The organism is Nitrosomonas ureae, from assembly GCF_001455205.1.
GTDB lineage: Bacteria > Pseudomonadota > Gammaproteobacteria > Burkholderiales > Nitrosomonadaceae > Nitrosomonas > Nitrosomonas ureae.
The window spans coordinates 2705081-2762751 of the sequence record NZ_CP013341.1 but is presented as its reverse complement, the minus strand read 5'-3'; the positions used below and the strand labels follow the sequence as shown (position 1 = coordinate 2762751).

The following is a 57671-nucleotide window of genomic DNA, read 5'->3' as shown; positions in this document are numbered from 1 at the left end:
CAGCCGATATTCCGGCAAGAAACCAGTATGGCATTCGCATCAACGATTCAGATTTGCATGAGAGTATCGGAAAATACGGCGATATCAGTCAATCTCAGCATTGTCGTGCGGAATTCTTTCTGGCAGGGCGCGGATGGATACCGGTCAATCCGTCCGATGTCCTGCAAGTATTAAAACTGGGCGGCCTGACACTGGATGATGCAAAAATCATACAACTCAGAGAAAAATTCTTTGGCGCTTGGGAAATGAATTGGCTGGCATTTAATCATGCCGAAGATATAGCGATAAGTCCCAATAGTTCCAGCAAGTTTCCTTTCTTCATGTATCCTCATGCAGAAATTGATGGAAATTCACTGGATAACCTCGACCCTGAGAATTTCTCATACAAAATTATTTCTGCGGAGCTTGTTGGAACAGGCATCAAGTTTTAGATAATTTGTCATCACTTATTTCTGGCATTCGATCTCGATAATCAGTTCCCGCAACAGAAATCACATCAAATTTCAGTGGATAGCGTTTCCAAACGCTCCATCAAATAACACAAGCAATCCTGGCGGATGATCCTGGTGTCCCGCGTAAGCATAGCGGGCATGACAGGACGCCGGGTTATTAACTCTCCTGCTTTAATTTCAAAATAATAATCACTGATATCATGATCAATTGCATTGCGGGTGCAAAGTGGTATTAGACTTTCATCCGCCACGCGTCCTAACCGGGTGCCCGTCTTTAATTCACGAAAATTGTATTGATCAATGCACTCTTCCAAACACAAATCCGACGAGCCAGCACCAATGCTTAAACTTACCGTCTCCGGCACCGTAACCACAGCGACACTGCGAAACAAATCAAGATCGTGCTGGGCCACGGGATGCGTTGGAAAGCTGGATAAATGTAATGCACCTTCAACAAAAACTGCAGCATGATCTACCCCACTTCTTCCCCCAGGTTTTCCACACTCCAAGGTCACTGCTGGACAAAGATTGGCAAAGGCTTCGGATTGCACTCCTTTAGGGGAAGTGAAATATACGACAATACGTGAAAACATTGTGGCCAGGTGCAGAAAGGCATTATCCAAGCGATTAATACACGCATAGTGGGGATTTAATCCACTGTTATTATGGATATCTATACTCGCAAATACCCCGCGCTGCGTCATTATTTCAGTTACCTTGCGTGTCATGTGATGTTCCGGAGCCGTATCATTGTTTCCTGCTGACCAAATGCGGTTATAGTCTAATTGTCTTTCCAGGCGCCGTACACCTTGACGCGCAGCGTCAACATTGCCAACAAAAAGTGAAAGTGCGCGAGGCAATGCAGCATTTTGATATTTCTTCAATACTTCCTGTACCGCTTTTAAACCGGTATCTTCATTGCCATGAAGCAAAACGGATACAAATAATGGTGCATCCCGGCGCCCAGGAAGGTGAATCAAGGTTGGACCGGTTAAAACCGTATGCAGCTCTTTAGCTTCAATTTGCAGCAAGCCCTCCGGTAAATTTTCCAATTCGGTCAGCATACTTATATTTCCCACTCGTACACCGGCGCGCCACTGCGCTGTTTTTCCAGATAAGCAGCTACAAGTTGCAGATTATCCGCCTGGTGTTTCTCACGGTAAGCCCGCTGCCAAACGGCACCGGTTTGGCCAGATTGAACACGCATTTCAATAACACCCAGATAATGATCAATATCTGCCTTGTCAATTTTCAGATCTTTTAACCCCTGTCGTGCCATAGGTAAAATTTCTTCCATAAACAATGTCTTTGCATCAGTTACACTGTCATTCCACCACACCATCTGCGCACGTAATCCTTCGCGTGCCGCAGCATAAAAATTATTGCGCGCCTGATCAAAACTGAGCCGGGATTCAGGTGCATCATCCAGACCGGCAAGGAAACGAACCAAGCCAAAGTATAAGGTTGCATTTGCCATCATATCGACTATAGTCGGACCGGAGGGCAATACACGTTGTTCAATCCGTAAATGCGGAGTTCCATCATGATCGAAACCAATCAAAGGTCTGATCCAACGCCAGATAGTTCCATTGTGCAATCTAAGGTGTTCAAACTGCTGCGGTGGGGTATCCATTAACATAGGAAGCAAGACTGGATGTGTTGCAATGTTGTGTGCAAAGCACTCAAACAAAGATTCTCGTGCGTAGCCTTGCCCAAAACTGACACGATGATTTTCCAAATTTGCTTCATCCACGATTTCAACCGACTGCTCAAACAATGGCACGCGTGTTTCATCCCACAGATCGGTATCAAACAAAAAAGGAGAATTTCCTGCCGCCGCCAGTAAAGGTCCTGCTGCTATGATCGAGGCATTGAAATAACGAACCGCATCGCGTTGAGCGCTTTGTAAGTGAATCTGAAACGATGTGGCAGCAGCCTCCATCATCACATCCGGATGATTGATATCCAGATTTTCACGCCCTTGAATGCGAATCCGAAGTGGCCGACCAACCCGCTGCGTTACCACCTGCTCATTTAACGCGCGATAACGTTTAAGATCGGACATATTGCTGAGACAAAGATCCTTTTGCCGTACGGTGGGCAAGATACCAATCATCATTAACACGCTATCCATTCCATGCGCCGCTTCCTGACATTGCAACCAGTTTTGGCTTAATTCCTTGGAGATTGCCGTCAACACATCCCCTCTTAACGGCAACGGAACCCCATTGAGTTCCGCATTGAAACATGAAAGCTCCGGCACCACCAAGGGATTGTTGAGGCGCGTCAAAAAAGCTTGATTAATTGGAGACGGAAAATAATTGTGATCAATCAGCCAGAACTCCAGTTCATATCCGCAAATTTCACCAATATCCGAAAAACATCTTTTTGTTAGCTGGGTCTGCAACAATTCTGCTTCATTAAGCAAACGACGATTATATTCTTTAAAGGCTTGTTCATTAAATTGCGTTTGGTTAATTTCTTGTCCCATCTGTGGAATCCATAAAGGGTGTGAACCATCGAATACCTACGCCAGAAAGATGACGATTTCATCACCTGGAAGCAATGTAGCAAAGATTGCCTATCAGGTCAAAAACGATCACTTTACCGTGATTTTGCTTGATAACCGCAGTTTCCCCAGTTCTAATCAATGATAGCTTTTAATAATTACATCATTAACAGCTGTAAACTTTTACCTGATCGCGATAGCTTTTCAGTAACAATCATTTCCTTTTATAATGAAACTGCTATTTTCACATTAACTTAAAGGCACCCGAAAAATGATTATTTAAAAACATATAAGACCGAATTCCACCCACGGGAGGTTTCAAAATGAAATTCCTTTATCCATTATTAACTTTATTGTTGCTGGGTACTGCACTTGACGGATTAGCAATTAATACAGATCAAAATACTGCTGAAACTTCTGTAAATTCTGCAGGAGAACGTATAGATAATCCTATTCCGGATCCGATTCAGAAAGGTTCCATTCGCTTACGATTGAAACAAATTGCAACCGGCTTGACTGCACCTAACTGGGCGGTTCCCATTCCTGGCGCGACAGAACATTTATACGTCAGCGATCAAGATCGCAAATTATGGCGTATCGATTTGGCTACAAACAAAAAAGAAATTCTCATCGATTTCTTTTCTTCGAATCAAGTACCGCTGGGAGCATTTGGTGACGAATCCTACGATGAACGTGGTTTTCTTGGTTTTGCATTCCATCCCCAGTACATCGACAATGGATTGTTTTATACTTATGATTCAGAAATCGCAATCAACGCTAGCGATTTTTCCACCATCCCTCCAAGTACTACTGCCGATCATCGTTCTGTCATTACCGAGTGGCGATTCGTCTCTCCCAGCTTAAATGACCCTCCAGCAGCGATAGAGCGGGTTCGAGATTTGCTGACAATCGATCAGCCCCAATTCAATCATAATGGCGGAGCGCTGAATTTTGGTCCGGATGGTATGTTATATATTGCACTTGGCGACGGCGGCGGAGCTGATGATCGTGATGGGCAGAATTCTATGATCGGTCACGGTGATGACGGTAACGGGCAAAATCCTGGCAATCCCTTGGGTAGCCTACTCAGAATCAACCCATTGGGCAATAATTCAAGCAATGGAAAGTATGGCATACCGGCCGACAACCCTTTTGTGGGTTCGAATACCATGCTGTCGGAAACTTATGCTTACGGTTTTCGTAACCCGTTTCGATTTTCTTTTGACTCTCAAACAGGTGCACTCGTACTAGCCGATGTCGGGCAAAACGACATTGAAGAAGTTAACCTGATTCAACCCGGAGGAAATTATGGCTGGGGATTGAAAGAAGGCAGTTTTCGTTTTGAACCCAATGGTAACGACCCGGGATTTGTAACCGATGGCACTGTTGCAGGGAACTTCATCGACCCGTTGATTCAATATGATCATGACGAAGGCATTGCCATTATTGGCGGATTCGTCTATCGCGGCAATGCTATCCCGGCGCTACAAGGAAAATACGTATTTGGCGATACCGCCAGGACCGGTAATGCCGATGGCCGGATTTTTTATTCCGATGGCAGTGAAATTCTTGAATTAGACTTGGCCGATCGAGATCAACCTGGTTTCTGGATACTTGGCTTCGGACAAGATGGCGATGGCGAACTTTATGTACTTGGCAACACCACAGGTACGCCATTTGGAACCACGGGCGCGGTCTACAAACTGGTTCCCAATGCAAACTTTGAAGGTAATTTACTCGAAATACCAGCAGTAAACGTCACATTAACAAGTGGCGAGAATATGATTTATCACGCTCGCCTGCAGCATCTTTCGGGGAGCGATCCAATGCGTTTTGAGCTGATCGATGCTGAGATATTAGCCGATCGTTTTCGCGATGACAGCGCCACCTTTGATCAATCTACTGGCAAACTCAGCCTTTCTTTTATCAATGTTGCGGATAGCAACGGGCAAATATTCACCTATTCCGTTGAGCTGCAGCAGGTACCGGAGCAGTCAAACCTGACATTCGAACTCAAACAATTTGAACGAATTAAGTAAAAATAACTATGTCATGATTAATCATATTGGCTGCATCCAAATTACGAATTGCTAATGATGTACGTCATTCCTTACAATATCCCGGCGCGCTTTGCGCGCCATGCGAACCACCTCGTGCTGCGCAAGCGCGAATTTAATGTTCATTGAATCAATTTATTAATTACCTTGACATCCTTACCACAGGTCAGGTAAGTTTCGCCCTCACATTTCAGGTGCCTTCAGGTGTCTTTCTTGAAGGTTAAACGGGAAGCTGGTGCGTTTCAAACTAATTAAACAATGCCAGCACTGCCCCCGCAACGGTAAATGAGTAAATTATCTGCATCATGCCACTGTGAACGATTTCACGGGAAGGCGCAGATCTGGAATTTATTCCGCTCATGAGTCCGGAGACCGGCCTGAAGTAGACATACTGCGGCATTGCGGAGGGCAATCAGTGGCATTTCGAATAGCTTTTTTAAGGGCTAGTCCGTTTGCCCTATTTCTAATTCTCCCTCTGTATTCCGTAATTTCTAAATTTGAAAACGCGCGGGTGTGCGCGAAGGAATCAGATCATGCGAAGAAGCCACCTTCCGGCGCTGGCCCTGCTATCTCTGGGTATTACTACATCGTTATTCGCAGCGAATGCGGATCATCAGGAAAAACCTGTCATTGTCACTGCAACCCGTACGGCACAGACCGCTGATACTTCGCTGGCTTCGGTGACGATGATCACGCGCAAAGATATTGAACGCCAACAGGCACGTTCGATTCAAGATTTATTTCGTGGTGTACCGGGGATCAATATTGTTAATCAGGGTGGCGCAGGTAAAGCCACCTTTGTGCACATGCGCGGTACCGAATCAGATCATGTCCTGGTAATGGTCGATAACATCAAAGTCGGCTCGGCCACATCCGGCACGACCGCATTCGAAAACATTCCTATTGATCAGATTGATCGTATTGAGATCGTGCGTGGCCCGCGCTCTAGTTTATATGGCTCTGAAGCCATTGGCGGGGTCATTCATATTTTTACGCGCAAAGGCGACGGTGCTGGACTTAAACCGACCTTTGGCTTTGGGGGTGGTAGCTACGGTACCTTAGAAGGTTCCACGGGTTTATCGTATAGTGGCAAGCAAGGTTGGTTTAATATGACTGCCAGTGGAATTGGTACCCAAGGATTTAATGCATGTACCGGTTCTAGCAGCGCCGGCTGCTTTATTAATGAGCTTGAACCCGATCGTGATGGTTACCGCAATGTCGCTGGATCCACGCGCGCCGGGTATCGCTTTCAGAATGGATTGGAAATTGACGGTAGTTTTATGCAATCTGCCGGAAAAACCCAGTTTGATGGCAACTTTGCCAACAAAGCTGTTTTAATGCAACAAGTTCTAGGCGGCACAGCGCGATATTCCCCACTGGATTTCTGGCGCATTAGCCTGATAGGCGGACGCAGCCGGGAAGATTCGGATAACTTTCTTGGTACTGCTTTCCAAAGCCGGTTTAATACCATACGTGATACGATTTCCGTATTGAATGATTTTACCTTGAATTCCAATAACTTATTGACTATTGGTATGGATTATCAAAAAGACCATGTCAGAAGCACTGAGGCTTTTACTGTTCATTCACGGAACAATTGGGGGGTTTTTGCGCAACATCAGGCAACGTTTGCCAAGCATGACATTCAACTATCTCTGCGTCATGACGATAACCAGCAATTTGGCAGCCGAGTGACAGGCGGTGCCGGCTGGGGTTATCCAATTACTGAAAATATCCGTCTACTAGCCAACTTTGGCACTGCTTTTAAAGCTCCAACATTCAACGATCTGTATTTTCCTAATTTTAGTAACCCCAATTTACGTCCGGAAGATTCACTCAGTTATGAATTCGGTACACGCGGTAAGGCTGATTGGGGTAATTGGTCATTGAATATTTATGAAACCCGTATTGATGACCTGATTGCTTTTGATGCCACTACCTTTGCACTCAATAATATTGCACTCTCCAATATTGAAAAGGCACGCATCCGCGGATTTGAAGGCACACTGAGTACACAGATTAAAGGCTGGCAACTCAGTAGTAACCTGACCCTTTTGAACCCAGAAGATCGTTCGTCCGGATTAAATCGAGGTAATATATTGCCACGGCGGGCTGAACAATCATTCCGGTTGGATGCTGATCGTCAGTTCGGTCAATATACATTAGGCGCAATGCTACTGGTCGAAGGCCAGCGCTACGATAATCTCGCCAATACCCTGAAATTGGATAGCTATGTAAAATTTGATCTTCGCGCTGAATATAACTTTAATAGACACTGGCGTCTGCAGGGACGCATTGAAAATTTACTTAATGAGCGCTATGAAACAGCGGCATTCTATAATCAACCAGGGCGAAGCTTCTTTGCCATGGTGCGTTATCAACCTTAACAGAGGAACCCAATATGTCGATCTTATCTATTCGCAGTCAAATATCTATAGGATTATTGCTAGTATTATTGATGATATTTACTCGCAGCCATCATTTTGCCTCAATACATAACATGGCAGATGCATCCTGGGCCATTTTCTTTTTTGCCGGTGTGTATCTGCGTTCCACTTGGCCGCTTTTAGGATTTTTTACATTAAGCTGGTGGTTGGATTTTGCCGCTACTCACTGGGGAGGTGTAAGTGATTATTGCTTGACTCCGGCTTATGTATTTCTATTACCAGCTTACGTTTCTTTATGGCTCACTGGCCGTTGGTACAGAGCGCGCTATCAATTTGCATGGAGTACTCTATTGCCACTTTCTATCAGTGTCATAACCGGTTTAACCTTATGCCAATTATTTTCTGGCGGTGGTTTCTATTTCTTTTCCGGTCGCATCGCTGAAACAAATTTCAATGAATTTGGCGAACAACTCATCAAATACTTTCCCCTCTATGTTGAGACATTTGTATTTTATCTAAGTATAACTGTTGTAATTCACACGTTCCTAATATTGATTTCTCAGCAATTCAATTCAAACAACGCCGCAGGATAACAATGTGATTGAGTCTGACCGTGCGGAACGCTACCGTACACGTATGCAGCGTAAGAAAGAAGTCATTGATGAAGCAATTGCACGCGCGAATCGTGAACAAGGCTTACTTCTGATTCTTACGGGTAACGGCAAAGGTAAATCCAGTTCAGCCTTTGGCATGCTTGCGCGAGCACTTGGGCATGATATGCGTGTAGGGGTAGCGCAATTTATTAAAGGTCGTTCAGACACAGGCGAAGAAGCATTCTTCCGGAAACAAAACGATGTCATCTGGCATGTATTGGGAGAAGGTTTTACTTGGGATACGCAAAACCTTCAGAGAGATACCGAGACAGCGCAACGTGGCTGGATTATCGTGCAGGAAATGCTGTGTGATCCGTCGATAAATTTAATTGTGCTGGATGAATTGACTTATCCCCTCAAATTTGGCTGGCTGGATTTAACCGCTGTGTTAAACGATTTAAAAAATCGCCCAACTATGCAACATGTTGTCATTACCGGACGCGGCGCACCCGATGCGCTATGCGAAATAGCCGATACGGTCACTGAAATGACTGACGTTAAACATGCTTTTCGTAACGGTGTTCAGGCACAAAAGGGCATTGATCTATAATAGTGCTACGAACACACAAAGACCGACGACATAGAGTTAAAAGAGAATGCGGGGAAAACACCTTATTCCGTACTCGCTTTCTACGCAATCAACATAACAAGCATACAAAGCTAAGTTATCGATTCTAATAAATTAATATGCCTATGAGCTTTCTTTAGTTTGACATTTTTATTGAATGGGTAGGGCTTCAAATTGCACCTTACCCCATAAATTTCCCAGATTCTTCCGCGTTTTTTCCCATAGTGAAAACCGTACAGAGAAATATAAGTTAATATTGATATGAATTACTGTTGAATGTATTAATAAAATCCAGAACCTCTTGCACGTGTCCAGGTACTTTAACTCCACGCCATTCTTTTATCAGAATTCCTTGTGTATCAACTACAAAAGTACTTCTTTCAATACCGCGAACTTGTTTGCCATACATATTCTTCATTTTCATTACACTGAACAAATTACATACTTCCTCATCTTCATCGCTCAGCAATTCAAACGGAAACTGCATTTTAACTTTAAAGCTTTCATGTGATTTGATGCTATCGCGAGACACGCCAACAATAATACAATTCATCTCGGTAAACAAATGCCAATTATCACGAAAATCTTGGCCCTCTGTTGTGCATCCGGGCGTATCATCTTTGGGATAGAAATAGATAATCACATTTCTGCCAATGCAATCAGACAATGAGAATTCCTTATTACCGGTTGAAGGTAACTTGAAATTTTCTACTGCATGATTAATTTCCAGCATTTTTATGGTATTTGCTTATCGATCATTATTGCAATGTTATCGCTACCAAGCTTAACTGGTTTGCTAAACCCTTGCAAATCGCCACTCGAAGGAACAGCCTGACCAGATTTAGAAATTCTTGCTTCAATAACAATTTCTGGGAAACTGGACATTTTCATTGTAGGCATCATCGCCATATCGTCTGTCAGTGTAAAAGTTGCTGGAAGATCACTGGCTTTCAAGCGCAAAATTGCTAAGGGCATCTTAGGTCCGGCGCTTGCTCGTGCATAAATAAACAAAGTATCGCTAGGTGTTAGTTTCGAAACCAATTCAGGCTGAATATTTACCTGTCCAGATACTGAAAGTGTGATTGTCTCTGCGGGATCAGTTGCTGAAGTATTATTGACAGGCTGGATATCTTTTTCCACTTCTGCTTCATTCACCGCAATATGCTGGTCCGAAGCATTCCCTTTATCGCTTGATGCCAATAACTTGGCTTCGGCAATACTATCCTTAACAGACTTCGCCAAAGGGGAATCGGAAGGTATGGTCGCCAGTAATTTCTCCCAATGCGCAGAAGCTTCATTATATTTTTCCTGCTCAAATTCTGCATGGCCTGCAAGTGCTAGCGCCGGTGGATATTCCGGATCAATCCTAAGTGCTTCATAAAGCAGCTCAGTTGGTTTTCCAGCCAAGGTTCCTTGATTTTTCAATCCCAATACACGGGCATAATCGCTCAAAATTTGAGGGTTATTAGGTATCAATTCCACCAGTTTTGCGTATGTATTGCTTGCTTCCGTATAGCGCTCCATTGCTGTGTAGGTACGACCTAACATTATCCAGCCCTCAATATCCTCTGGATTATTACTCAGCCTAGCTATCAAGGCTTCCAATGCAGCTGAGAAATCATGACCTCCGAGATCATCGCCACTGCTACCTCGGTTTATTTGTGTTGCACTGGCAAGTTGCTCTTGCGGTAATAATCCGCGCGTATCACCAATGTTTAAATACAAAAATACCGCCCCTAGCGGGAATATCAGCGCAATCATTACTGAGAGTGCAATATTATGAATTTTCTTGTTTTTTTGAAGAACAACTTCTTCATGTTCAGTAACGTCCTGCAACATACGTTGCTGGAGTTCCTGCTTGCTCTTACTATATTGTTCTTGACTTAGAATGTCGTTTTCCAAGTCTTTATCAAGCTCAACAAGCTGATCACGATAAACTGTAATGTTAATCGCATCATGTTCCAGGTTTTTAAGCTGAGTGTCTTTATTCCGTAATAAGGTTGGAATAATAAATAATAGTACTGTAACAATAAAAATTCCGGAAATAACCCAAAAAGCCGTCATACGCTCTTACCTTTTTTATCCTCATTTAGTAATGCTTCCGCTTCATTAAGCTGCTCTGGTGAAAGCGCTACATCCTCTATTTGTAACCGTCGACGCCTTAAATAAAAAACCAACGAACCTGATCCGATCATAAACAAAATAACCGGACCAAACCATAAAAGGATTGTCGTAGGTTTCATAGGGGGATTATAGAGAACAAAATCCCCGTATCGATCAACCAGAAACTGCACAATCTCTTTATCTGTTTTGTTGGCTTTTATCTGTTCGCGAATTTCACGACGAATATCATTGGAAAATTCCGCTCTGGAGTCTGCAATGGATTCATTTTGACAAACCAAGCAACGTAAATCTACGGTCAATGCCAACATTCTTTTTTCAATCTCTGGATCTTCAGCGACAGGTATAGCTTCTTTTGCCCATACGTTAAGTGGAGAAACTAAGAGTAACATCAAAGTAAAGATGATAACTCTTACTACATTACCGAACTGACATATCATGAAAATTAATCCTTACATTTAACTTATAAATTTTTATGCTTGATTCTGTAATTCTTTAATTAAAGGAAGGATTGTCTTTTTAAGTGAATCTACGGTTACCGGTCCAATTTGCTTGTGTCTGATAATTCCTTTTTTATCGATTACATAAGTTTCCGGAACACCATAAACGCCGTAATCAATCCCAACCTTTCCATCGATATCTACAATGCTTATGGCATAAGGATCACCATAGCGTTTTAGCCATTGCAATGCTGTATTACGTTCATCTTTGTAATTGAGACCATAAATTGGAATAACCCCTGAATTTGCCAATTGCACCAACAAAGGATGCTCATCTCGACATGCAACACACCAAGACGCCCACACGTTGAGCATCCAGACTTTGCCGAGATTATCATCTGAAGACATTATCTTTTCTGGTTCATGCAGTTGATTGAGTTGAAATTTTGGCGCCGGTTTATCAATCAACGGTGAAGGCACTTGCCGGGGATTCAATGTCAATCCCACCAGCAAAAAAACTGCTAATACCATGAAAATAGCTAGAGGCATCAAATACCGCATCATAACTTTGTGGCCTCCGTAGCCAATTCAACTTTAGTTGTTGCTGGTGCAACCGCCACGGAGGTGCCTTCTGTTTGCTTTTCCATTTCAATATCGCTTGGGGTAGCAGATTTCTTTTTAGTAACCTTGAGACGATAACGCCGATCGGTAATTGAGGTAATTCCTCCCATTGCCATCAATATACACCCAAACCATATCCAATCCACAAATGGTTTATGGTAAGCACGAACCACCCAGGCACCATTCGATAACGGCTCTCCTAAGGCAACATAAAGATCACGAAAAAAACCTGTATCGATCGCCGCTTCAGTCATTGCCATACCCGAGGCATTATAAGTACGTTTTTCCGGATATAAAGTACGAATAAATCGATCATCTTTGAAAACAGAAATATCGCCTTTCACAGCTTTATAGTTTGGGCCAACGACATCACTAGTGCCATTAAACTGAAAAATATAGCCACCAACCGTTACTTTACTGCCAATTTCCATACGTACATCTTTTTCAGTTTCATAACTGTTTACTAGTGTTACACCGATAATAAATACCGCCACTCCGATATGCGCACAATGCATTCCGTAATAGCTTCTTGACTGCCTAGACAGTTTAGCAAACAGACTGCCTTTTCCAGAGTTATTCAGACGATGCTTTAAATTAACAAATGCACACACAATAATCCAGAACGCAAGCAACAAACCAAAGCTAACCATCGGTTTCCATTCGCCCATAAAAAATGGTGTCATGAGGGCAGAAACTACACTTATTCCAAACGCCCAGCGTAAACGAACAGCTAGGGCTGGTAAACTCATTTGCTTCCAACGGGAAATAGGTCCAATACCGATCAAGAAAATCGCCGGTGTCATAATAGGCACAAAAACGGCTTCAAAGAATGGAGGGCCTACCGATAATTTACCCAAACCAAGAGCATCAATGATCAATGGGTAAAGTGTTCCCAACAATACACTTGCCGCTGCGACTAACAACAATATATTATTAGCGAGCAACATCGATTCGCGCGAGAGCAAATCAAATCTGCCTCCTAAGCCAACTTTTGGCGCACGCCATGCAAACAATAATAATGCACAGCTAATCACAATCACAAGAAAAGCAAGAATAAATACACCCCGGGCAGGATCGGTTGCAAATGCATGAACAGAAGTTAAAACACCTGAACGCACTAAAAATGTTCCCAACAAACTCAGCGCGAATGTGCTAATTGCCAATAAAACTGTCCAGCTTTTGAAACTACCACGTTTTTCAGTAACTGCCAGCGAATGAACTAAAGCTGTACCGACAAGCCACGGCATAAACGATGCGTTCTCTACCGGATCCCAGAACCACCAGCCTCCCCAGCCTAATTCATAATATGCCCACCAGCTACCGAGCATAATTCCAATTGTCAAAAATACCCAGGCAATAATCGTCCACGGACGTGACCAGCGCGCCCAAGTTGCATCCAGCTTCCCGCTCAATAACGCGGCGATAGCGAAAGCAAAAGCAACAGAAAACCCCACATAACCCATATAGAGCATAGGCGGATGCACCACCATGCCAAAATCTTGCAACAGAGGATTCAAATCACTTCCTTCCATTGCAGCAGGTAATAAACGATCAAATGGATTTGAAGTAAATAACATAAATACCAAAAAACCGATACTAACAAGACCTAAAACCCCAATTACTCTTGCAACAACATCATCTGGCAACTGCTTACTAAAGACACTGACTGCAACAGACCAACTGGCAAGCATTAAAACCCATAACAATAAAGAGCCTTCATGAGATCCCCACGTTGCTGCCAATCGAAAATGGAATGGTAATTCTGTATTCGAATTGTTGGCTACATTTAGCACAGAGAAGTCGCTACTGACAAAGGAATATGCCAAACAAAAGAATGCAATCAGTACAAATACAAATTGCCCCTGAACCACAGGTCTCGCCAATGCTATCCAAGAAGGAATACCCCGTGCTGCGCCAATAATAGGCAATGTTCCTTGCAAAGTAGCCAGCAGGAGAGCGAGTATTAAAGAAAAATTACCAATTTCTGGAATCATGATTTTATTTAAGAATTAAAAAATTATTCAGGACTAAAAATTGAACTTCCCTGAGAAGTAAGTATTAACTTTTCAGGAAAAACCTTACTGTACCAGAGATGCTTTCTGTGCTTTAGCAGCTTTCTCTAGAGCTTCGGCAGCTTCAGGCGGCATATAATTTTCATCGTGCTTGGCAAGAACTTCATCAGCCAAAAAAACACCTTCAGCAGATATTTTTCCTTGTGCAACTACACCCTTACCTTCTCGAAACAAGTCAGGCAGAATACCCGTGTATACAACAGGGATTGTTTCCGCCGTATCTGTCACTGAAAAATGTACCGTAGTCGATCCATCATCACGCTTAACGCTGCCTTCTGTAACCAATCCACCAATGCGAAAACTTTTACCAATTGGCGCTTCATTCGCGATAACTTGAGATGGGCTAAAGAAAAACACCAGATTACTTTGAAAAGCGTTTAATACCAAAATAGCAGCAACTCCTAATGCAGTAACTCCAGAGACTATCATTGCAAGCTTCTTATGACGTGGTTTCATTATTTGTCTCATTATTATCTAAGTCTTCGATGTGACTATATTGTTTTTCTAAAGTTCGTCGACGATTTGAAATTAACAGAATTTCACCAGCTATACACATAAAAGTTACAATGTATGATCCCCAAACATAGAGCCCATATCCTCCCATTGAGAAAAACTCTGACCAACTTGACCAAATCACAATATAGCTCCTTTCTTTTGTAGCTCTGCCACCCAGGCCGTATGACTTTCTCGCTCAAGAATAATAATGCGTGTCCGCTTTAATATTACTGCAATGGAATACATCCAACTAGCGAGTACCATAATCAGCATACCTGTCAACATGGTCGTCGCCATCGCAGGCGCTTGATTGATGCTTACCGATGCGCCTTGGTGCAGAGTATTCCACCACTGTACTGAAAAATAAATAATCGGTATATTGATGACGCCAACCAAAGCAATGATGGCGCCAGCTTTATCAGCACGTCGTGGATCATCAATTGCTGCCTGTAACGACATGAACCCAATATAGAGAAAAAACAAGATTAATTCAGAAGTTAATCGTGCATCCCATACCCACCAGGTTCCCCACATAGGTTTCCCCCATAACGCACCAGTCCATAACGCGATAAAAGTGAACATGGCACCGGTTGGAGCAATTGCAGTTGCAAGCATAGAGGACAATCGTGTATTAAAAGCCAATCCGATACCTGCCCAGAATGCCATCACAACATATAGGAACATTGACATCCAAGCTGCAGGTACGTGTATGAAAATAATCCGATAAGCCTCGCCTTGTTGAAAATCGGTTGGTGCAACAAAAAAACCGACATAAAGCCCTGCCACCAGCAACACCACAGAAACAAGAACAAATACTGGAATCATTTTTCCCGCCAATGAATAAAAACTGGCAGGAGAAGAGTACTTAAACCAATTAATTGCCATATTTAGTATTAATAAAATTCTTCATGTTAATTTTACCTTTCGACTATCCTAAATTTACTCAGTCCGTAATTTTATACCAAAAAATCAGAAATTATATAAAAGGCATAATAAATTGCCCTTAGTTGATCTCATGATATTGAAGCAAATTCAAAAATGGCACTTCAATTATTCTAAAGAAACTCGCAGGGATGCAGCTGCAGCCCAAGGTGCTAATACAATCGAAACCAATAAAAATGCACCAATTAATGATAAATGCGCGTCAAAATCCATCCCTGCCATATTGGCTTCAACCGCGCCGGCTCCGAAAATCAATACAGGAATATAAAGAGGTAACACTAATAACGACACCAATACTCCCCCTCCTCGCAATCCCAGAGTCAATGCTGCCCCAATTGCTCCGATCAAACTTAAAACCGGCGTCCCCAGTAATAAAGCAGCCGTTAGAACAAATAGCGCATCGGCTGGCAAATCGTACTGAATCCCCAATACGGGTGCCATTAAAACAAGTGGCACTCCGGTTACCAACCAATGCGCAAACGCCTTACCAAGCACTAACAGTGATAGTGATTGCGGCGATAACAACATCTGCTCCAATGTGCCATCAACATAATCATTTGCAAACATTCTTCCCAGAGATAACATTGAAGCCAATAAGGCTGCCACCCAAACCACACCGGGTGCCATCGTGCGTAGCATATTCATTTCAGGCCCAACGCTCAGAGGAAACAAGCTCACCACGATGATGAAAAAAAATAACGTAGTCAATACATCGGATTGGCGCCTCATTGCCAATAATAAATCGCGTTTAATTATCCACATAAACATATTAAGCCAGATGCAATTGCATAATTGATGCTGCGGTCACCTCAATTTCCTGATGCGTTGTCATCACAATCACACCACCTCGCTGCAAATGTTGCTCCAGCAATCCTTGAATCAATTTAACGGCCATGACATCCAGCGCAACTAATGGCTCATCGAGTATCCATAAAGTAGTATTGCAGACCAGTAACCTCGCCAAAGCAACGCGACGCCGCTGCCCCTGCGATAAGACTTTGACGGGCAATGCTTCTCTGCCCTTCAGTCCCATATGTTTCAGCGCTTCACTAGCCTGGTTAGCGCTGATTTCAAAACCGGCCAGCGCACTTGAGATACGTAAATTCTCGAGAACCGTCAAATCATCTTTGGTACCACTCAAATGGCCAATATAAGTCACATCTGCAAAATAATCTCCATCTAGCGATCGGATCGAAGTTCCGTTCCAGAGAATTTCACCCGCAGCGGGATATGATAAGCCGCATAACATGCGCAATAAGCTGGTCTTGCCACTGCCATTGGGGCCACGCACTTGCAGCAAGCTACCTGCATCAAGAGAAAAGTTGATATCCTTGAAAAGCTCGCGATCACCACGAACACAAGCAAGATTAACACCTTGCAACATTATTTGAACCTTTCAGTCACATAAACATGCAATTATAGCGCATCGAGGCTAAATTCGCTTACTCAAAAGAATCGTTACAACTTCAAATATGCCTAGTTTTGCAAAGCAGTAGCTTAAATATGCAGTATGTAAACAAATTTCCTGTATATGCTGTTTAAAACTTTATTTACTGGTAACTTGCAAAGACTAATTGCATATCAGTAAACTTTGGATCACGCATAAGAATTTGAGTCACTTACAAAAAACATTTTAAACAAATGATAGCGACCCATTGAATATTAATAATTTTTATAACCCAAAACTTATAACGTGAATTTATATAACTAATTAGGAATCAGTCATGATAGAAAAACACGATTTACACCACGAATTTCCTGAATATTACGATCGCATTCATGAACTAAAAACTCATGATAGTCATTTTGCTCGTCTGTTTGAGGAATACCATGACCTCAATCGCGAAATACTCAGGATTGAAGAAGGTATCGAGAACACCACTGACGAATACCTGGAAGAATTGAAAAAGAAGCGTTTGTTACATAAAGATAAGCTCTACAGCATGATTACCAATAATTAACAGCCTTCTCGCAGTCAACATGCTAACAGATCAAAAAATGAAAGCAGTTTATTTTAATGTAGGCGGTTCAACGGAAATTTTGTATTTTGGAGATATCGCATTATCTGATCATTACAATGAAGGTCAAGTTTTAGTGCGCATCAAAGCGATCGGTATCAATCCGATTGACTGCAAAATTCGCACCCATCCGGAACGATTTCCAGTCACTTACCCAGTGATTCCGGGATGCGACGGAGCCGGTATTGTAGAAGCCGTAGGCGCGCAAGTTGATAATTTCAAACCGGGGGATGAAGTTTATTTTTCGCAACCCGCTTTTAACAATCGCCAAGGCACTTATGCCGAATATGTAAAGGTCGATGCCAGCTTACTCGCTTTAAAACCACGCTCGTTGTCCTTCGAGCAGGCGGCCGCAGTTCCACTGGTTTTTATTACCGCATGGGAAGCATTGCATGATCGGGCGCACATCGCTCAAGACCACATTGTATTGATCCACGCCGGTGCCGGCGGCGTTGGCCATGCCGCTATTCAACTGGCTAAGCTGGCCGGAGCTCACGTCATCGCTACAGTGAGTACTGAAGCAAAAGCAAATTTTGTAAAGCGCTTGGGCGCAGATCTGGTCATCAATTACCGCTCGCAGGATGTCATCGCAGAGGTATTGCGCTGGACAAACGATAACGGCGTCGATATTGTATTTGACACTGTGGGGCCGGAAATATTGCAAAGCTGTTTTCGCTGCGTCAAACCCTACGGGGATGTCGTAACCATTCTGCAATCCGCACCGGATACTGACTGGAGCGAGGCTCGCAAACGCAATGTCCGTTTCAGCCTTGAATTAATGCTGACGCCGATTTTACTCGAACTGGAAGACGCCAAACGTCATCAAGGCGAAATATTGCGACAATGCGCGGGATTATTTGATGCCCACAAACTACAGGTGGAAATTGCACGTACTTTCACACTAAGAGATGCTGCTGCAGCACAAAATTTTCTTGAACAAAATCATCCCATTGGAAAACTTGTATTGATAGTGGACTCATAAAGTAAATAAAGTTTTTCTCAAAATCTGGAGGTAAGCTATTAGACTTGCGATTCCTTTTGATCTTGCGAGCGCGCTCTCCGTTCATGAACACGCTCATTACTTCCATTTAGCTGCTTTTGATTAATATAAGTCTGAATAATTGTTGCCAAAGAAACAAGGGTTGCAGCAACACCGAACCAGAAGTATACAACTTGAGACCATTCACTGGAGATGGCAGCTTCGTAGTTTATAAAAAGCGCCGTAATCGGAGGAATCACAAGAATAATCGCTTGGCCAACTGTGCGAAGTCGTTGCGCTCCATTTCGATGTTCTTCGAATCGGTGCCATCCATCGAAGACATGAACGGTAGTGACAGTTTTTAGCTTAGCACGAAGCTCAAATTTTATGTAAGCTCCTAAGGTTGCAATGCATAAATGGTGATAGCAAACAAGCAAGGTAAAGGCAAAGCCCATATAGGGAAGTATTAGTAGAGCGTTCTTTGTATCTTCAGATGGATTTATGCCTAGCGAAGAGTACTTTGCAAAAGCAAACGTAGCGGCTACCGCAGTTGTGTAAGCGGCGAGAAGTGTATCGCGAAGTCGAATTCGTGAATAAACTTCTTCCTTTGCACTCGTAAAGAAACATAATACAATTTCATCATTTTCTGATAAAGCCATAATTCCTCCAATTTTCTACAAATTGTATCTCCGAGATACACATCAACCGCGATCAACTCCGTTATTTGGCAGAAAATAGATATCAGGCTGATAATCAAGAGTTCTCGTTCATGCTAAGAATCACATTAATCTTTGCTTGCTGCAAAGCAAGCATAATAAAGCAGTCTTATTGTCATTTTCGATCGTATGCAAGTTATCCCATCAACAACCGCAACGCTTCCCGATACTTCTCCACCGTCTGCCGCAAAATATCATCCGGCAATACCGGCGCAGGTGCTTTTTTATTCCAATCCTGTTTTTCCAGCCAGTCACGCACAAACTGTTTGTCGAAGCTCGGCGGGTTTTGGCCGGGTTGGTATTGGTTAACAGGCCAGAAGCGGGACGAGTCGGGCGTTAATACTTCATCGATCAGATATAATTCACCGGTATCATCCAGGCCGAATTCAAATTTGGTATCGGCGATGATGATGCCGCGCTGCAGCGCATAATCGGCGGCCTCGGTATAAAGTTGGGTGGCCTTTGCACTGACCTCTTCAGAGAGTGCTTTGCCCAATTGCTGTTCCACTTCCGTTAAAGCAATGTTTTCATCATGCGCACCGGCCGGGGCCTTGGTGGAGGGCGTGAAAATTGCACCATCGGGCAGTTTGTCGGCAAGTTTCAGGCCGGATGGCAGCGGAATACCGCAAATAGCGCCGGTTTGCCGATAATCCTTCCAGCCGGAACCAACTACATAGCCGCGCACGATGGCTTCGATTGGCAATGGCTTCAAACGTTGAATGACAAATGCGCGGTCGCGTACTTGTTCACGTTCACTTTCCGCCACCACCGATTCCGGCGCAATGCCAGTCAGGTGATTGGGTAAGACATGCGCAAGTTTCTGAAACCAGAAATGAGATAACGCAGTGAGAATCTTCCCTTTGCCAGGCACAGCGGTAGGCAGAATCACGTCGAAAGCGGATAAGCGGTCAGTTTGCACGATTAGCAGTTTATCTTCACCGACAGCATATATATCCCGGACTTTGCCGCGATGTAAAAAAGGCAAGCTTTTGATCGTCGTTTCAAATAAAGCGGATGGTTGCGTCATAGGTAGTAATTTCAGTGATGCTCAAGTTGTTTTTTGATGTGATTTGCTTCTCGTAATGCGTTGTCAATGTCATTACTTAACACGGTATAGTGTCCCATTTTACGACCCGGTCGCGCTGCAGTTTTACCGTATAAATGTAATTTGGCCGATGAATGTTGCAAAACCCGTTGCCAGTCGGGTTTTCCATTGCGCCATAAATCGCCCAGCAAATTAACCATCACCGCAGCACTGTGTTGCGTGGTGGCTCCCAACGGAAGCCCGCACAAAGCTCGCACTTGCTGCTCAAATTGCGACGTAATACAAGCATTGATGGAATAATGCCCACTGTTATGCGGGCGTGGTGCGATTTCATTGATTAATAATGTATCATCCTGCAGCACAAAAAACTCGACACACAGCACGCCTTGATAGTCCATCTTTTCAACCAACCGGCAAGTTAGGTCTTGTGCCTGCTTTGCAAGTTGCGGCGCTACTCTAGCCGGCACAATGCTGATATCGAGGATGCCGTTGATATGCTGATTCTCGGATACCGGAAAAATCTGTAATTCCCCATTGCCGCCCCGCGCCACTACGACCGATAATTCTCTTTTAAGCGGCATGAATTTTTCCAGCACGCACACCGCATGATCGAGTTGATCATAAGCAATTGTCAATTCATCAACGCTGACAACCGGCACCTGCCCTTTGCCATCGTAACCAAATTGACTGATTTTCAGAATACCGGGAAGTAACTGGGCAATATCCGGAGAAACCAAATCCTGTTGGTGGGCAATGATGGCAAACGGTGCGACGGAGAAACCATTGTCCGCCAGAAATTGCTTTTCCAGCACGCGATTCTGTGCAATGGCTACACTGTATGTATCCGGCCTGACGATACAAGATTCAGCGAGCTTTTGCAGCGATCCTGCAGGGATATTTTCGAATTCGGTGGTAATTGCCGCGCATTGATTGCCAAGTTTCATCAGTGCTGCATGATCGGCATAATCCGCACAAACAAAATCATCCGCCACTTGTCCGGCAGGACTGTCCATTGCCGGATCCAGCACTGTTACCCGATATCCCATCTGTTGAGCTGCTTGGACGAACATGCGTCCGAGCTGTCCGCCCCCAAGGACACCGAGCATGGCTCCAGGTAGGATGCGCATTATCTTGGCAATTCGGAAGTCAGTACAGATTCAGCCTGCTTCTGCCGGTATTGGTTTAGCTGTTCATTTAATTCACTGTCATACACCGCCAGTATTTCAACTGCAAATAATCCGGCATTGACCGCACCCGCTTCACCGATGGCAAACGTAGCAACGGGAATTCCTTTGGGCATCTGCACGATCGAAAGCAATGAATCCAGTCCTTGTAAGTGCTTGGAATTGACCGGAACACCCAGAACCGGCAAGGTGGTTTTTGCCGCAATCATACCGGGCAGATGCGCCGCGCCTCCTGCTCCTGCGATGATGCATCGGATGCCGCGCGCTCTGGCTTCTGCAGCAAATTGAAACATCAAATCCGGCGTGCGGTGAGCTGAAACCACTTTGGCTTCATGTGCGATATGGAATTCATCCAGGATAACTACCACATGCCGCATCACGTCCCAATCGCTTTTGCTGCCCATGACAATGCTCACTAATGGTTTAATCATATAACTTCAATCTAGTTTAAGGTTTGATAATAATTATCTAATAGCACGTTACACAATGATGCTTTGAAACACGGCTGGCTATTTTATAAGTCTGTACAATAATCGTGTAATCTATTTTGATCGCTTCAATAAAAATTATAACTGGTATTATACTAGGCATATTTACAGTTGCGCTTTTACATTGATGTGACTATTCAATGTATTAAGCTTGGAGCATTCTTTTTCTTAATGACGATTTGACCCTGAATGAATTTTCAACGCAGAAAACATAGCGACGAACCGGAAATCAATCTGGTGCCCATGATCGATGTGCTGCTGGTAATTTTGATCTTTCTGGTGGTAACGACAACCTATTCGAAATTCGCCGAACTTGAAATCAGCCTTCCGCAAGCCAGTGCTGAAGAAGTCGACAAAAATATCGACAAACCGAATAGTATAGACATAACTGTCAACGCATTGGGAGATTACACCATCAATCTGATTCCCATCAAGTTTTCCAGTATTGAGAGCTTGCGTGATGCTTTACTTTTCGCAGCCAAGGTTCGCCCCGATCCCTTTATCATCATCAGTGCGGATGCTAAGGCTACGCATCAATCGGTGATTACTGTAATGGAAGCGGCCCGCTTGGCAGGTTACAATAAAATCACTTTCACCACGGAAACGAATAATGCAAACTGATCATTATTTCGGATCGTGATTGAATTCGGTAATAATTATTACCCTAAACCCTAATATTCTATTTAATTAAGGAGAGCACTATGACGAATATCAATCTTGACAACTTTTCCCAAGCGGCACAATCCGGGTCGCAGTATGTCCTGGCCCCATTGCCTTATTCGGATACTGCGCTACAACCTGTGATATCTTCAAATACACTGAGTTTTCACTATGGTAAACATCACAAAACCTATGTCGACAACTTGAATAATCTGCTGGCAAACAGCGATCTGGCAGGGCAATCCTTGGAGCAAATCATCAAGGCAACCGCCGGACAAACGGAAAAAGCCGCGATTTTCAATAATGCCGCACAAGTCTGGAATCATATGTTCTATTGGCATAGTCTGAAGCCCAATGGCGGCGGGGAACCATCATCGACCCTGAAACAAAAGATTGAAGCTTCATTCGGCAGTCTGGAAGTTTGCAAAAAAGAATTTGCTCAAGCTGCATTGACTCAGTTTGGAAGCGGTTGGGCATGGCTGGTTCAGGATGGCGATAAAATCGCCTTAGTCAAAACCGGCAACGCCGAAACCCCGCTGACAAAAAATGTCCGGCCATTATTAACTATTGATGTTTGGGAGCATGCTTACTATTTAGATTATCAGAATCGCCGTGCCGATTATGCGAACGCAATTCTGGAGAAATTGATCAATTGGGATTTTGCTGCAGCTAATCTTGGATAATTCCACTTTTTTATGACTGATATCACCATCGCCCTGTCAAAAGGGCGAATCTTTGATGACACCGCACCTATACTCAATGCCGCAGGGATTGAGGCACTGGACAACCCGGAAACATCGCGCAAACTGATTCTATCTACTAATCGAGCGAATGTACGTCTGATCATAGTGCGCGCATCGGATGTACCGACTTATGTGCAGTATGGCGCTGCTGATCTTGGCATCGCCGGCAAGGATGTACTGCTGGAGCATGGGGGTGCTGGGCTTTACCAGCCACTGGACCTGAATATTGCACGCTGCCGCATGATGGTGGCAGCACCTGAAGATTTTGATTATGACTCTGCGGTTCGACAAGGCGCACGGCTACGCATTGCCACCAAATATGTACAAACTGCGCGCGAACATTTTGCTGCCAAAGGCGTGCATGTCGATCTGATAAAATTGTATGGTTCGATGGAATTAGCACCTTTAGTGGGCTTGGCGGATGCCATCGTCGATCTCGTCTCAAGCGGTAGCACCTTAAAAGCCAACCATCTGAAAGCGGTGGAAGAAATCATGGCCATTTCGTCAAGATTGATTATTAATCAGGCAGCCTTAAAGTTAAAAAGAGATGCCATCCAACCGGTATTGGATGCATTTTCTGCAGCTGTCAAACCATAATTTTCCGGCATTTATCCTTCCTAACCATGATAGAAATAAAACGATTTAATTCAAAAGACTCTGATTTTGATTCCAATCTGGAGAAACTTCTGTCATTCGAAAATGCTCAGGACGACGCAGTCGAATTAACCGTATCCAAGATTCTTGCAGACATTAAGCAGCGCAAAGATGCTGCCTTGATCGAGTATACCAATCGGTTCGACAGACTATCAGCCGTTTCCGGTAAGGATTTTGAGCTTACGCAGGATCATTTGCAGCAATCGTTGACCGCTTTGCCATCAAGCCAGCGAACTGCTCTGGAACAGGCAGCTGAGCGGGTTCGCAGCTACCATGAAAAGCAGTTGATGCATTCATGGCAATACATCGACTCGGAAGGTACGTTATTAGGTCAGAAAATAACGCCACTGGACCGTGTCGGACTCTATGTTCCCGGTGGGAAAGCCTCTTACCCCTCCTCGGTTCTAATGAACGCCATTCCGGCTAAAGTTGCTGGTGTAAAAGAATTGATCATGGTCGTTCCGACACCGAATGGCGAAAGGAATCATATGGTTCTGGCGGCAGCGGCCATTTGTCGGGTGGACCGTGTATTCACTATCGGTGGTGCTCAAGCTGTCGGCGCATTGACGTATGGTACCGAAACCGTACCCTCTGTGGATAAAATTGTCGGCCCGGGCAATGCTTATGTTGCAGCCGCCAAACGCAGGGTATTCGGTATCGTTGGCATCGACATGGTCGCCGGACCATCTGAAATTTTAGTCATTTGCGATGGTCGAACCAATCCGGACTGGATTGCTATGGATTTGTTTTCCCAAGCCGAACATGACGAGCTAGCCCAATCGATATTGTTATCACCTGATGCCGCTTTTCTCGACCAGGTAATGCACAGCTTGAATCGTTTGCTGACAGAAATGCCCCGCAGAGATGTCATTCGAGCTTCGTTGGAAAATCGCGGCGCTTTGATTCAGGTGCACGATCTGGATGAAGCCTGTGCAATCGCCAACCGCATCGCACCTGAACATCTTGAGTTATCCATCGAGCAACCAGAAAATTGGATTGATAAAATTCGCCATGCCGGGGCTATTTTCTTGGGCCGCAATGCTTGCGAAGCATTAGGAGATTATTGCGCTGGTCCTAATCATGTATTGCCGACATCAAGAACCGCACGCTTCTCTTCTCCGTTGGGTGTGTATGATTTTCAGAAACGCAGTAGCTTGATCCAGGTTTCGCAGCAGGGAGCGGCGAAGCTAGGGGAAATTGCATCAGTACTCGCGATGGGAGAGGGATTACAAGCACATGCTTTATCGGCAGAATACCGCTACAAAAATTAATAATTGCGGAACTTTACTGCAGTAGCTTCGATACTTGCGGGATTTATTTATGCCAGTTATCACTTCACGCGATCACCCGCTTATCAAACGACTGATCAAGCTGGAAGAATCATCGCCATATCGTAAGAGAACCGGCCTGACACTCCTTGATGGCATTCATCTCATTCAAATTCATTGTTCAATATTAGGCAAGCCCGAGAATCTGATCGTCAGCGAATCTTATTTTGCAGATACCGATAATAAACATTTTATGGACATAATTTTTGGATATAAACCTCCAAAAATAACTATTGTCGGTGACTCGTTATTTCGCGCAATATCTCCAGTTAAGACACCTACGGGCATTCTCGCGCTTATCTCAAAACCTTCACTACAAGAAAAAACACATAACAGAAAAGAAGTCCTTAGTGTTCTGCTGGAAACGATCCAGGATCCTGGAAATCTTGGCTCGATATTGCGCTCGGCAGCCGCTGCCAATGCCAGTCATATCTATCTGTCAAAACATTGCGCAGATGCCTGGTCACCCAAAACATTACGGGCTGCAATGGGTGCGCATTTTTTTTTGCATATTTATGAAAATAGCAACTTAAAACAGATTGCGCAACAGTTTCCGGGAACTGTCATTGCCACATCGATACAAGCCACGAAGAATCTTTTTGAAATTTCATTGGCTGGACCTACGGCTTTTCTATTTGGCAATGAAGGTGCAGGATTATCTGCAGAAATGATACAAGCAGCACACGTGAATATTGCTATCACCATGCCTGGTAAAACTGAATCCCTGAATGTCGCGGCGGCTGCCGCTATTTGCTTTTTTGAGAAAGTACGCCAAGATAAATACTCATCGCTATCTTCCACTATTGGCACTAAATAATGCCGAGGTGTATCATACTGCACCGAACAACATTGTCGCTATGGAGTATCATGAAAATCTCATTTTTATCCCTCATCATCCTTCTCGGATGTTCATTATTCAATTCTGTCAATGTCATGGCTTTACACCATGAGCCGCAGAATGCACAAGAATCCAAAGAAAATATGCCTGACAATGAAGGAATTGTTGTTAACACAATGGATGCCGCCGGTTACACCTATATGGAATTGGAGAATAGCGGGCATAAATTCTGGATTGCCGCACCCACGACCAAGGTTAGTAAAGGCGACCATATCCGCTATTCTGGAAGCATGATCATGAGCAACTTTACCAGCAAGACTTTGAATCGCACATTCAACACTATTGTTTTTGTGACATCTACGCAGATTAAAAAATAACCGGGTTATGTCATATCGGGAAAACCGATCAGCAATTTATTCTTCAGACTTTTCAGTTCATCTCGATAGCGTGCTGCTTGTTCAAATTCCAAGTTCTTTGCAGCACTGAGCATTTTCTTTTCCACCCGCTGGATTTCCCTGGCCAGTTGCGATTCACTCATGGCGTCATAGCGTGCCTGCGTCTGTGCTGCTTTGAGGTTTTGCTGCGATGACTCATAGTTATAAATGCCATCGATGAGATCTTTAATCCTTTTATGCACCGATCGAGGAATAATTTGATGTTGCACGTTATGGTCTATCTGCTTCTGACGTCGGCGGTTTGTCTCATCAATCGCAACACGCATGGATCTGGTTATGGTTTCAGCGTACAGAATGGCCGTGCCGTTAATATGACGGGCAGCACGGCCGATAGTTTGAATCAATGACCTTTCCGAGCGCAGGAAGCCTTCCTTATCAGCATCCAATATCGCGACCAGTGAAACTTCAGGAATATCCAACCCTTCACGTAACAAATTAATCCCTACCAGCACATCAAATTGCCCCAAACGCAAATCGCGAATAATTTCAACGCGTTCTACCGTATCGATATCAGAATGCAAATACCGTACCTTGATTTTGTGATCCGAAAAATAATCGGTTAAATCTTCCGCCATGCGCTTAGTGAGCGTAGTAACCAGTACACGCTCATTCTTGGCAGTGCGCAAGCGAACCTCAGACATTAAATCATCGACCTGAGTCGTTACCGGACGTACCTCAATTATCGGATCAACCAATCCCGTCGGTCGCACTACTTGCTCGACGATCTGTCCGCTGTGCTGATGCTCATAATTCGCTGGTGTTGCCGATACAAACACAGTCTGCGGCATTCTTTTTTCAAATTCTTCAAAACGCAATGGACGATTATCCAAGGCGGACGGCAGGCGAAAACCATAATTCACCAGATTTTCCTTGCGTGACCGATCACCCTTATACATCCCTCCGATCTGCGGCACAGTGACATGGCTTTCGTCAATGATCATCAATGCATTGGATGGTAAGTAATCCAGCAGGGTCGGTGGCGGCTCACCTGGGTTTTTGCCGGAAAGATGGCGTGAATAATTTTCAATCCCTTTGCAGAATCCCAATTCATTAAGCATTTCCAGATCAAACCGGGTTCGCTGTTCAAGACGCTGGGCTTCAACCAGGCGATGTTCCTGGTAGTAATATTCCAGCCGTTCGCGCAGTTCATCTTTGATAGTTTCCATTGCACGCAATGTGGTACTGCGCGGCGTAACGTAATGACTGGAAGGATAAACGGTAAATCGCGATAGCTTTTGCAGCATGCGGCCGGTCAGCGGATCAAATAAAGACAGACTATCCACTTCATCATCAAATAATGACACCTTTATCGCTGCTTCCGAATTTTCCGCCGGAAAAATATCCACCACATCACCCCGGACGCGAAATACCCCGCGCTTGAATTCCAATTCATTGCGTTCGTATTGCATCTCGGTCAAACGCTTTATGACGTCACGCTGAGAAATCTTTTCACCGTTGCGCAAATGCAGAATCATGCCATGATAATCTACCGGATCACCGATACCATAAATACATGACACCGTAGCCACGATAATTGCATCATCGCGCTCCAGCAAGGATTTTGTCGCAGACAGACGCATCTGTTCGATATGCTCATTGATGCTCGAATCTTTTTCGATAAACATATCCCGTGCTGGCACATAGGCTTCCGGTTGATAGTAGTCGTAATAAGATACAAAGTATTCAATGGCATTCTCCGGGAAGAATTCACGCATTTCGGCATAAAGTTGTGCTGCCAGGGTTTTGTTTGGCGCAATTAAAATTGCCGGACGTCCTAAATGGGCGATCATGTTGGCAATCGTATAGGTTTTCCCCGATCCGGTAACACCCAGCAATGTTTGGAACGCAAGACCATCGTTTATCCCCTCAGTGAGCTGCACGATAGCTGCAGGCTGGTCGCCTGCAGGCGCAAATGCCTGATGTAATTTGAACGGACTATTGGGGAAGGTTACGATCACAGGTATAATTCCGACTGAATATTATGTTTTTGTACCATTCTAACATGCTGGTCTATTTATTTTAGTGCGAGGATTTTTGTGGAACTCTCCAGTCGCGTTCAAGCTATCAAGCCATCTCCCACTCTTGCTGTTACTGCGCGTGCCGCCAAGCTTAAGTCCGAAGGTAAGGATATTATAGGATTAGGTGCGGGCGAACCTGATTTCGATACGCCCCAACATATAAAAGATGCTGCGATTGCTGCAATTAATAAAGGCCAGACGAAATACACCGCCGTTGGTGGTACTCCCGGGCTAAAAAGTGCGATTGTCGCCAAGTTTAAACGCGAGAATAATTTTGATTTTGACGTTAAGCAAATTCTGGTTTCCTGCGGAGGTAAACAAAGCTTCTTCAACTTGGTGTTGTCTGTAATTAATCCGGGAGATGAGGTGATTATTCCGGCGCCTTACTGGGTTTCCTATCCTGACATTGTGTTAATCGCTGAGGGTAAGCCTGTGTTTATCAGTACCGGCATCGAACAGAATTTCAAGATTTCCGCACAGCAACTGGAAGCAGCTATTACACCCAAAACAAAAATGTTTGTTATCAACAGCCCCAGTAATCCCTCCGGGGCAGTTTATACTTTGAATGAACTCAAAGCATTGGGTGAAGTTTTACGCAAATATCCCAAAATTATTATTGCCACCGACGACATGTACGAGCATATTATGCTTACTGGAGAACGATTTGGAAATATTGCTAATGCCTGTCCGGACTTATTTCCCCAGACCATTGTTCTCAATGGTGTCTCCAAGGCTTATTCAATGACAGGATGGCGAATCGGTTATTGCGGCGGACCGGCACACATCATTTCAGCGATGGAAAACATTCAATCACAAAGTACATCGAATCCCAGTTCCATTTCACAAGCAGCTGCTGAGGCGGCATTAAATGGTGATCAATCATGTATCCATCCAATGGTTACAGCGTTCAAAGAGCGGAATATTTTTGTAACCGAACAATTAAATCAAGTTAACGGCGTGCAGTGTTTATCTTCGCAAGGCGCATTCTATGCATTTGCGGATGCTCGTCAATCGATCAATGCGTTATATGGGAAAAATCTGATAAGCACACAAAATGATATCGTATTTAGCGAATATCTACTGGAGAAAGCCGACGTTGCCGTGGTTCCAGGCTCTGCGTTTGGATGCGAAGGGTATATGCGGCTATCTTTTGCCACTTCAATGGAAAATCTTAAGCAAGCATTAAGCCGGATAAAGCATCTGCTGAAATAAGCTCACCTAATTCAGCAGATTTATATTTTTTATCTTAATGAAGCGCGGCCATTGCTGCTTTTTTAGTTTTTCCTGCCCGTGAAGGTATATTACACAAACCACACACGTGATTCGAATGAATTTCCAATGAATGCACCACATACTTGCCGTGACAATTTACACAAGGTGCTATGCACAATACGCCACTTTCAACAAAACGTGCTAAAGTCCACGCACGCGTTAAGCTTAAGACCTTTTCTAATTGATTGATTTTCACATGCTCATCATAGAGCCTATAACTTTTAATTAATGCATAAATGCCTTTAATCCCTGTATTTTCAGTTATATAATTATATATGTTGATAAACAGCGAAGAATGCATATTAGGTTGCCAACTTATAAACCAATCTTCTGAATAGGGCAGCATGCCTTTGGGAGGCGATACCCCTCTAATTTCTTTATATAACTTTACTAATCGTTCTCGACTCAGATCTGTGTTCATTTCCAATACCTGTAAACGAGCCCCTAATTGAATCAATTCAGTTGCCAGTTGAATTTGCTTGGCCTCGGTGATAATGCTTCGATTGCGCATGGGATCAGCCCTCTTTATATACTTGTTTTTACGCTACAGCTTCTGCAGGCTTTCCGGCCATCAAAATCGCCACATGCGACTTAGAGACAGATTGCTCACGGCTATCGTTGGATAACATTTCGGCAATCAAGCGATCATCAAAACGGAAACGACAAAGCAGCATATTTGACGCAGCCATTTTAATTAATTGTGCAGAAGTTAACTTATCCAGAATATCAGCCAGATCCTGATTAATGCCCAGCCGGTACATAGCGGATACCCTATCATCATGCAGCATTTGCTTTGCAAGCAATAGATAGCTTAAATTAATATCCCGGATTTCATCCAACATTTGATCTGTTTGCATTTAATCACCTCTAAAATAAATAAATTTTTAGTCGAAAACACGTATTCGTGTAGGTGAGATTTTCAATTATGACGCGGTGGAAGTAAATGGAAGTTAGACTTAAACAAAGCTAGGGAATCTACTTATCGCAATGTAGGAATTCGGCCTACATCGAAAGATTCGTAATTAGTTGAGTATTTGATATTTTTTTATTACTCAAGGAGATGTGCAATATATTAACTATTTGTGCTCCGGCAACCGGAAACAAAGCTCGCGCACTATGGGGTGTATCTAATAATGGTAGAAATCAAGTGTGCACTGTTTGCTGTGGATTTCCGTACACTGAATGATCGATAAAATTCATAATATCATGAACTCAAGAACTATCCATTTTGAGAATATCGAGAGAAAAATACTTTAAATAAGATTAATTGGAAATTAATTCATTCTGCAATGCGGTTTGTGACTACTCTAACCATTAATCCCCAATCTGCTCTCATGTTGAACTCAAGAACAAATCTGACGCTATGTCTTTGCGTTGCAATAAACTCCGTTCCACTATGCGCAATTTATTGAGCAGAATAGTTAATTGCAAATAGAATTGATCGCTGGCCATTAATTGGTGCCATTCATCGCCATCTGGATCATCTTCATCAAGATTACGCCAGAAAAGATTGCAGAAACTATGGAATGAAACTGGGTGTCCTGCAGTTAAGGTGGTTTTGATCTTATGATCTAGCCAACGCTGTCGCCTATCAATTAAACCTTCAACCCCATCACAAACAATGATCGATAAATAATCATGCAGATCTGTGGTACTGCGGATGCTTTTTAATTCAGGAAATTTTTGCCCAGTAATAGCGTTAGCAATCAATTCTTGTAAAGCAAAGGTTGAAATTTTGAGACTTACGCCTGTCTGTAGCTTATAGATTTTATCGAAATACATAAATCAATCGTTATTACGTAAGAAATGAAGCCAAAGTTAATGAGCGATTCGATTAATAATTACGATTATGGTTCACTCCGGCAAACTCACATCAATGTCATCATTGGCAGCTACAGCGAATTCATGGCTGGTTTAGTTGAATTGGCAATGCGAAGCTGTCACTTGTTGGAAACTCAAATAATACTGACTAACCTTATAGAAATTCGACGGAAATGACACAATACACTTCACCTCATCACCGGGTGGTCAGAAAAATCATGAAATGTTTCTAGCGTAATAAAAGCTTGAATCGGTGTCAATCAATCAAATACTATATACCTGCAATAATCATTCTCAATTCTTCCAATAAGTTACAGAAATCAGAATGTGATGATAGCTTGGAATTGATAACAAGCACTTTTGAAATGCTTGACAAAATCATCAAAGCGATCAAGATGTACTGGCAGTATTAATCATATTAATAAGGCTTTTATCCAATGAAAATAAGAGGCGGCGTCATATCCGAATTAAATCTGTTGTTTCAAAGAAAGTTGATTATCGGCATACAAAGAACATTTCCGCATATGAAATTTCATTTAGAAAAAATAGAAAAACCCGAATACCCATCTTTATCAGGCAGAAAACTTTTTACACGTTCATTGGCCGCATTAATCGATCCATGCGGCTGTTTTATTCAGATAACAAGAAAGGAGAGTATAAAATGACCATCGGTGAAATTTGTAATCGTGAAGTAATTGTGATTCAGCGAGATGAAACCGCTCAAGAAGCCGCCAAACTAATGCGTCAATTTCATGTGGGTGCTGTCATAGTAATCGACAAACCCAATGGCCGAGCAGTGCCAGTAGGAATGGTCACAGATCGTGATTTGATTGTCGAAATTATGGCAACAGAATTGGACGAAACAGTAATCACGGTCGGCGATATTATGGTACCCGATATATTTACTGTAAAAGAGAACACCGAGATGCATGAGGCGATCGAATTAATGCGCCGCAAAACTATCCGGCGCTTGCCGGTAGTAGATGATGCCGGCGAATTAATTGGTATTTTGACGTTAGATGATGCCCTGCAATGGCTGTCCGAATCATTGCTTGATCTTGCTAAACTGGTCAAGTATGAGCAGAAAAAAGAAGTTCGGCATCGTCCATAGTGAGTGATTTCAATCAACCGGGAATAATAGGTGTTATCCGGTTGATTGGCATGATTCTAAAAGATATTCCGCAATTTTTTAATTATGTGTAAAAATGAAGAGCGATAATTTCACGCATTAGTTTTACCGCCTTGAAGATCTCGTAATACCAAAAAGCTGGATTAATATCCCTGTCATATATCTTTGCTACTCTGGATGCTATCACCTTACACAAGGAGTGTCCCAGATGAAACAACTCTCCATTGCAACCCAACGCAATATTAATTATCAGTTAAACCGGCGCAAAAATAACCCGCAGTTTTATGAAACGGGTCAACTGAGGCGTGCAAGAATGCATGCAGCACGCCTCATTGAAACATTGGATGGCAAAAGACTGCTAACACCATTCCTGCGTGAACTACTGGAAGCAAGTTTAACTCTGGAAACGACAAATACTCGGATTCTTGCTGCATACTTAAAAAGATCTCCCGCCACTATCCGTAGCGAATTTCAGAAAATCTGCAGTACATTAGGAATGTACGCGGAATTCTCAAAAGATTACCAGAAGCAATCCTCATCCATGGTTAAGGAATCTGCCTAAAATAAATACCTCGCCGCAAACACAGGTGGAGTATTTTATTTAATTTCTCAACAATTATTGATTCATATCAAATCGGTTACTAAAGCCCTTTGTTAAAATTTAAATCATTGGACAACACACACTGATTTTATTTTTGTTATGTATCTAAAAATTGTTGGGAAGCATTTGGGCGCGAGTCTGAAGAAAAACAAAAAATATAATCCATATTTCGCTAATCAGTACCTTGACAGCGATTTTAACGCCATAACAGCAACAACGATAATTTCTCAATCCCTTACTAAATTGGATGAGTAACATGAAGTGTAATCAGCTGATATGCCCGTTACTCAGAAAAATAAAGGAGAATTCTCACATGTCTAGCAAACTGAATGAAACGGTAAGCAAGAAATCCCGTACAAAATTACCTAAAAACGAACCAAATATACTGGCCAATCAGATAACCCATAAAGATCAATTAATGGATCGCGAGGAAGCAATTGCAACCTCAGCCTATTACCGCGCTGAAAAAAGGGGATTTAGTAATAATGAGGCCGATATGGTACAGGATTGGTTAGAAGCTGAAACCGAGGTAGACAGTGTGTTAGAGCTGGATGACTTGAGTGATGCAGGTTTTCAATTCATGATCGATGAAACTGAATAATAAAGATAAGATAAATTACTTATTTTTAATTATAGAGATAGTATTTTTAGGCTAATATTCAATAACCGACCGGTGATAGCTGTACTGCAACGCTTAAATCTTGCAGGATAGCGGCAATTTTGCCTGACTGGAAATTCTCCCTGAGCAGTCGAATCTTAGCATTGTCATACCATCGTTCCCATTCTGACCGGAATACGCTGTCGGCCGAATTGACCGGGAAATTGATCATAATGACCTGCAATTGCTGCATTACAATGGGTGCAACGTCCGTCAGACGTTAAATGATATTGTTTAATTTCATACCAATCGCGCACGATTAATTCACCGTTGCAGAACGGACAAAAAGTGGTGTCGCCCTCAATAAAATGCACATTCCCGGTATACACGTAGTTTAGCCCGGCATTCAATGCAATATCCCGCGCTCTGATTACGGTTTCAGCCGGTGTCTGCGGTATATCCCTCAGTTTGTAATCCGGATGAAAAGCGCTGAAGTGCAGCGGCACATCAGTTCCCAATTCTTTAATAATCCACTCGCTCATCGCACCGATTTCCTGATCTGAATCATTTAAACCGGGGATCAATAACGTTGTCAGCTCAAGCCATACATCGGTTTCATGTCTCAGGTATTTTAAGGTATCTAATACAGGCTGCAGATGCGCCCCCGTTTGCTTGACATAGAATCCTTCGGTAAAGGCCTTGAGATCAACATTGGCTGCATCCATTTTGGCAAAGAAGTCGTGGCGAGGTTGAGCATGAATATAGCCCGCAGTCACGGCAACTGTTTTGAGGCCCTCAGTATGACAAGCATCGGCAACATCCATCGCATATTCGGCAAAAATCACTGGATCGTTGTAGGTAAATGCAACACTCTTGCAGCCATACTGCTTGGCATAGCTTGCAATAGCTTCCGGGCTGGCCTGATCCTGCAATTTATCAAAGTTCCGCGATTTGGAAATATCCCAGTTCTGGCAAAATTTGCATGCAAGATTACAACCTGCCGTGCCAAAAGATAAAATACTGCTGCCGGGATAAAATTGATTCAATGGTTTTTTCTCAATGGGATCAACACAAAAGCCGGATGAACGCCCATAAGTCGTCAGCACCATAGCAGCACCGGAACGCCCACGAACAAAACACGCTCCACGCTGCCCATCGTGCAGCTTGCAATCACGCGGACATAAATCACATTGAATCCGGCCATCATCGAGCAAATGCCAATACTTGGCGGGATGTTGCTGCATTGCACCAATCGGCTCATCCATGTGCACACTCCTTGACATTATCTATTTCCCGCCATTTCCTGACGGTATAGCGAGATAACTGAATCTTCTCAGACCAGAAATCTTCAGATAAACGGGCTTTCAGTTTTAGCTTGGCAAGAAATTTCTGGGGTTTAGGCAGATCTCCCCATACCTGAGGCAGAAATGTGCTGCGATGAAGTTCATATTCGAGCACAATGCCATCAACATTCGGACGCAACTGTGCCAGAGCATCGGCTTCGCTGGTAAAAGTCAGTGGTTGCAATTGCGATAACAACGAAACTTCAATCTTTATTGTATCGAGCTCATCCTTCACCAGCGGCAAGAAACGAGGATCATGCAATGCAGCCAGGAGCGCATTATTGCTGACATCTTCAAGCAATGGATCATACGCCTTCAGAGAACCGGCACAACCTCGCAATTCACCGTATTGGATTAAAGTGACAAAAGTTGCTCCCGGCTTGCTAAGCCAAGACATATGTTCCTCCACGGCTACCGCTGCACAAGGAACATGCAAAGCGCGTGCAATAGCTGTACGTGCAATTTGCAGTAAAATTCTTCCTTGTGGATCGTTATCACGCACCATGATTACTTCCTTGGCCAAACGCAATAGCTGCGTAACCGACTACTTGATCGCGAGTTCCCGTAGTATCTCCGGAATTCCTCAAATCCAGCAAATGCGGTATCAAGCCGTGTTTTTGCGCCGCAATTATCAAACCATTGATAGCTATACTTCCACAGGCATGATCGGATGCAATCGGCTGCTGTAATTGCAGTATGGATTGCACCGTTTGAATATCGATATGCTGCGCAGTTGCATAGGGTAAAAAATGTGATAAGTCGGAACTGATCACAATCAATGTTTCTTCATCGCCCCAGAGATAATCCAACACCTCAGCCACTTCTTCGGCTGACGCCATACCAATCGCTAATGGCAGGAAGGTGAATTCATTTAATACACTTTGCAGGAACGGAAGCTGCACTTCCAGAGAATGCTCCAATGCATGGGCTGCTCTGCTAATGCTAACTTGAGGCAAGTGAGCGATTGCATTGACTAAATCCGTATCCACGTTTACATCACCCAGTGGTGTAGTAAAAACATCCGCGCCTGGCAAAGCCAGACCATGCATGGCTACCCGATGCGCTGGCCCTAACAATACTACGCGCTGTAGGTTTGCAGCGGCCGTGCGCAAACTGGCATAAGCCGTTGCCGCGATGGCGCCTGAATATTGATATCCGGCATGTGGAACGATTAATGCTTTTGGCTTTAAGTCATGCCGATCTGCTTTTTCAAGCAGGAATTGCACATCCTGCCTCAGCTGCTGTTCATCAGCAGGATAAAAAAACCCGGCGACTGCGGGAGAACGAATAGTTGTCATCGTGCATTCTCTTGTTGATTCCTGACACTGCTATCAGACAAAAAATCAAGCAATAAATTGCAACCATCCGGCTGATCTATATCCAGTTATGCTATTGAGTACCTTATCATTGCATGAAATCAATTACACATTTCCAACACAGTAGCGCGTTGCTAAGGGGAAAAATTGCAATACTTGAAGTAACACGTTGGTTACCATCCTTCCTGATAAATGGTCATCAGGCTGGTCGCATTATCGGTGAGCCTGGCAATACTATGGCGGCCAAATCTCAAGTCTTCCAGATCCACATTGCGAGTAGGTAAAATCTCTCTCAACTCAAAATTAAATTGAATCAAGGGTGTGACATGATGCGAATCCAAATATATCTTTCCTGTTTCATCGGTATTGGAAACCGGGTCATGGACATCGGCAATCACATAAATTAATTCTTGCAATTGTTCGTTTGTTACGGATTTAGGATAAGTATCAAAAAAATGGTCCGGAACCGGCGAGGAATTGAAAGCAAATGTCTCCAATCCCAGAGCAGCGCCAATCGCTTGTGCCAATCCTCCTCCTAAAGAATGCCCTGCCACCGTAATCTTTTCATCCGGATGCAGAATCATTACATCCTGAGCAAATCTGAAGGCATCCTTAAATTGATCGCTCACCGTACCCGTGCCGATGGCTAAATCCGCTATGGCATCTCGTGCGGTGTCTTCCAGCTCCTTAAATGAGCATGGAAAATCGCACGTTTCAGTGCCACGAAATACCAGTGCCAATTCGCCCGTATCGCGGTTTTTATATACGCCTGCATCCATTCCGGAATTCGTTCCAGTGGATTTAATCAATTCCCAGGCGCCAACCACAACATTATCAAAATCATAAATGGCATCAGTGAGTTGCGCATACGGGATAGATCGAATCAGCAAATCGGCCGCCCGCCGCTCTTCAGGAAACAACATGCCATAAGGTTTCCAAGTGACATTGGGCACATAATCGGGATTGTTGTACAACGCGACTGAATTCAGCTCAAACACAGAAACGGCATCCACTGTCGCATCATTGGCATCGGTCACCCAGGTCAAGCTCACCGTATAACGCTCAGTCCCATAAAGCTTGGGAAAATCAACCTTTGGCAAAGTCAGCACACCTGTGAGAAAAGAAAACGTTGGGCTATTCGTTTCGGAGACATCGTCGAACTCCGCATTCAGCAATAAAAACCGATTTGGATTATCCGCCCCTAACCACTGTAGCGATGCTTTATATAATTGATCGCCAAATGAATCGCTCACGATGATTTTTTGCAAACACACCAAACCATTGGATTCAATCAACGTAACGGGTGCCGTCAAATCAACGCATTCTTCCGGCTGCGCTTTGGCAGTAGATACACAAAAGAACAGCGTTGCAACGCTGGTCAGTATGGCTAAATTAAAATACCCTATTGTCATAAAATGGCTCATTGATGAATGTAATTAAACTCAGCAGTTTAATCATTTTTCAGAAAATAGGTAGAGCCAAATCATATATTTCTGCTCACGCCATCAACGACCCTCCGGATTCCCCATTCACATTTACCCACAAGTGTGGCAAGCCCAAAGTATTGAGCCATTCGGCTCCATCTTCTCCTTTCAGCATGCCAATAGTGGACGCACTGCCGGCAACCACGCAAAACTCACCCAGCACGCTGACCGCTGCCATATACTGCACCGGCCAGCCGGTTTTTGGATTGAGCACATGGCCATATCGAATACCGTTCAGTATGATGCACCGTTCATAATCCCCGCTACTCGCCAATGCTCCGGAATGCAATAAAAGTGTTTGCAACAAACCCTCCGGATTACGCGGATGACGAATGGCAATGCGCCAAGGACTGCTGTCCGGATGCGGGCCGATGACTCTGATATCTCCTCCAAGATTAACCAGTCCATGATGTATGCCGGCATCCCAGCATAGTGAAGCAGCGCGATCGACAGCGTATTCCTTGACCACGCCGCCGAAATCAATTTCCATGTCCGAAGCCATGAACCTCAGAACCGGGCGCTGCCAGCTAATTTTATGCCAGCCTATTTTATTCAGAAGCAATTGAATTATTTCCGGATCAGGTATATCTCCAGACTTGAAATCCCAGGCGCGCCGCAAAATCCCGGAAGTAATGTCAAACAGGCCATCGCTTTGCTGATAACAGGTGTTGGCATAATCAAGCAATCCCGCAGTTTCATCATCGACACGGATGCGATCGCCTTGTTTTGCAATGCGGTTTATATCGGATAGAAAACTGTCGGTGCGGTAACGGGAGTATTTTGCTTCCAGGCGATACACATCATCCATGACTGACTTGGCGGCGCGTTTGACCTTTTTTTCATGATGGGCATAAAGCTGGATCGAGCAAGGCGAGCCCATTGCACTGAAATCGTAGTGATAGTACTTTAATTGCGCCCTCACAAATCAAATAACCACTCAGTAAATTAATTTTTAATGACCCAACCCGTTAAAACTGATAACTCCAGGTTGCCGACAGCATTCCCTGCCGGTCAAGCTGAAATCCATTGAAATCGTTCCTGACGGGTTGCAACCACTCAACTCCGAACCGGTTTCCGGCAAAACGTCCGCCTGGAATCCGCGCATTGACACCAAATCCCAGATCAAAAAATTGCCCACCGTAATTGGATGGAAAATCCATCGGGCCGATACGCGCATTGAATTGGTTAAAATCCCGATGTATGACATCTTGCCATGTGTAAGCACCCCGTGCTGTGGCAGTCAACCAATGCGTCAGGTCGTAGCCGCCCCAGGTTGTCGCCTGAAATTGGTCACCCAAGCGGTAGCCGGATTTATTTTGTGCTTCCAAACGCTTGATACCGCTGAATTGCGTACCCCACGACCAACGGTTATGGTCACCCGTATAAGTCAGGCTCGGGGTAAAATCCCAAGTGCCGCTGCCCAGTTGCATGCCAAAGTGGATCAATCCACCATCAATCTTAGCGATGCGGCGCAGCTCGATATCCACTTTCCCAGTCGGTGCGCTGAATCCAAGATTCACGTGCACACGATGACCGGGAATATCCAGCAATTTTATCAGTGATGAAAAATAAGTATCCCCCACTGCGCCGGTCTCATGCCCGGCCGCACCGGTATGTTCATGCACGCCCGGTTTAGGGGGCGGAGCCCCATCCAGCCTGCGCAAATTCATATCCATATCCATGAATGTCGGCATCAACATGACATTGAACCACTGCGTCGGTGCATACATGAGATCAACCATATGCATGCGCATATCCATGAATGTCGGCACAAACCGGCAAGATTCGCTGCCGCAACCTTGGTCAACAATAGCCTGATCATTCACTTTGTGCGTGCCATGCATCATATTTCCACCGGTCCAGTTGTACATAAACCGATAACCCGCCATGAAATCTCCGGATTTATCGAGCATATGACCAAACATAACCCCCGCAGGAGGCATCGCGTGATGATGCGGCGAAGCATGCGTATGCGGTGTGGAAGATCCGCCGGAGCCGACCATCGGCGAGGAAGTAGCCGGCTCAATATCAAACTTTATCGCGGCATTCGCCACATAATAATCAAAATCGGCAAAACTGTTGTTCCCGCCACTGCCAACCTGCATCGCGCTGGCGCGGGTATAGTATTCAAAACCGGCTTCCAGTGCCACACCTTTGCCCAGCATTTTATTTAATACCACGCCACCGCTTAATGCGCCAAATCCCGCCAGACGATGATCACTGGAAAAATGATCGGGTAATTTTCCAGCATCGAATGACGTTATTTTAGGTTGTGCATTAACCTGAAATCCATCAACTGGAGTACCATTCTGGTCAACCAAATCAAATTGAGTCTCGCCAAAATACTGTTTAGTTATATTATTCTGATCAACCCAGATTTTTCGTCCCAAACTATCAACTGCTTGTCTGCTATAGGTTTGTTGAGAAAATAAATAGGGTCGATAAAAACTGGCAGCATCTTGTGAGTAATAACGAATCCGGGGCGTCAACGTCCATCCGCTGCTGCCAATCGGTTGCACCCAACTGGCGTCGAACGTATGCGTATTGACTCCCCAATCATCGACCGATAGCCGGTAACCCAAATGCATCGCGGCATTAAACCAGTTGATATATTGAATGTATTTGGCATTTAGTGCGACCTGATTACGAATATCGGGACGTTGCTCGATCAATGCGCGTACATCACCCGTAATCGAACTATTGTTCAAACTTGCCGGGTCAATAAAAATGATCGAAGTGGCTTTATAGGGATTTTCCAGGAAGCCGGAACTATGCGTATAACCGATATTAGCATCGATCAATGCATTCTTGTTCAATACCTGGGTTAAACCAATATTCGTTACCCAGTCCTGCCGATCGCCTCGCAGAATCTCCGAACCGCTGCGCCTGACAATCTGCGACTCGTATGCAGTTTTGGTGATATAAGGCGATGAATCATGATCGAGAATGGCGCCGATTTTACTGGACGTATAGCCCCCACCAAATTTAACACTGGTCAGTTTCTGATTAAAATCCAGACGGCCACCGATAGAACCAAAGCTCGACTGATAATCTCTTTCCCGTGAAAATCCTCCACCCACATTGATTGCTGCTTCGTTCCATTCATGGCTCAAACCAAAATTGGCCTGGCGGCGTGTTTCCGGGGAAGCAGAGGACATGACTAATACCGATCGAGTATCGATATCGCCAGTTAATTGTTTCGTAATGGGATCGCGTCCGATAGGATTTAAATCCCGATCTAAAAGTATGTTGCTGTTGAGAATGGGAGAAGCACCAACCACTGTCCCATTAACTGTATAGGGACGATTACCTCCATCGGTGGCCAATGGCGTAATAGTGACCGGCGTTGCACCGGACCACGTGTCTTGGGTATATCCAAACGTAAATTTGGTGCGGTCGCTGAGCGAAAAAATCCCGCTGCCATGCAAAACATCGGCTGAAATGGGTTTTAAATTATTGGGAGCGCCAAGTAGGTTACGTTCGCCTTCCTGATAACGGCTATATTGAAAATTGACTCGATCTTTTCCTGCTGCATGCCCCGACGATAACAACAAGCCGGGCAAAACCAATGCCGCGGAAGTCAATGCCTGGAGTGTATTTCTTGATTTTGCTGATGGAACTAACTCCGTGGTGTTGATGAATGGCCGATATCCGCGTTGACGCTGAGGCTTCTTACTGTTTCGATGCAAATTGTGTTACCTCAATGGCCATTGCGGAAAGAACTTAGCTTTAATAGCAGCCACACCCCCCGCCACCGGAAGAGGATTTATGACTGGGCGCCGCTTCCCGGCTGCTATAGTTGTGTGATTGGATTTCGCTTTGCAAAGGATGAGGATCTATTTCCATCTGCATTTTTGCCAGATTGCCACGCTCCCAAGGCGCCACGCTCTTGCAGCCCGACAAAACAGCACACACTGCAAGAATTAAACAGTTCGCAATTATAACGCGATTATTTCGTCTAATCATTGGAGTTGGAAATACGCAAACATTAAGGCCGCCAGGAGACTACTCTTTCAGTAGTTGTGTAATCAGCGCACGTAATTCTTCTGATTCACCCGAACGAAATCCCTGATGAACATGGCGAATATTCCCGTTGCGATCGATCAAATACGATGTTGGCATCGCCATTAACTCAAATACTTTGGCACATTGTTTACTGGGATCTGCCACAATCGAAAAATCAACCGGGTTTTTGGCAAGAAACTCTTGCGCATCAGTAACCTTTTCATCCAGGTTGATACCGACCACATGCAAACCTTCATCCTTCAAATCCTGTTCCAATTGATTCAAAAATGGGAAAGATTTTATGCAGGGCGGACACCATGAGGCCCAAAAATCCATGTAGACCACTTTACCCTTCAATTCCTGCAGATCATAAGTGGGCTGACCATCCAGTGTGGTCAAGTGACAGGAAGACGATGCCCGCTCCAGATGCTCCGCGAAAGACGGGCTTGCAAACAGAAGTGGCAATGCAATAACAAAATAAGAGAATTTAATTTTTTTCATAACCAATACCTCAATGATCCAACAACACTATGATGTCATTATTGAAATTGATTAACCCGAATACCCGTGTCCGTATGCTCATTATTAATGGACATACAATGATATGACACAATAAAAGAGCGCGGACCCGGGCCGGTTTTGTTCACAAGCAAAAGATATGCGCCACCACCGCCCGCTATACTCACTTCGGGACTAGAAACGCCATCGCCGGAAACCGGATCGGTCGTGCTGATTGCGTTGATTCCTTTAATCATCTGCAAATTTACGAATAAATTAGCTTGTGGCAACGAAGTATCCTGAACACTGGCAACCAAACGGTGCGTATCAGAGGAACAAGTAACTTGCGCATAGCCGGTAAAACTGGCGATATTACCCTCAGGATCCATAGTGGCTCCGGCATCATGCGCATGACTGACCCCTGCAACCCCAAGCGCAGTTAAAGTAAAAATAATGGTTAGTGCTTTTTGAAAAAATAATTGTGCCATGATCGTACCTCATCGATAGCTTTCATACTTAATAACGCCCTTAATGTTCCAATCGCAGGCGTTTTTACACGCCTGCGATCGCCTTGCCTACAATATGGTGCAAATTATTGCGGCCAAACTTGACTACCATTAAAAATAATTGGCATATCCCGGTTGATTTGTGCCGCCGATGGTTTGACTTCAACCACCTGGCCTGTTCCTCCGCAGGAATCCGGTAGAGGATTGGTTTCACTCCGCGTAATGGTCAGTGAAGCCGCACCATCTTCCGGGCGATCATAAGGTGTGCCCAATCCCGCCAGGGTCCACCGATTAACGGTTTCATCACTAAATCCATCAACCGGTGTAATTTCACAAATATCGACGATCGATACATGGAATTTCACGCTGGCTGCGCAAGAGGTTGGTTCGATAATCGCTGCGCTGGTTCTAAAAGGAATAAAGCCTGCCATATCATGTGGCAAGGAATCACCACCGCCGGCCCAGAAACCGGAAACATTGCCATTGGCATCCGTTTTCTCACCTTGAAAGGTAAAGACAGCCTTGCTATATATTTTTGTATTCAGATTTCCCCAGTTTTGGATAAAATCGGTCAATGCACCGGCATGCGGCTGACCATCAACCGTGATGGTTGAATCCACGCCATCGGGAAACACTACGCTGGTACCGATGACATTGATTTCCCCGCAGCCATGACCGACAACAACGTTATTCGTAACTCTGACACCTTCAGCGATAAACGGTACTTCAAGCACAGTATGCGCGAATACATTTTGCCCAATGACTGATATTGCCGCAGCAATCACTGTACCTGCTACAAATTTAATTTTATTATGACTTGCCATTCCAATTCCTCTTTTAGTTAGTTCAGATGAATCTGATACTCTGTTTTTTCTGGTTTTTGCAACCCAATGCAATCTTTGTCTTAAGCTTCTAGAATCTTGAAACCGCAGTTTCACATTGTATTTACCGCATTCAATGTATTCTCAATTACTCTATCCACTGGCTCGATTATCCAACCCCTGAACATAAATTACAATGCGACAAATTGTCGCACCTCGCAATCAAGGATATCGACAGATCAATTTGTATCAGGCTTTTGTGTAAATTTGGGAGTGATGCGACATTTTGTCACATTGATTTTTCAGGCATCGAAAACTAATATTGACAACAGATCGTGTTCGATCAGCCATGTTTACGAAGTATATTGAGCTGCAAAAGGCGGGTTGAATTTTTTGCTATTCGTTCAGAAATATATGATTTGATTTACTTGAAGCATCCCTCCCTTAACCTCCGGTTTATACCGGAGGTTTATTTTGATCATTTTCCAATTGCTGATACTGGATTATCATTTATTCCTTTTTAATAATAACCACCTCTTCAACCACATCACTCTCGTCGTACTGAACCTGAAATGCCATATCGTCACCGCTAAAGGTGATTTCGGTCGGCGTACCAACCAACTCCCAAAGACCTAATGTTGCCACGTTGGCGGCACCATGCAGAAACGCTCTGCCAGCTTTGGTCCCGGTACTATATCCCTGCACAAACTTAAAAATTTCAAACCGCTTGCCGTTTTTGTATTCACTGATCACAGGAGCGCCAAATTCCGAGATTAATTGGGTTCTGGTCACCCCTTCCTTTAATAAATCGATGTCTTTTTTTTCCGGTTGTTTAGCCGCCATGAAAACAGAACACCCTGAAATCACCATTGCCCAAATCAAACACTGCAATGTAAGTAAAAATCTTCTTCTTAATACTAACCTATTTATTGCTAATGAAATCATAGTTCTTATATTGCCTAATTGGTCAATTGTTACAATAAAATGCCGTTATCCGAATCAAAAAAATAATGACCATAATATAAGTTATACATATATATTTTTATTATAAAAAAATGAATAAATATTATTTCTCTTTATATTAGAAAATTGCTATCTTTCGCCCCTGTCAATTTTGCGACTATTCGATGTAAATCGAGTTATACAATCCAAACAGTTAACTGAACATCGTTTAATTTATTAAAAAATAAAAATTTTAGTGATCGTACCCCATTACGAGGTAATTCATGCAGGAGAATAAAGTGAAATTTATTTGGTTTTTTTTACACATCGTCGCATTGAGTGCATTTATCGAACCGATTCAGGCGGCTTCAAGCAATCCGCCATTGATTGAAGGTGGAATGGATAAATCAAGTGTTGTGCGGATTGCTCAAACAGGTATCGCAGATTTAAAAACAGCTGCCGATAAATCAGTCGATCACTCAAAGTCATTGCCAGCCATCGTGCCGGAATCAAAGTCGGATGCAAACAAACAACTAGCCAGTTATTATCGGCGATCGGATGGTTATGCGACCAATCCGGAATCGGATCCGCCGCGCTATGTACGTCGCTTAAGCGATATAGGGATCCCTGCGCTTAGTGATTTAACCTGGTTGGATGTCGGTCTGGAACATCGCACGCGTTATGAATGGCGTAATAATGACATTCGGCGCATTGAAGGTGGCGAGGATAATCCGATATTTCTACGGCATCGTGCATGGATAGGTATTAGAGATATCCTGGATCCATTCCGGTTTGCAGTAGAGTTTCAGGATTCAAGAGTGGTTAATAATAAACATGCCATCACTGATCAGGAAAGAAATGAGTATGATCTACTGAATGCCTATGGCGAGTTATTTTTCAAAAAAGGACTTGGGGTCGACGATCGGAATCAGGACCGACCTATTCGCTTTCGCGTAGGCCGGATGGCCTATGAAACAACCGATAGGCGTTTTATCGCGCGCAATGAATGGCGCAATACCACCAATACATTTGAAGGCTTTCGCTTAAATCTGGGACGCGATGTCAATGACTGGGAGCTTGATCTATTTGGCCTGCAACCTGTCAGGCGCCTGCAAACAAAATTTGATGTAGCTAATGATCACTTATGGTTTTTTGGTGCTATCGGCCACTGGCGCAAATGGTCTGACATCGTCACCATACAACCGTATTATATGGGTCAGAAGCAATCGGCTGATCCGAATGGCTTTACCGCCACCAATCAGTTAGATCGGGAAATCCATATGCCGGGATTCCGTGCATACGGTAAGGTGGGTAATTTCTTTGATTTTGATGCCAGTTATAACCATCAGCTCGGATATAGCGGCCCATTGAGACAAGATGCGCAAGGGTATACTGTTGAAGTGGGACGGACTTTTGAACATCCATGGAAGCCTCGTCTGACGGGGTTTTATGGTTATGCCAGCGGCGATCGTGATCCTAATGACGGCGTCGATAATCGCTTTGATCGTTTTTTTGGATTTGCGCGACCTTGGTCTGCTGATCACTATGTTGTTTATGAAAACCTCAAGGCTCCTAAAATCCGCTTTGATCTTCAACCGATGCAGAAAATAGGATTTGAACTGACCTATGCCTGGTATTTTCTGGCCAGCAAACGGGATCGCATGTTCGATATTCTGGACGGCAACATCAGCAATACCATTAAGGATCCTGGGTTTAATCGCGATCGAACCGGACAAAGCGGGGATTATGCCGGTCATTCCCTGGAAGGACGCATCCGTTATCAAGTAACACCCAAAATCAACGCTGTTATCGGATACACTCACTTTACCGCTGAAGATTTCGTGAAAAACCGCATTGCAGCAAGCCCATCCTGTGCAAGCGGTAACATACACCCCTGTGTTGACCATCGCTCGGGCAATACCGATTTCCTGTATTTCGAAGTATTAATCAGCTTGCTATAAACCGCCCCGAAAATCTTTCAGACTCAAACACCTTAAGCCAAGTCAACATTCATATAAAAATCAGTTTATCCGAGAATTCGCTATGCGCGATCTTTTCCAGGTACTTTCTGGCCCTTTCGCCCACCCCTGCACCATGTTGCAAATAAGACTGCGCGGCCAATTTAGGTGAATAATTACTGACGATATAACCCTGATCTTTAATTTCTGTCGAAGAAAGTGAAGTTACCGCCAATTTCCCTTTACTTAATTTAATAACGAGCAGCTTCTTTCCGCTTGAAGCAACAATTAATGCTGTATTTCGATGCTGATTGATAATAACAGTAGGTTGCATGGCAATAAAAAGCTTTGAAGTAATCAATAACTACGAATCAGGTTCATCGAATCGAATTATCAACAATATTAAAAGTTTTCATAGCGGTTGATATCGAATATACCCGCTATCAAAGGTTGTCTCTCGCTCTGCCAAGCAGTAAAGTCATGTAGAATTTCCCAAAATTGCGGATGTGTACGCCGTATCCCCCAAGTTTCCACAATATACTCGAAATGCTCCATTTTCTCTGCGTTACCAAGCAATGTGACAAATTCCCCGATTTGAGCGACAGGCACATCAAAGATAAAATTAGGATAGCTTCCGGTGATACCCGGATATATTGTAAGTTGATCTTTCTCAGGCTGATACCGTAATTCTTCCCCCAGAATAAAAGCAACATTGCTATGCGCGCGGTCTCGCAGCAACGAATACACAGTGCGCTCATTTTTCTCATTTGTGACGCGTATAAATGTCACTTCCGGCAATTGCTTGATGCCACTCAGCCCGGCCGCAGGTCGTGCTGCAAGGTTAGATAAAGCTGCATCTGCGCTTTGCACCCACTGTGGTTCATCCGGCCGACTGCAATTTGAGTTCTGGCAACGATTCAGTGGATCGGATGGCATAGTATTGACAGATTGAAAACGAGCAAGAATTCTATGGGCTAATTCTTGCTTCGGATTTTCTGTGGTAAAAATTTCTGCCGATGGCGATTCATCGTCAATCCTTTCGTAAACAATCCCGAACTTCAGCTTACCTAAATCCTGATACCAATCATGCAAAATGGCTTCACGTTGACCGGCCGGCATCAAGCGCATGAAGTTATGTTCCGAACCGTTGCGTATCACGTCGAAATACAGTCGGGTCAACAGTTGATGCGCAACGTTACCGAATACATCGAAATTAACCACAAGTTCATAGTAAGTTCGTTCAAGCAATGGATAATCCATTAACCATAGTGTCTGCGGAATATCGCCAACAAGCCCCCCAACCACCGAAGCGCTATTATGGTGACGGAAAATAGTCAATAAAGCATTTTTATTCTTACCAGCACCATCCCAGATATGCGCGAGCGAAGCGCCTTGCGGTTGTTGCGATACATACTGATTCTGACGCAACGCCTGATAGTCATTATGTCGTTTAAGATAATGCAGCCAGTTTTTACCCATTTTAAGCAGATTATCATTTTGTCCTGGCATTGCCAGCAAAGGAATAGCTTCGCGTTGATAAGCGGTATTAGTTACAAAAAGATCGGACTCTGGATCCTGAAACAGTGTCCAGAAATGGTCTCGTATTACATCGGTAGCAATCTGTCCACGGCAAACCGGTCCATGAATGAAAGTACGCACGAAATATTCCGCATCATCCAACATAAACTGATAGCGGGCGTAAGCCGGAATATCGACGAACGTCACAAATGGATTGGCACGCTCTGTATAACTGTAACCTGGCAAATTTCCCATCGGCCAGGGTTTATTAAAAAAAAGTGCATTGATTCGTTGTTGTTTTTCCTGGTGCAGTGGATAAGGAATACGCCGCTTGTGCACGATGCTGCCAGTAATCGGGCGCAGGCGATAAAAAAACGGCCCCATGGGATCGTCATTCGGATTGACGGTGACAATCGGTTCGATATCCGTACCCGATGGTGTCGATGAGCGCAATATCTCAAAGAAACGAGGCGCTCCCTCCAGTTCAGGAAAGTACAGAGATGCCACAAACAGATGTTCGAACAACCAGCGTGCCACAAGCTTGTTGCGATTTTCATTCTGATTGAAAAACATCTCCCACTCTTCAATTACCTTTTTTTCATCGCTTGTAAGGATGACAGGTTCATCCGGAATCACTGCCCCTTGCTTGACCCAGCCAGCCAAGAGGGAATATTCCTGGTCGCTAAGGCCGGTTACTGCAAACGGCATGCCACTGAGGGGGTATTCATGCGCATAATCTGTAAATTTTTCACTAGAGGCACACTGATTTTTCCGGCTAATGCCCAATTCTATGGAATCCGGCAATTTACTGTTCGCTGGAAAAGGAAACTGCTTTGCCAGAGAAATCATGCTAGATATTAACGCTTCCGACTGTTTATTCTCAGCGTGCAACACAGAATAAAAACCACGCTCACGCCAACCGGAAATAGTCTGTTCATCGAAACCCAATCGAGTAGGCTGCATCGCCTCAGTCCGTGCGCCCCCGTAGATTGATTCACGGAAAGCACCGCGCAACAACCCTTCTGCACCTTCCAGATTAAGCTGGCACGGCGCATCGTAACAACTGTGACATGTCACACATTTTTTCTCAAGAATCGGGCGGATTTCTTCAGCATAGGAAACAGGATTTTCGGCGGGCGCTGGCAAAGCAATCGGAGTCGGTGCAGGCGCAATGCTGGAAAATAGAGTGTTATTAATTTGACATGCAGGCAATAAAAAAAACAAACTTACAAAATACATGCATGGACGAAACATCCGCATGAATGAACCCCATATGGTGAATTGATCGAAGAAACCCTGATTTATCGTTGCTTAAAGGAATCGTTAATCATGCTTCTGACGGTTCCAGAAAGTCATCTCTGACACAACCTCATGAACTTAATAGCGTTATGGAAGCTCAGTAATGGATCTCAAATCATAAAACTTAATCCAGTACAGCCGTCGCCGGCGTATATTCCAATTTCAAATCGCGCGCTACTGCTTCATGCGTCAATCGACCTTGACAAACATTCAGGCCGTTACGCAAATGCGCATCTTCCATTAGCGCCTTACGGTAGCCTTTATTGGCAAGTGCCGCCACAAACGGCAAGGTTGCATTATTCAATGCGAAAGTGGAAGTCTTGGCAACCGCTCCCGGCATGTTGGAAACACAATAGTGCACCACGCCATGGACAGTAAAAAGAGGGTTGGCTAACGTAGTAGGTTTGGAAGTTTCAAAACACCCCCCTTGATCAATCGCAACATCGACCAAAACAGCACCGCGATTCATGCGTTTAACCATTTCATGCGTCACCAGCTTAGGTGCTGCGCCTCCCGGCAGTAATACGGCACCTATAACCAGATCTGCACTTGAAACAAGCTCTTCCAGTGCATCCACGGTTGAAAAGACGGTATTGATTCTGGAACCATACTGGAAATCCAATTGTTGCAGGCGATGGATCGATTTATCCAGGACTGTAACATGCGCTTCCACACCCATGGCAATACGTGCGGCATTGGTACCAACCACACCCCCACCAATGACTACGACTCGCGCAGCAGGAACACCGGACACTCCTCCAAGCAGCATGCCGCGGCCGCCTTGATCCAGTTCCAATGCATGGGCACCCGCTTGAATCGCCATGCGTCCGGCTACTTCACTCATCGGCGCCAGCAGTGGCAAACCACCGAAGCTATCGGTAACGGTTTCGTAAGCAACGGCGATACAGCCGGAATCTATCAATCCTTGAGTTTGTACCGGATCGGGTGCAAGATGCAGATAAGTGAATAGCACTTGACCTTGACGCAGCAACGAAATCTCATTAGGTTGCGGTTCCTTGACCTTAACAATCAAATCCGCTTGGGCATAAATCTCCTGCGGCGTCTCCACGATCTCCGCGCCTGCACTTTGATACTTGCCATCATCCAAATCAATCTGTATTCCGGCATTCTTTTGCACCATGACCTGATGGCCATGCGCAACCAGCTCGCGCACTGCAGTTGGTGTCAGCCCCACACGGGATTCATGGATTTTAATTTCCTTCGGTACACCGATACGCATTTGATTTACCAATCCTATTCACTAAATGATTCCACCATTGACACCAATATTTTGCCCTGTAACCCAGCGTGCTTCATCACTCGCTAGAAACAACACCACCTGGGCAATATCATCCGTTGCACCGATTCCCCCCAGTGCAGCCATTCCGGACATACGCGCTATGTCCGCTGCAGTTTTTCCCGTGCGGAATAACTCCGTATCTACAGGGCCGGGTGAAACGATATTGGCAGTGATGCCGCGCTTTCCTGCTTCACGAGCAAAAATTCGCGTCAACTGTTCCACAGCAGCTTTGGTCGCGGCATACGCACCGTATTTAGGTAACATCAAGCGCGTCACGGTACTGGAGATAGTGACAACGCGACCATGATCCGCCAGTTTAGCGGCCGCTTCACGCAAGGTATAAAAAACGCTCTTGAAATTGATATCGACGATGCGCTCGAATTCTTCGTTGCGGATTTCAGAAATTTCCTTAAACAGCAGGATTCCAGCGTTATTGATAAGAATATCGATTTGATTAAACTGTTCAGCGGCTGCAGTGAAAAGCTTTTGTACCGCAGCCGGATCACTGACATCGGCCTGCACCGCACTGCATTCGCCGCCTACCTTGACAATAGCCGCACAAACTTTATCTGCCGCCATTTTGTTTTCTACATAATTGACGACAACCTTTGCCCCCGCACGGGCTAGGGTAAGCGCAATTTCCGCTCCAATTCCCCGGGCAGAACCCGTAACAATCGCTACTTTTCCATGTAAGGAATGCATCGCAAATTTTTACCAGGAGACAGTGTGCATAACCGATTTACTTGGATTGGCCATAGCTTTTAAGGAATTTCACGATACTCTGATGATTTTGTTTTTCAGCCCAAGCCAAGGCATTGTCGCCATGCTCATTTTTAACCGTCAAATCTGCACCATTCTCGAGTAGCATGGCAACCGTATCCAAATGATTCTCTCTGGCCGCCATCATCAACGCTGTCGTCCCATTGTCCGTTGCCGAATTAATATCGGCACCGCCGCTCAATAACAACCGGATGATCTGCGAGTGCCCGCCGGATGCGGCGTAGATTATAGGGTTCCATCCGTCATGATTGATTTCCGCACCCTTGATATAGAGTTGTTTTACCAGCTCGGTTTGGCCCTGGTAGCTAGCCAACATAATGGCTGTTTCACCATAACCGTTCCGAATATCCAGTTTAGCGCCTGCTTCAATCAAGATCTGCGCGAGCTTCAAATTTTTATTTTTTGCGGCAATCATCAGTGGCGTGTAGCCTTCATTATCGGAAATATCAGGATTAGCGCCTTTATTAAGCAATTTAGAGACCTCGAATAAGTTGCCTTTTTCTATTGCCCAGATCAAATCTTCCTGAATACCGGCGGAAACAGTCAGTGGCCAACTGAGAAATGCGATTATGAATAAAGCCAGAATATGCAATCTAAGTAGGTAGGCCATTTCTAGGAATTTTAAATAAATTGAAAAAATTATTTGTGGTAGCAATAGCAATGTCATTTAACTCTGCTGCGCGTAAACGCGCGATCTCTTCCGCGACATGTCGCACAAACGCAGGCTGATTCTGTTTGCCGCGAAATGGCACCGGAGCGAGATAAGGCGAATCGGTTTCAATCAGCATTCTATCTAACTGAATGCTCTTGGCAACCTCTTTTAGTGCAACCGCGTTTTTAAACGTCACGATACCTGAAAATGAAATATAAAAATTCATTGCAATCGCTTGCTCGGCAACTTCGCGGCTTTCGGTAAAGCAATGCATCACCCCCCCTACCTGGCTAGCGCCCTCCTCCCGCATAATGCGTAAAGTATCTGTCGCAGCGGAGCGCGTATGGATGATCAAAGGCTTGTTGACCTCCAGTGCGGCGCGAATATGCTGACGAAAGCGCTCGCGCTGCCATTCCATATCTCCTTGCAGGCGAAAATAATCTAAACCGGTTTCACCGATGGCAATGACTTTGGGGTGATGAGCCAATTTTGCCAATTCATTCGCGTGTGGTTCAATCTCATCCTCGTAATCAGGATGCACACCCACTGAAGCAAACAGATTGTGATGCGCCTCCGCCAATGCACGTACTCGTGGAAAATCAGGCAAATTCACACTGACGCATAACGCATGCGTCACCTGATTTTCCTGCATGTTAATGAGCAGTTGATCAAGATCTTTGGCAAGATCGGGAAAATCCAGATGACAATGAGAATCTATAAACATGGCAGTAAAAGAAGTTAAAAGTTACCGTGCTCCGCGCACTGCGTCAGCCCAGCAATTGGGCGTTTCAAACAAGCGCACCTGCTCTAATCGTAGATGGTTGCCATAGCTATCCCGGTAAGCATCATCCAAAATGTTAAAAGCGATCAGCGCCAGATTCTCCGCGGTAGGCTGAACATCCAGCACAACCGTCTTATGATCTTCAATGGATTGCAAAAATTGCAAAACTTTCTTATCCCCGGAATAAACCAGGAATGCATGATCCCAGTGATCCACCAAAGTGGATTTGGCAATTTGCTTCACTGCGGCAAAATCCATGACCATGCCTTGCTGTGCTACGCCTTCGTCAGCGATAATGTTACCCGACAAAGTAATTTCAATACAATAGCGATGTCCGTGTAAATGTCGGCATTGGCTGTTATGCGTTGAAATGCGATGGCCCGCGTCAAATTCCAACTTGCGTGTGATTAACATAGGTACAATTTTGCTAACGCTAAATAAATGAGATTGTAACATTGCAACCGAAACCTAACTTATTGAATACCATTAATCACAGCCGCGACAGTGCCGGACTCACCTATGTTTATCCGGTAATATCGCGTCGTGCGGGCGGAGTCTCAATCGGAATTAATCTGAATCCTAATAATGCCTGCAACTGGCGCTGCGTATATTGCCAGGTGCCGGAACTTAAGCGTGGCTCGGCTCCTCGCATTGATCTGGGCAGATTGGAATCCGAGTTACAATTATTCTTGCGCGATTTGATTCATGGCGATTTCATGCATAAGCAGGTTCCCCCGGAAGCCAGAAAAATCCACGATATCGCTTTGTCCGGAAACGGTGAACCCACCAGTGCAAAAGAATTTGATCAAGTTATCGAGTTGATTGGTCGCGTCAAGAAAGACTTTGCATTACCGGAAAATTTAAAAATCGTATTAATCACTAACGGTAGCCTAATTTATCGGCCTACTGTACAAGCGGGCCTAAAACAGATGGCTGAATTAAATGGCGAAGTCTGGTTCAAATTCGATCGCGCATTGGCAACAGCGAGACAATACATCAACAATACATCGATCAGCCTGAGGAAAATCAATGATCATCTGCGAATAACCACTTCATTATGCCCCACCTGGTTGCAAACTTGTGTTTTTCAAATAAATGCCATGCCCCCTGCCGAAGAAGAAATAGTCGCCTATTTGAACTTCTTGCAACAACTGATTAATAATAAAATTCCACTCAAAGGAGTTTTATTGTATGGCATAGCGCGACCCTCCCTGCAACCCGAAGCAGTGCAACTATCAACCGTGGATGAATCCTGGCTAAGCGCATACGCAAAAAGAATTGAAGCGTTGGGTATAGCAGTGAAAATTAATCCATAGGATCATCATTCGAATTTTTTGCTGTGACGATGCATTGAACTTAATGTAGCCAATTTACAACAAAATGAAGTCCCTTGATATTAATCAATATTTATATTCTATATAACTGATATTAATGTAAAACACGAGCAAGTATCCGATCAGAATCTATAAAGAGATTATATCCGGACTTTAAGAAAAGTGCTTATCGCTTATAATGGCAACCCAGATTGTTCAAGAAGTACTCTGCCAGCAACAATGTTTGCCTCTGTAACACCGTATTCACCCCAATAACAGGAGTTTTGTAATGAGTTCATCGCGCATGTCTTCTTTTTCAGCAGAGCCTTCCGCTGAGTTAAGAATACATTGGATAAAAAAAATGCAACATAGGTTATTCAATATCGGCTTTAGTATTACTGCTGCTATGTGCTTGGTTTCTCAAGCCTATGCAACAAACCCGGCGCCCGCAAGCGCCGGCTCGCCTCCCCTCGCAGCACCGCAAGCTGCTGCAGGTCAATTCGATATGTCGAAGGTACCTCCGGTCAGTCCGGCATCACGTCCCGGCTTATTTATGTTACCTCCTGCAGGTCCTGGCTATTTTTCACTATGGGATTTAATTACCGGCAATAAGCGTGAAAAACCACCCGTTGCACCCTACGCGCCATTTGCGCTCTTAACCACGCCGGCATATGACATAGACTTTCGTTATCTGGACAATCCGGAGCATGAAAAAGACCTGTTTGATCCGGTTAAGAGAATTCACTTAGCCAGCGATTGGTTGCTATCCTTTGGCGGAAGCTTCTGGTATCGCTACACTCATGAAACCGACAGCCGATTGAATGCGGAAGGTACTAATAACGATTTCCATCTGCTACGTACACGTTTTCACGCAGATTTATGGTATCGCGATCGTGTGCGCTTATTTGCAGAACTGATTGACGCACGCGCTTTTGGTTCGGAACTGCCTCCGCTGGTAACAGACAGGAATCATGCCGATATTTTAAATATGTTTGCCGACATCAAGCTGGCTACCGTTAATAATGGTCCGGCATACATTCGTGTCGGTCGGCAAGAGCTTATGTATGGCTCACAAAGACTGATCTCCACGCTGGATTGGGTTAATACGCGCAGAACATTCCAAGGTGTGAAAGCTTTCTGGCGTACGGCAGAATGGGATCTGGATGCATTCTGGATGCGCCCGATGGTTATTGAGAAAGGTAATGTCGATAATTGGGATACGCAGCAAAACTTTTTTGGCTTGTGGGCGACGAATAAGCCAAAACCTGGGCACTTAATCGATCTTTACTTCCTGAGCTTAATCAATGACCGTAATCTTGCAGCGACTAATGTGCTTGCAGGAAATATTCTACAAGGCAATGCGGATACGCATACGATTGGTGGTCGCGTTGCTGGAAATTTTGACAATTTCTTGTACGAACTGGAAGGAATGTATCAGTTCGGTCAGCGCTCCAATCTCGATATTTCCGCTTTTGCGGTAGCAACCGGCCTTGGTTATCGTTTACCGCTACCGATGAATCCGCAAGGCTGGATACGTTATGATTTTGCATCCGGCGATAGCAACTCTAAAGATGGCAGAAGCAACACATTCAATCAGTTGTTTCCATTCGGGCATTACTATCTAGGTTTCCTGGATCGCGTCGGGCGCCAAAATTTACATGACATCAACGCTCAATTTACTATGCAGCCGATGCCATGGATAACATTCATTACGCAATACCACCGTTTCTATTTGGCTAACAACCGCGATTTTTTATATAACGCTGCTGGTCTGGCAACACTACAGGATGTCACAGGTCAGTCAGGCAGTCATATCGGAGATGAACTGGATTTCCGCCTTAATCTCCACATAAATCGTCATCAGGATGTATTAGTGGGGTATTCAAAAATGTGGCGCGGTGAATTTCTGGATAAACAAAGACCGGGAATTTCCCCTGATCTTTTCTATGTTCAATACAATATTCGTTTCTAGTTTTTTATCAGAACCTAACGATAACGTCAGTGGGATTTAACTGCCGTTATCGTTAAAATCTTTCTTATTGCGATCTGCATGATATAGAAATTTAAACTGCGCCATTACGCTGATTCAAAATAAAGTCCCGCACGATCTTGATCTGGTTATCATCCATCAGCATGGGAGCATGACCAATACCCGGCAATTCTACTACCTTGGCCTTTGCGCCACGAACTTGCATTTGCGCAGCCGTCTCTGCCGATAGAATATCGGATTCCATTCCGCGCAATACCAGTGTCGGAACATTGAGCTGATCCCATTGTGCCCACAGATCAATATCTGTGATCTCATGCGTTTGAAAACTCACTGCAATTCTTGGATCGTAGCGAAAGCCGTATGAGCCATCAGGGTATTCACGGGCACTATGAATTGCCATATGAGTCCATTGCGCATCGGTTAAGGGACCAAATGAAACTGAAATCAGTTTCATGTAATTCTTAAATTCTTCAAAACTAGCAAAGCGGGGATCTTTACCCACATATTCGGCTATTCTTTTTAATGCTACCGCAGAAATTAACGGACCTAGATCACTGATCACCAACTTGTTGATCTGCATGGGTAAATTTTTCTGCAAAGCCAGCACCATGCCAATCAACCCACCCATGGAGATACCCACCCAATCCAGCGTTATTGCCGTTGTGTATTGAGATTTAAGGTGGTTCAATAGCGATATCGCATCCGAAAGATACAAAGGATAATATTCATAATCCTGCGCCTCCTGCAGCCAATCACTTTGACCTCGACCCACCACGTCAATGCAAATTACCCTACAATCCGTTTGCAGCTCGTGCGCGAGATAATCGAAATCACGGCAATTACGTGTCAATCCATGAACACAGATCACAACATGAGGATTCTCGCGGTCACCCCAGTCAGTATACGCAATATGATGCGGCTTTCTTGGTTTGTCATCAGCTGACAAAGTAGGTACAAGCAATCGATTTACAGGTATTTTCATAAGTTTAATATGTACTGTCTTTTAATTCTAAAAACAATGCATTAACTGCAATCGCAATAGAGTATGCGAAATTTCATACAATCATCCTGATCATCAGTATAAATAGCATCGATTTAAAAACTGTAGAAGCTGGTTTTTTAATGACTTGCTCAAGACTTGTTCACAATTTTTGTTGCATGCGGAATATAAGCCGTGTAAAAATTTTAACGCAGCATTGGATCATTTTCTCAAATTGTCAAGCCACCTTAAACAAATCTTGAGTAGAAGTAAAATATGAAATTATCTGATCTCTATTGGTATCGCATTACTCCTTTGCATT

61 protein-coding genes and 1 riboswitch (2 of these 62 running past the window's edge) are annotated in these 57671 nt (G+C 44.2%); of the genes, 22 read left to right on the top strand and 39 right to left on the bottom strand.

From position 1 onward, the window contains the following. Nucleotides 1-431, top strand: partial view of a transglutaminase-like domain-containing protein gene (locus ATY38_RS12895; RefSeq protein WP_062559659.1) — the 3' portion only. Its footprint begins 685 nt before the window's first position; 431 of the gene's 1116 nt are visible here — the last part of the coding sequence; its start codon lies off the left edge, out of view; it ends in the stop codon at nt 429-431. 65 nt (nt 432-496) lie between these two features. Here the strand turns inward: ATY38_RS12895 and ATY38_RS12890 are convergent, their stop codons facing one another. Both ATY38_RS12890 and ATY38_RS12885 read right to left on the bottom strand, forming a co-directional pair. Then, nucleotides 497-1516 (bottom strand): M14 family metallopeptidase, encoded by a 1020-nt coding sequence (locus ATY38_RS12890; protein WP_062559658.1) that lies wholly within the window; start codon nt 1514-1516, stop codon nt 497-499. A gap of 2 nt (nt 1517-1518) precedes the next feature. Further along, nucleotides 1519-2943, bottom strand: coding sequence for a glutamate-cysteine ligase family protein (locus ATY38_RS12885; RefSeq protein WP_062559657.1), 1425 nt, complete (start codon nt 2941-2943; stop codon nt 1519-1521). A gap of 341 nt (nt 2944-3284) precedes the next feature. On the opposite strand from ATY38_RS12885, the gene ATY38_RS12880 reads away from it, so the two are divergent. From ATY38_RS12880 to cobO, 4 genes are all read left to right on the top strand, one after another. Beyond that, nucleotides 3285-5000, top strand: a complete 1716-nt coding sequence (locus ATY38_RS12880) for a PQQ-dependent sugar dehydrogenase (RefSeq protein WP_062559656.1) — start codon at nt 3285-3287, stop codon at nt 4998-5000. A 203-nt stretch (nt 5001-5203) separates the two neighbouring features. Continuing rightward, nucleotides 5204-5413: riboswitch (cobalamin riboswitch) on the top strand. Nucleotides 5414-5551: 138 nt separating this feature from the next. Beyond that, nucleotides 5552-7405 (top strand): TonB-dependent vitamin B12 receptor, encoded by a 1854-nt coding sequence (btuB, locus tag ATY38_RS12875; protein ID WP_062559655.1) that lies wholly within the window; start codon nt 5552-5554, stop codon nt 7403-7405. 14 nt (nt 7406-7419) lie between these two features. Continuing rightward, nucleotides 7420-7998 carry a hypothetical protein gene (locus tag ATY38_RS12870; protein WP_062559654.1) on the top strand — a complete coding sequence of 193 codons (579 nt, stop codon included), beginning with the start codon at nt 7420-7422 and terminating at the stop codon, nt 7996-7998. 4 nt (nt 7999-8002) lie between these two features. Beyond that, a complete protein-coding gene (gene cobO / locus ATY38_RS12865) occupies nt 8003-8608 on the top strand; it encodes a cob(I)yrinic acid a,c-diamide adenosyltransferase (protein ID WP_176767913.1) in 606 nt (201 codons plus the stop codon). Nucleotides 8609-8876: 268 nt separating this feature from the next. On the opposite strand, the gene ATY38_RS12860 is transcribed toward cobO, so the two are convergent. From ATY38_RS12860 to ccmA, 10 genes are all read right to left on the bottom strand, one after another. Further along, entirely contained in the window at nt 8877-9359 is a 483-nt protein-coding gene (locus ATY38_RS12860; RefSeq protein WP_062559653.1) for a peroxiredoxin, read from the bottom strand. A gap of 2 nt (nt 9360-9361) precedes the next feature. After that, complete coding sequence (gene ccmI / locus ATY38_RS12855) at nt 9362-10690, bottom strand: c-type cytochrome biogenesis protein CcmI (protein ID WP_062559652.1); 1329 nt, start codon at nt 10688-10690, stop codon at nt 9362-9364. After that, on the bottom strand, nt 10687-11187 hold the full coding sequence (locus tag ATY38_RS12850; RefSeq protein WP_062559651.1) for a cytochrome c-type biogenesis protein: 501 nt from the start codon (nt 11185-11187) through the stop codon (nt 10687-10689). The genes ccmI and ATY38_RS12850 overlap by 4 nt, the downstream gene beginning before the upstream one ends. Before the next feature lie 33 nt (nt 11188-11220). Further along, nucleotides 11221-11751 carry a DsbE family thiol:disulfide interchange protein gene (locus ATY38_RS12845; protein WP_062559650.1) on the bottom strand — a complete coding sequence of 177 codons (531 nt, stop codon included), beginning with the start codon at nt 11749-11751 and terminating at the stop codon, nt 11221-11223. Then, nucleotides 11748-13802, bottom strand: a complete 2055-nt coding sequence (locus ATY38_RS12840) for a heme lyase CcmF/NrfE family subunit (protein WP_062559649.1) — start codon at nt 13800-13802, stop codon at nt 11748-11750. The genes ATY38_RS12845 and ATY38_RS12840 overlap by 4 nt, the downstream gene beginning before the upstream one ends. An 84-nt stretch (nt 13803-13886) precedes the next feature. Continuing rightward, nucleotides 13887-14336: a cytochrome c maturation protein CcmE gene (ccmE, locus tag ATY38_RS12835; protein WP_062559648.1), complete on the bottom strand. Its 450-nt coding sequence runs from the start codon at nt 14334-14336 to the stop codon at nt 13887-13889. Beyond that, nucleotides 14320-14484, bottom strand: a complete 165-nt coding sequence (ccmD, locus tag ATY38_RS16675) for a heme exporter protein CcmD (protein ID WP_255251995.1) — start codon at nt 14482-14484, stop codon at nt 14320-14322. Before ccmD ends, ccmE begins: the two co-directional genes overlap by 17 nt. 29 nt (nt 14485-14513) lie before the next feature. After that, the gene (locus tag ATY38_RS12830; RefSeq protein WP_062559647.1) at nt 14514-15260 is read right to left on the bottom strand and encodes a heme ABC transporter permease; all 747 of its coding nucleotides are present in this window, start codon (nt 15258-15260) and stop codon (nt 14514-14516) included. A 165-nt stretch (nt 15261-15425) separates the two neighbouring features. Next, nucleotides 15426-16085, bottom strand: a complete 660-nt coding sequence (ccmB, locus tag ATY38_RS12825; protein WP_062559646.1) for a heme exporter protein CcmB — start codon at nt 16083-16085, stop codon at nt 15426-15428. A 1-nt stretch (nt 16086) separates the two neighbouring features. Next, a complete protein-coding gene (gene ccmA, locus ATY38_RS12820) occupies nt 16087-16701 on the bottom strand; it encodes a cytochrome c biogenesis heme-transporting ATPase CcmA (protein ID WP_062559645.1) in 615 nt (204 codons plus the stop codon). Nucleotides 16702-17041: 340 nt separating this feature from the next. On the opposite strand from ccmA, the gene ATY38_RS12815 reads away from it, so the two are divergent. Together ATY38_RS12815 and ATY38_RS12810 are read left to right on the top strand one after the other, a co-directional pair. After that, nucleotides 17042-17278 (top strand): HP1242/YdcH family protein, encoded by a 237-nt coding sequence (locus tag ATY38_RS12815; protein ID WP_013647476.1) that lies wholly within the window; start codon nt 17042-17044, stop codon nt 17276-17278. Nucleotides 17279-17297: 19 nt separating this feature from the next. After that, nucleotides 17298-18317: a zinc-binding dehydrogenase gene (locus ATY38_RS12810; RefSeq protein WP_235590299.1), complete on the top strand. Its 1020-nt coding sequence runs from the start codon at nt 17298-17300 to the stop codon at nt 18315-18317. A gap of 38 nt (nt 18318-18355) precedes the next feature. Here the strand turns inward: ATY38_RS12810 and ATY38_RS12805 are convergent, their stop codons facing one another. The 4 genes from ATY38_RS12805 to purE form a co-directional block, all read right to left on the bottom strand. Next, on the bottom strand, nt 18356-18973 hold the full coding sequence (locus ATY38_RS12805) for a hypothetical protein (protein WP_062559644.1): 618 nt from the start codon (nt 18971-18973) through the stop codon (nt 18356-18358). 193 nt (nt 18974-19166) lie between these two features. Beyond that, nucleotides 19167-20057, bottom strand: a complete 891-nt coding sequence (locus ATY38_RS12800; protein ID WP_062559643.1) for a phosphoribosylaminoimidazolesuccinocarboxamide synthase — start codon at nt 20055-20057, stop codon at nt 19167-19169. Between the two features lie 11 nt (nt 20058-20068). After that, nucleotides 20069-21202: a 5-(carboxyamino)imidazole ribonucleotide synthase gene (locus tag ATY38_RS12795; RefSeq protein ID WP_062559642.1), complete on the bottom strand. Its 1134-nt coding sequence runs from the start codon at nt 21200-21202 to the stop codon at nt 20069-20071. After that, nucleotides 21202-21690 carry a 5-(carboxyamino)imidazole ribonucleotide mutase gene (gene purE / locus ATY38_RS12790; RefSeq protein ID WP_062559641.1) on the bottom strand — a complete coding sequence of 163 codons (489 nt, stop codon included), beginning with the start codon at nt 21688-21690 and terminating at the stop codon, nt 21202-21204. The genes ATY38_RS12795 and purE overlap by 1 nt, the downstream gene beginning before the upstream one ends. Nucleotides 21691-21936: 246 nt before the next feature. Between purE and ATY38_RS12785 the strand changes: the two genes are divergently transcribed. From ATY38_RS12785 to ATY38_RS12760, 6 genes are all read left to right on the top strand, one after another. Further along, nucleotides 21937-22368 carry an ExbD/TolR family protein gene (locus tag ATY38_RS12785; protein WP_062559640.1) on the top strand — a complete coding sequence of 144 codons (432 nt, stop codon included), beginning with the start codon at nt 21937-21939 and terminating at the stop codon, nt 22366-22368. An 80-nt stretch (nt 22369-22448) separates the two neighbouring features. Continuing rightward, entirely contained in the window at nt 22449-23090 is a 642-nt protein-coding gene (locus tag ATY38_RS12780) for a superoxide dismutase (protein ID WP_062559639.1), read from the top strand. A gap of 12 nt (nt 23091-23102) precedes the next feature. Continuing rightward, the gene (hisG, locus tag ATY38_RS12775; RefSeq protein ID WP_013647469.1) at nt 23103-23747 is read left to right on the top strand and encodes an ATP phosphoribosyltransferase; all 645 of its coding nucleotides are present in this window, start codon (nt 23103-23105) and stop codon (nt 23745-23747) included. A gap of 29 nt (nt 23748-23776) precedes the next feature. After that, the gene (gene hisD / locus ATY38_RS12770) at nt 23777-25075 is read left to right on the top strand and encodes a histidinol dehydrogenase (RefSeq protein WP_062560210.1); all 1299 of its coding nucleotides are present in this window, start codon (nt 23777-23779) and stop codon (nt 25073-25075) included. A gap of 49 nt (nt 25076-25124) precedes the next feature. Then, nucleotides 25125-25949 carry a TrmH family RNA methyltransferase gene (locus tag ATY38_RS12765; protein WP_062559638.1) on the top strand — a complete coding sequence of 275 codons (825 nt, stop codon included), beginning with the start codon at nt 25125-25127 and terminating at the stop codon, nt 25947-25949. Between the two features lie 50 nt (nt 25950-25999). Beyond that, nucleotides 26000-26347, top strand: coding sequence for a hypothetical protein (locus ATY38_RS12760; protein ID WP_062559637.1), 348 nt, complete (start codon nt 26000-26002; stop codon nt 26345-26347). 5 nt (nt 26348-26352) lie between these two features. On the opposite strand, the gene uvrB is transcribed toward ATY38_RS12760, so the two are convergent. After that, nucleotides 26353-28383, bottom strand: a complete 2031-nt coding sequence (uvrB, locus tag ATY38_RS12755) for an excinuclease ABC subunit UvrB (RefSeq protein ID WP_062559636.1) — start codon at nt 28381-28383, stop codon at nt 26353-26355. 78 nt (nt 28384-28461) lie between these two features. Between uvrB and ATY38_RS12750 the strand changes: the two genes are divergently transcribed. Further along, nucleotides 28462-29655, top strand: coding sequence for a pyridoxal phosphate-dependent aminotransferase (locus ATY38_RS12750; protein ID WP_062559635.1), 1194 nt, complete (start codon nt 28462-28464; stop codon nt 29653-29655). 34 nt (nt 29656-29689) lie between these two features. Here the strand turns inward: ATY38_RS12750 and flhC are convergent, their stop codons facing one another. The 3 genes from flhC to ATY38_RS12735 form a co-directional block, all read right to left on the bottom strand. Next, a complete protein-coding gene (gene flhC / locus ATY38_RS12745; RefSeq protein WP_062559634.1) occupies nt 29690-30226 on the bottom strand; it encodes a flagellar transcriptional regulator FlhC in 537 nt (178 codons plus the stop codon). 28 nt (nt 30227-30254) lie between these two features. Next, entirely contained in the window at nt 30255-30572 is a 318-nt protein-coding gene (flhD, locus tag ATY38_RS12740; protein ID WP_062559633.1) for a flagellar transcriptional regulator FlhD, read from the bottom strand. Between the two features lie 475 nt (nt 30573-31047). Beyond that, nucleotides 31048-31497 (bottom strand): hypothetical protein, encoded by a 450-nt coding sequence (locus ATY38_RS12735; protein WP_062559632.1) that lies wholly within the window; start codon nt 31495-31497, stop codon nt 31048-31050. A gap of 39 nt (nt 31498-31536) precedes the next feature. Here ATY38_RS12735 and ATY38_RS16135 point away from each other — a divergent pair, with 39 nt between their 5' ends. The 4 genes from ATY38_RS16135 (at nt 31537) to ATY38_RS12715 (ending at nt 33867) form a co-directional block, all read left to right on the top strand. Beyond that, complete coding sequence (locus ATY38_RS16135; protein WP_158441784.1) at nt 31537-31713, top strand: hypothetical protein; 177 nt, start codon at nt 31537-31539, stop codon at nt 31711-31713. Nucleotides 31714-32197: 484 nt separating this feature from the next. Next, nucleotides 32198-32647, top strand: coding sequence for a CBS domain-containing protein (locus ATY38_RS12725; RefSeq protein ID WP_062559630.1), 450 nt, complete (start codon nt 32198-32200; stop codon nt 32645-32647). Between the two features lie 226 nt (nt 32648-32873). Then, entirely contained in the window at nt 32874-33227 is a 354-nt protein-coding gene (locus ATY38_RS12720) for a hypothetical protein (protein ID WP_062559629.1), read from the top strand. Nucleotides 33228-33579: 352 nt separating this feature from the next. Continuing rightward, nucleotides 33580-33867, top strand: coding sequence for a DUF2934 domain-containing protein (locus ATY38_RS12715; protein ID WP_062559628.1), 288 nt, complete (start codon nt 33580-33582; stop codon nt 33865-33867). 164 nt (nt 33868-34031) lie between these two features. Here ATY38_RS12715 and amrS read toward each other — a convergent pair whose 3' ends face one another. The 11 genes from amrS to ATY38_RS12660 form a co-directional block, all read right to left on the bottom strand. Beyond that, entirely contained in the window at nt 34032-35129 is a 1098-nt protein-coding gene (amrS, locus tag ATY38_RS12710) for an AmmeMemoRadiSam system radical SAM enzyme (protein WP_062559627.1), read from the bottom strand. Further along, a complete protein-coding gene (amrA, locus tag ATY38_RS12705) occupies nt 35122-35712 on the bottom strand; it encodes an AmmeMemoRadiSam system protein A (RefSeq protein ID WP_062559626.1) in 591 nt (196 codons plus the stop codon). The genes amrS and amrA overlap by 8 nt, the downstream gene beginning before the upstream one ends. Further along, entirely contained in the window at nt 35702-36505 is an 804-nt protein-coding gene (gene amrB / locus ATY38_RS12700; RefSeq protein ID WP_062559625.1) for an AmmeMemoRadiSam system protein B, read from the bottom strand. Before amrB ends, amrA begins: the two co-directional genes overlap by 11 nt. A gap of 191 nt (nt 36506-36696) precedes the next feature. After that, nucleotides 36697-37935, bottom strand: a complete 1239-nt coding sequence (locus ATY38_RS12695) for a Tle-like phospholipase domain-containing protein (protein WP_062559624.1) — start codon at nt 37933-37935, stop codon at nt 36697-36699. Nucleotides 37936-38020: 85 nt separating this feature from the next. Further along, complete coding sequence (locus ATY38_RS12690) at nt 38021-38887, bottom strand: FAD:protein FMN transferase (protein ID WP_062559623.1); 867 nt, start codon at nt 38885-38887, stop codon at nt 38021-38023. An 88-nt stretch (nt 38888-38975) separates the two neighbouring features. Continuing rightward, nucleotides 38976-41696: a DUF3570 domain-containing protein gene (locus ATY38_RS12685; protein WP_082633044.1), complete on the bottom strand. Its 2721-nt coding sequence runs from the start codon at nt 41694-41696 to the stop codon at nt 38976-38978. A gap of 40 nt (nt 41697-41736) precedes the next feature. Next, nucleotides 41737-41910, bottom strand: coding sequence for a DUF4266 domain-containing protein (locus ATY38_RS12680; RefSeq protein WP_235590298.1), 174 nt, complete (start codon nt 41908-41910; stop codon nt 41737-41739). A 102-nt stretch (nt 41911-42012) separates the two neighbouring features. Continuing rightward, on the bottom strand, nt 42013-42513 hold the full coding sequence (locus ATY38_RS12675) for a TlpA family protein disulfide reductase (protein WP_062559621.1): 501 nt from the start codon (nt 42511-42513) through the stop codon (nt 42013-42015). Between the two features lie 38 nt (nt 42514-42551). Next, nucleotides 42552-42998, bottom strand: a complete 447-nt coding sequence (locus ATY38_RS12670; RefSeq protein ID WP_062559620.1) for a hypothetical protein — start codon at nt 42996-42998, stop codon at nt 42552-42554. A gap of 104 nt (nt 42999-43102) precedes the next feature. Beyond that, nucleotides 43103-43840, bottom strand: coding sequence for a hypothetical protein (locus ATY38_RS12665; RefSeq protein WP_062559619.1), 738 nt, complete (start codon nt 43838-43840; stop codon nt 43103-43105). A gap of 507 nt (nt 43841-44347) precedes the next feature. Then, on the bottom strand, nt 44348-44782 hold the full coding sequence (locus ATY38_RS12660) for a hypothetical protein (protein ID WP_082633043.1): 435 nt from the start codon (nt 44780-44782) through the stop codon (nt 44348-44350). Between the two features lie 296 nt (nt 44783-45078). On the opposite strand from ATY38_RS12660, the gene ATY38_RS12655 reads away from it, so the two are divergent. Then, nucleotides 45079-46740, top strand: coding sequence for an alginate export family protein (locus tag ATY38_RS12655; protein ID WP_062560208.1), 1662 nt, complete (start codon nt 45079-45081; stop codon nt 46738-46740). Nucleotides 46741-46789: 49 nt separating this feature from the next. Here ATY38_RS12655 and ATY38_RS12650 read toward each other — a convergent pair whose 3' ends face one another. The 7 genes from ATY38_RS12650 to queD all read right to left on the bottom strand — a co-directional run bounded on the left by ATY38_RS12650 (nt 46790) and on the right by queD (nt 53481). Next, a complete protein-coding gene (locus ATY38_RS12650; RefSeq protein ID WP_143023452.1) occupies nt 46790-47071 on the bottom strand; it encodes a hypothetical protein in 282 nt (93 codons plus the stop codon). Between the two features lie 68 nt (nt 47072-47139). Then, a complete protein-coding gene (locus ATY38_RS12645; protein WP_062559616.1) occupies nt 47140-49515 on the bottom strand; it encodes a fatty acid cis/trans isomerase in 2376 nt (791 codons plus the stop codon). Nucleotides 49516-49678: 163 nt separating this feature from the next. Beyond that, a complete protein-coding gene (ald, locus tag ATY38_RS12640) occupies nt 49679-50794 on the bottom strand; it encodes an alanine dehydrogenase (protein ID WP_062559615.1) in 1116 nt (371 codons plus the stop codon). A gap of 21 nt (nt 50795-50815) precedes the next feature. Continuing rightward, a complete protein-coding gene (locus ATY38_RS12635) occupies nt 50816-51556 on the bottom strand; it encodes an SDR family oxidoreductase (protein WP_062559614.1) in 741 nt (246 codons plus the stop codon). Nucleotides 51557-51593: 37 nt separating this feature from the next. After that, entirely contained in the window at nt 51594-52244 is a 651-nt protein-coding gene (locus ATY38_RS12630; RefSeq protein WP_062559613.1) for an ankyrin repeat domain-containing protein, read from the bottom strand. Beyond that, the gene (locus ATY38_RS12625; RefSeq protein WP_062559612.1) at nt 52228-53010 is read right to left on the bottom strand and encodes a TatD family hydrolase; all 783 of its coding nucleotides are present in this window, start codon (nt 53008-53010) and stop codon (nt 52228-52230) included. The genes ATY38_RS12630 and ATY38_RS12625 overlap by 17 nt, the downstream gene beginning before the upstream one ends. Nucleotides 53011-53031: 21 nt before the next feature. After that, nucleotides 53032-53481 (bottom strand): 6-carboxytetrahydropterin synthase QueD, encoded by a 450-nt coding sequence (gene queD / locus ATY38_RS12620; RefSeq protein WP_062560207.1) that lies wholly within the window; start codon nt 53479-53481, stop codon nt 53032-53034. A gap of 41 nt (nt 53482-53522) precedes the next feature. Here queD and ATY38_RS12615 point away from each other — a divergent pair, with 41 nt between their 5' ends. Both ATY38_RS12615 and ATY38_RS12610 read left to right on the top strand, forming a co-directional pair. Then, nucleotides 53523-54383, top strand: coding sequence for a radical SAM protein (locus ATY38_RS12615; protein ID WP_062559611.1), 861 nt, complete (start codon nt 53523-53525; stop codon nt 54381-54383). 286 nt (nt 54384-54669) lie between these two features. Next, nucleotides 54670-56352 carry an alginate export family protein gene (locus tag ATY38_RS12610; protein WP_062559610.1) on the top strand — a complete coding sequence of 561 codons (1683 nt, stop codon included), beginning with the start codon at nt 54670-54672 and terminating at the stop codon, nt 56350-56352. Nucleotides 56353-56443: 91 nt separating this feature from the next. Here the strand turns inward: ATY38_RS12610 and ATY38_RS12605 are convergent, their stop codons facing one another. Further along, nucleotides 56444-57352 (bottom strand): alpha/beta fold hydrolase, encoded by a 909-nt coding sequence (locus tag ATY38_RS12605; protein ID WP_062559609.1) that lies wholly within the window; start codon nt 57350-57352, stop codon nt 56444-56446. A gap of 273 nt (nt 57353-57625) precedes the next feature. Between ATY38_RS12605 and lpxK the strand changes: the two genes are divergently transcribed. Then, nucleotides 57626-57671, top strand: the 5' portion of a protein-coding gene (gene lpxK / locus ATY38_RS12600; protein ID WP_062559608.1) for a tetraacyldisaccharide 4'-kinase. Its footprint extends 965 nt past the window's final position; the window shows 46 of its 1011 coding nt (coding positions 1-46); the start codon lies at nt 57626-57628; its stop codon lies beyond the right edge, outside the window.

Bases quoted from the DNA above. Each gene is read 5' to 3' on its own strand.
- ATY38_RS12665 (WP_062559619.1), bottom strand. From the start codon at position 43,840: ATGGCAAGTCATAATAAAATTAAATTTGTAGCAGGTACAGTGATTGCT.
- ATY38_RS12880 (WP_062559656.1), top strand. From the start codon at position 3,285: ATGAAATTCCTTTATCCATTATTAACTTTATTGTTGCTGGGTACTGCA.
- ATY38_RS12660 (WP_082633043.1), bottom strand. From the start codon at position 44,782: ATGATTTCATTAGCAATAAATAGGTTAGTATTAAGAAGAAGATTTTTA.
- ATY38_RS12810 (WP_235590299.1), top strand. From the start codon at position 17,298: ATGCTAACAGATCAAAAAATGAAAGCAGTTTATTTTAATGTAGGCGGT.
- amrB (WP_062559625.1), bottom strand. From the start codon at position 36,505: ATGACAACTATTCGTTCTCCCGCAGTCGCCGGGTTTTTTTATCCTGCT.
- ATY38_RS12635 (WP_062559614.1), bottom strand. From the start codon at position 51,556: ATGCATTCCTTACATGGAAAAGTAGCGATTGTTACGGGTTCTGCCCGG.
- ATY38_RS12840 (WP_062559649.1), bottom strand. From the start codon at position 13,802: ATGATTCCAGAAATTGGTAATTTTTCTTTAATACTCGCTCTCCTGCTG.
- ATY38_RS12885 (WP_062559657.1), bottom strand. From the start codon at position 2,943: ATGGGACAAGAAATTAACCAAACGCAATTTAATGAACAAGCCTTTAAA.
- ATY38_RS12780 (WP_062559639.1), top strand. From the start codon at position 22,449: ATGACGAATATCAATCTTGACAACTTTTCCCAAGCGGCACAATCCGGG.
- amrS (WP_062559627.1), bottom strand. From the start codon at position 35,129: ATGGATGAGCCGATTGGTGCAATGCAGCAACATCCCGCCAAGTATTGG.
- flhD (WP_062559633.1), bottom strand. From the start codon at position 30,572: ATGCAAACAGATCAAATGTTGGATGAAATCCGGGATATTAATTTAAGC.
- ATY38_RS12760 (WP_062559637.1), top strand. From the start codon at position 26,000: ATGAAAATCTCATTTTTATCCCTCATCATCCTTCTCGGATGTTCATTA.
- ATY38_RS12630 (WP_062559613.1), bottom strand. From the start codon at position 52,244: ATGGCCTACCTACTTAGATTGCATATTCTGGCTTTATTCATAATCGCA.
- ATY38_RS12670 (WP_062559620.1), bottom strand. From the start codon at position 42,998: ATGGCACAATTATTTTTTCAAAAAGCACTAACCATTATTTTTACTTTA.
- ATY38_RS12695 (WP_062559624.1), bottom strand. From the start codon at position 37,935: ATGACAATAGGGTATTTTAATTTAGCCATACTGACCAGCGTTGCAACG.
- flhC (WP_062559634.1), bottom strand. From the start codon at position 30,226: ATGCGCAATCGAAGCATTATCACCGAGGCCAAGCAAATTCAACTGGCA.
- ATY38_RS12860 (WP_062559653.1), bottom strand. From the start codon at position 9,359: ATGCTGGAAATTAATCATGCAGTAGAAAATTTCAAGTTACCTTCAACC.
- ATY38_RS12795 (WP_062559642.1), bottom strand. From the start codon at position 21,202: ATGCGCATCCTACCTGGAGCCATGCTCGGTGTCCTTGGGGGCGGACAG.
- ccmA (WP_062559645.1), bottom strand. From the start codon at position 16,701: ATGTTGCAAGGTGTTAATCTTGCTTGTGTTCGTGGTGATCGCGAGCTT.
- ATY38_RS12725 (WP_062559630.1), top strand. From the start codon at position 32,198: ATGACCATCGGTGAAATTTGTAATCGTGAAGTAATTGTGATTCAGCGA.
- ATY38_RS16135 (WP_158441784.1), top strand. From the start codon at position 31,537: ATGAGCGATTCGATTAATAATTACGATTATGGTTCACTCCGGCAAACT.
- ATY38_RS12850 (WP_062559651.1), bottom strand. From the start codon at position 11,187: ATGATATGTCAGTTCGGTAATGTAGTAAGAGTTATCATCTTTACTTTG.
- ccmB (WP_062559646.1), bottom strand. From the start codon at position 16,085: ATGTTTATGTGGATAATTAAACGCGATTTATTATTGGCAATGAGGCGC.
- ATY38_RS12690 (WP_062559623.1), bottom strand. From the start codon at position 38,887: ATGGGCTCGCCTTGCTCGATCCAGCTTTATGCCCATCATGAAAAAAAG.
- ccmI (WP_062559652.1), bottom strand. From the start codon at position 10,690: ATGACGGCTTTTTGGGTTATTTCCGGAATTTTTATTGTTACAGTACTA.
- ATY38_RS12650 (WP_143023452.1), bottom strand. From the start codon at position 47,071: ATGCAACCTACTGTTATTATCAATCAGCATCGAAATACAGCATTAATT.
- ATY38_RS12805 (WP_062559644.1), bottom strand. From the start codon at position 18,973: ATGGCTTTATCAGAAAATGATGAAATTGTATTATGTTTCTTTACGAGT.
- ATY38_RS12830 (WP_062559647.1), bottom strand. From the start codon at position 15,260: ATGGCAATTAATTGGTTTAAGTACTCTTCTCCTGCCAGTTTTTATTCA.
- ATY38_RS12675 (WP_062559621.1), bottom strand. From the start codon at position 42,513: ATGAAAAAAATTAAATTCTCTTATTTTGTTATTGCATTGCCACTTCTG.
- ATY38_RS12735 (WP_062559632.1), bottom strand. From the start codon at position 31,497: ATGTATTTCGATAAAATCTATAAGCTACAGACAGGCGTAAGTCTCAAA.
- ATY38_RS12625 (WP_062559612.1), bottom strand. From the start codon at position 53,010: ATGTTTATAGATTCTCATTGTCATCTGGATTTTCCCGATCTTGCCAAA.
- ATY38_RS12785 (WP_062559640.1), top strand. From the start codon at position 21,937: ATGAATTTTCAACGCAGAAAACATAGCGACGAACCGGAAATCAATCTG.
- ald (WP_062559615.1), bottom strand. From the start codon at position 50,794: ATGCGTATCGGTGTACCGAAGGAAATTAAAATCCATGAATCCCGTGTG.
- ATY38_RS12645 (WP_062559616.1), bottom strand. From the start codon at position 49,515: ATGCGGATGTTTCGTCCATGCATGTATTTTGTAAGTTTGTTTTTTTTA.
- ATY38_RS12890 (WP_062559658.1), bottom strand. From the start codon at position 1,516: ATGCTGACCGAATTGGAAAATTTACCGGAGGGCTTGCTGCAAATTGAA.
- ATY38_RS12605 (WP_062559609.1), bottom strand. From the start codon at position 57,352: ATGAAAATACCTGTAAATCGATTGCTTGTACCTACTTTGTCAGCTGAT.
- ATY38_RS12845 (WP_062559650.1), bottom strand. From the start codon at position 11,751: ATGATGCGGTATTTGATGCCTCTAGCTATTTTCATGGTATTAGCAGTT.
- ATY38_RS12870 (WP_062559654.1), top strand. From the start codon at position 7,420: ATGTCGATCTTATCTATTCGCAGTCAAATATCTATAGGATTATTGCTA.
- queD (WP_062560207.1), bottom strand. From the start codon at position 53,481: ATGTTAATCACACGCAAGTTGGAATTTGACGCGGGCCATCGCATTTCA.
- ATY38_RS12815 (WP_013647476.1), top strand. From the start codon at position 17,042: ATGATAGAAAAACACGATTTACACCACGAATTTCCTGAATATTACGAT.
- ATY38_RS12610 (WP_062559610.1), top strand. From the start codon at position 54,670: ATGAGTTCATCGCGCATGTCTTCTTTTTCAGCAGAGCCTTCCGCTGAG.
- ccmD (WP_255251995.1), bottom strand. From the start codon at position 14,484: ATGGGAGGATATGGGCTCTATGTTTGGGGATCATACATTGTAACTTTT.
- ATY38_RS12715 (WP_062559628.1), top strand. From the start codon at position 33,580: ATGTCTAGCAAACTGAATGAAACGGTAAGCAAGAAATCCCGTACAAAA.
- btuB (WP_062559655.1), top strand. From the start codon at position 5,552: ATGCGAAGAAGCCACCTTCCGGCGCTGGCCCTGCTATCTCTGGGTATT.
- ATY38_RS12765 (WP_062559638.1), top strand. From the start codon at position 25,125: ATGCCAGTTATCACTTCACGCGATCACCCGCTTATCAAACGACTGATC.
- hisG (WP_013647469.1), top strand. From the start codon at position 23,103: ATGACTGATATCACCATCGCCCTGTCAAAAGGGCGAATCTTTGATGAC.
- ccmE (WP_062559648.1), bottom strand. From the start codon at position 14,336: ATGAAACCACGTCATAAGAAGCTTGCAATGATAGTCTCTGGAGTTACT.
- ATY38_RS12800 (WP_062559643.1), bottom strand. From the start codon at position 20,057: ATGACGCAACCATCCGCTTTATTTGAAACGACGATCAAAAGCTTGCCT.
- ATY38_RS12720 (WP_062559629.1), top strand. From the start codon at position 32,874: ATGAAACAACTCTCCATTGCAACCCAACGCAATATTAATTATCAGTTA.
- purE (WP_062559641.1), bottom strand. From the start codon at position 21,690: ATGATTAAACCATTAGTGAGCATTGTCATGGGCAGCAAAAGCGATTGG.
- amrA (WP_062559626.1), bottom strand. From the start codon at position 35,712: ATGGTGCGTGATAACGATCCACAAGGAAGAATTTTACTGCAAATTGCA.